At 70.2% G+C, this 56,610-nt stretch carries 52 protein-coding genes and 2 pseudogenes (1 of these 54 only partly in view); 27 read left to right on the forward strand and 27 right to left on the reverse strand.

The genetic code is table 11. The features are described 5' to 3' along the window. Positions 1-185: 185 nt before the first annotated feature. Positions 186-524, reverse strand: a complete 339-nt coding sequence (locus tag ACIBLC_RS17510) for a PRC-barrel domain containing protein (protein ID WP_399212189.1) — start codon at positions 522-524, stop codon at positions 186-188. A 210-nt stretch (positions 525-734) separates the two neighbouring features. Further along, positions 735-819, reverse strand: a pseudogene (locus tag ACIBLC_RS17515) (hydrophobic protein); the annotation flags it as partial. A 180-nt stretch (positions 820-999) separates the two neighbouring features. Here ACIBLC_RS17515 and ACIBLC_RS17520 point away from each other — a divergent pair. From ACIBLC_RS17520 to ACIBLC_RS17535, 4 genes are all read left to right on the forward strand, one after another. Beyond that, a complete protein-coding gene (locus tag ACIBLC_RS17520; protein ID WP_399212190.1) occupies positions 1,000-2,178 on the forward strand; it encodes a phosphatidylserine/phosphatidylglycerophosphate/cardiolipin synthase family protein in 1,179 nt (392 codons plus the stop codon). Positions 2,179-2,308: 130 nt separating this feature from the next. Beyond that, entirely contained in the window at positions 2,309-2,551 is a 243-nt protein-coding gene (locus ACIBLC_RS17525; RefSeq protein WP_399211838.1) for a DUF6411 family protein, read from the forward strand. Between the two features lie 5 nt (positions 2,552-2,556). Next, positions 2,557-3,567 (forward strand): polyphosphate kinase 2, encoded by a 1,011-nt coding sequence (gene ppk2 / locus ACIBLC_RS17530; protein ID WP_399211839.1) that lies wholly within the window; start codon positions 2,557-2,559, stop codon positions 3,565-3,567. A gap of 496 nt (positions 3,568-4,063) precedes the next feature. Continuing rightward, positions 4,064-4,684 (forward strand): XRE family transcriptional regulator, encoded by a 621-nt coding sequence (locus tag ACIBLC_RS17535; RefSeq protein ID WP_399212191.1) that lies wholly within the window; start codon positions 4,064-4,066, stop codon positions 4,682-4,684. 34 nt (positions 4,685-4,718) lie between these two features. Here the strand turns inward: ACIBLC_RS17535 and ACIBLC_RS17540 are convergent, their stop codons facing one another. Then, positions 4,719-5,747, reverse strand: coding sequence for an ATP-dependent 6-phosphofructokinase (locus ACIBLC_RS17540; protein WP_399211840.1), 1,029 nt, complete (start codon positions 5,745-5,747; stop codon positions 4,719-4,721). A gap of 252 nt (positions 5,748-5,999) precedes the next feature. Between ACIBLC_RS17540 and pta the strand changes: the two genes are divergently transcribed. The 3 genes from pta (at position 6,000) to pyk (ending at position 10,859) form a co-directional block, all read left to right on the forward strand. After that, positions 6,000-8,120 (forward strand): phosphate acetyltransferase, encoded by a 2,121-nt coding sequence (gene pta / locus ACIBLC_RS17545; protein WP_399211841.1) that lies wholly within the window; start codon positions 6,000-6,002, stop codon positions 8,118-8,120. Beyond that, positions 8,117-9,352: an acetate kinase gene (locus ACIBLC_RS17550; RefSeq protein WP_399211842.1), complete on the forward strand. Its 1,236-nt coding sequence runs from the start codon at positions 8,117-8,119 to the stop codon at positions 9,350-9,352. Before pta ends, ACIBLC_RS17550 begins: the two co-directional genes overlap by 4 nt. 73 nt (positions 9,353-9,425) lie before the next feature. Further along, positions 9,426-10,859: a pyruvate kinase gene (pyk, locus tag ACIBLC_RS17555; RefSeq protein WP_399211843.1), complete on the forward strand. Its 1,434-nt coding sequence runs from the start codon at positions 9,426-9,428 to the stop codon at positions 10,857-10,859. Between the two features lie 72 nt (positions 10,860-10,931). Here the strand turns inward: pyk and ACIBLC_RS17560 are convergent, their stop codons facing one another. The 5 genes from ACIBLC_RS17560 to ACIBLC_RS17580 form a co-directional block, all read right to left on the reverse strand. After that, the gene (locus tag ACIBLC_RS17560; protein WP_399211844.1) at positions 10,932-11,450 is read right to left on the reverse strand and encodes a hypothetical protein; all 519 of its coding nucleotides are present in this window, start codon (positions 11,448-11,450) and stop codon (positions 10,932-10,934) included. Positions 11,451-11,565: 115 nt separating this feature from the next. Further along, the gene (locus ACIBLC_RS17565; RefSeq protein WP_399211845.1) at positions 11,566-12,894 is read right to left on the reverse strand and encodes a hypothetical protein; all 1,329 of its coding nucleotides are present in this window, start codon (positions 12,892-12,894) and stop codon (positions 11,566-11,568) included. After that, positions 12,884-13,492, reverse strand: coding sequence for a DUF6114 domain-containing protein (locus ACIBLC_RS17570; protein WP_399211846.1), 609 nt, complete (start codon positions 13,490-13,492; stop codon positions 12,884-12,886). The genes ACIBLC_RS17565 and ACIBLC_RS17570 overlap by 11 nt, the downstream gene beginning before the upstream one ends. Before the next feature lie 182 nt (positions 13,493-13,674). Next, positions 13,675-14,325 (reverse strand): DUF6230 family protein, encoded by a 651-nt coding sequence (locus ACIBLC_RS17575; protein ID WP_399211847.1) that lies wholly within the window; start codon positions 14,323-14,325, stop codon positions 13,675-13,677. A gap of 647 nt (positions 14,326-14,972) precedes the next feature. Next, the gene (locus tag ACIBLC_RS17580) at positions 14,973-15,959 is read right to left on the reverse strand and encodes a tetratricopeptide repeat protein (RefSeq protein ID WP_399211848.1); all 987 of its coding nucleotides are present in this window, start codon (positions 15,957-15,959) and stop codon (positions 14,973-14,975) included. A 257-nt stretch (positions 15,960-16,216) separates the two neighbouring features. Between ACIBLC_RS17580 and ACIBLC_RS17585 the strand changes: the two genes are divergently transcribed. Beyond that, a complete protein-coding gene (locus tag ACIBLC_RS17585) occupies positions 16,217-16,837 on the forward strand; it encodes a TetR/AcrR family transcriptional regulator (protein WP_399211849.1) in 621 nt (206 codons plus the stop codon). A 116-nt stretch (positions 16,838-16,953) separates the two neighbouring features. Here the strand turns inward: ACIBLC_RS17585 and ACIBLC_RS17590 are convergent, their stop codons facing one another. The 3 genes from ACIBLC_RS17590 to ACIBLC_RS17600 form a co-directional block, all read right to left on the reverse strand. Beyond that, entirely contained in the window at positions 16,954-18,654 is a 1,701-nt protein-coding gene (locus ACIBLC_RS17590) for a methylmalonyl-CoA mutase (RefSeq protein ID WP_399211850.1), read from the reverse strand. Positions 18,655-18,761: 107 nt separating this feature from the next. Next, the gene (locus tag ACIBLC_RS17595; RefSeq protein WP_399211851.1) at positions 18,762-19,100 is read right to left on the reverse strand and encodes a DUF3817 domain-containing protein; all 339 of its coding nucleotides are present in this window, start codon (positions 19,098-19,100) and stop codon (positions 18,762-18,764) included. Between the two features lie 43 nt (positions 19,101-19,143). Next, on the reverse strand, positions 19,144-19,653 hold the full coding sequence (locus ACIBLC_RS17600; RefSeq protein WP_399211852.1) for a MarR family winged helix-turn-helix transcriptional regulator: 510 nt from the start codon (positions 19,651-19,653) through the stop codon (positions 19,144-19,146). A gap of 225 nt (positions 19,654-19,878) precedes the next feature. Between ACIBLC_RS17600 and ACIBLC_RS17605 the strand changes: the two genes are divergently transcribed. Continuing rightward, positions 19,879-20,883, forward strand: a complete 1,005-nt coding sequence (locus ACIBLC_RS17605) for a glycoside hydrolase family 6 protein (RefSeq protein ID WP_399211853.1) — start codon at positions 19,879-19,881, stop codon at positions 20,881-20,883. A 9-nt stretch (positions 20,884-20,892) separates the two neighbouring features. On the opposite strand, the gene ACIBLC_RS17610 is transcribed toward ACIBLC_RS17605, so the two are convergent. The 4 genes from ACIBLC_RS17610 to ACIBLC_RS17625 all read right to left on the reverse strand — a co-directional run bounded on the left by ACIBLC_RS17610 (position 20,893) and on the right by ACIBLC_RS17625 (position 25,447). After that, a complete protein-coding gene (locus ACIBLC_RS17610) occupies positions 20,893-22,848 on the reverse strand; it encodes a galactose oxidase-like domain-containing protein (protein ID WP_399211854.1) in 1,956 nt (651 codons plus the stop codon). A 3-nt stretch (positions 22,849-22,851) separates the two neighbouring features. Continuing rightward, the gene (locus tag ACIBLC_RS17615; RefSeq protein WP_399211855.1) at positions 22,852-24,639 is read right to left on the reverse strand and encodes a glycosyltransferase family 2 protein; all 1,788 of its coding nucleotides are present in this window, start codon (positions 24,637-24,639) and stop codon (positions 22,852-22,854) included. Positions 24,640-24,809: 170 nt separating this feature from the next. Then, complete coding sequence (locus ACIBLC_RS17620) at positions 24,810-25,103, reverse strand: MTH1187 family thiamine-binding protein (RefSeq protein WP_399211856.1); 294 nt, start codon at positions 25,101-25,103, stop codon at positions 24,810-24,812. Continuing rightward, a complete protein-coding gene (locus ACIBLC_RS17625) occupies positions 25,100-25,447 on the reverse strand; it encodes a DUF3817 domain-containing protein (RefSeq protein ID WP_399211857.1) in 348 nt (115 codons plus the stop codon). Before ACIBLC_RS17625 ends, ACIBLC_RS17620 begins: the two co-directional genes overlap by 4 nt. Positions 25,448-25,640: 193 nt before the next feature. Between ACIBLC_RS17625 and ACIBLC_RS17630 the strand changes: the two genes are divergently transcribed. The 4 genes from ACIBLC_RS17630 (at position 25,641) to ACIBLC_RS17645 (ending at position 28,288) form a co-directional block, all read left to right on the forward strand. Continuing rightward, a complete protein-coding gene (locus ACIBLC_RS17630; RefSeq protein ID WP_399212192.1) occupies positions 25,641-26,273 on the forward strand; it encodes an AIM24 family protein in 633 nt (210 codons plus the stop codon). Position 26,274: 1 nt separating this feature from the next. Continuing rightward, entirely contained in the window at positions 26,275-26,925 is a 651-nt protein-coding gene (locus ACIBLC_RS17635) for an AIM24 family protein (RefSeq protein ID WP_399211858.1), read from the forward strand. Continuing rightward, positions 26,922-27,719, forward strand: a complete 798-nt coding sequence (locus ACIBLC_RS17640) for an AIM24 family protein (RefSeq protein ID WP_399211859.1) — start codon at positions 26,922-26,924, stop codon at positions 27,717-27,719. The genes ACIBLC_RS17635 and ACIBLC_RS17640 overlap by 4 nt, the downstream gene beginning before the upstream one ends. Before the next feature lie 92 nt (positions 27,720-27,811). Further along, the gene (locus ACIBLC_RS17645) at positions 27,812-28,288 is read left to right on the forward strand and encodes a MarR family winged helix-turn-helix transcriptional regulator (protein ID WP_399211860.1); all 477 of its coding nucleotides are present in this window, start codon (positions 27,812-27,814) and stop codon (positions 28,286-28,288) included. A gap of 120 nt (positions 28,289-28,408) precedes the next feature. Here ACIBLC_RS17645 and ACIBLC_RS17650 read toward each other — a convergent pair whose 3' ends face one another. After that, complete coding sequence (locus tag ACIBLC_RS17650; RefSeq protein WP_399211861.1) at positions 28,409-29,824, reverse strand: ATP-binding protein; 1,416 nt, start codon at positions 29,822-29,824, stop codon at positions 28,409-28,411. Further along, positions 29,821-30,483: a response regulator transcription factor gene (locus tag ACIBLC_RS17655; protein WP_399211862.1), complete on the reverse strand. Its 663-nt coding sequence runs from the start codon at positions 30,481-30,483 to the stop codon at positions 29,821-29,823. Before ACIBLC_RS17655 ends, ACIBLC_RS17650 begins: the two co-directional genes overlap by 4 nt. Before the next feature lie 134 nt (positions 30,484-30,617). On the opposite strand from ACIBLC_RS17655, the gene ACIBLC_RS17660 reads away from it, so the two are divergent. Then, on the forward strand, positions 30,618-31,271 hold the full coding sequence (locus ACIBLC_RS17660; protein WP_399211863.1) for a PepSY domain-containing protein: 654 nt from the start codon (positions 30,618-30,620) through the stop codon (positions 31,269-31,271). Between the two features lie 33 nt (positions 31,272-31,304). On the opposite strand, the pseudogene ACIBLC_RS17665 reads toward ACIBLC_RS17660, so the two are convergent. Further along, a pseudogene (locus ACIBLC_RS17665) lies at positions 31,305-32,619 on the reverse strand (MFS transporter). Here ACIBLC_RS17665 and ACIBLC_RS17670 point away from each other — a divergent pair. Further along, entirely contained in the window at positions 32,546-32,755 is a 210-nt protein-coding gene (locus ACIBLC_RS17670; protein WP_399212208.1) for a hypothetical protein, read from the forward strand. The pseudogene ACIBLC_RS17665 and the gene ACIBLC_RS17670 overlap by 74 nt on opposite strands. Positions 32,756-33,049: 294 nt before the next feature. On the opposite strand, the gene meaB is transcribed toward ACIBLC_RS17670, so the two are convergent. Beyond that, on the reverse strand, positions 33,050-34,006 hold the full coding sequence (gene meaB, locus ACIBLC_RS17675) for a methylmalonyl Co-A mutase-associated GTPase MeaB (protein WP_399211864.1): 957 nt from the start codon (positions 34,004-34,006) through the stop codon (positions 33,050-33,052). 39 nt (positions 34,007-34,045) lie between these two features. Then, positions 34,046-35,248: an acetyl-CoA C-acetyltransferase gene (locus ACIBLC_RS17680; RefSeq protein WP_399211865.1), complete on the reverse strand. Its 1,203-nt coding sequence runs from the start codon at positions 35,246-35,248 to the stop codon at positions 34,046-34,048. 178 nt (positions 35,249-35,426) lie between these two features. On the opposite strand from ACIBLC_RS17680, the gene mce reads away from it, so the two are divergent. From mce to ACIBLC_RS17705, 5 genes are all read left to right on the forward strand, one after another. Further along, complete coding sequence (gene mce / locus ACIBLC_RS17685) at positions 35,427-35,867, forward strand: methylmalonyl-CoA epimerase (protein WP_399211867.1); 441 nt, start codon at positions 35,427-35,429, stop codon at positions 35,865-35,867. Between the two features lie 242 nt (positions 35,868-36,109). After that, positions 36,110-39,958: a polarized growth protein Scy gene (gene scy, locus ACIBLC_RS17690; RefSeq protein ID WP_399211868.1), complete on the forward strand. Its 3,849-nt coding sequence runs from the start codon at positions 36,110-36,112 to the stop codon at positions 39,956-39,958. A gap of 183 nt (positions 39,959-40,141) precedes the next feature. Further along, positions 40,142-41,074 (forward strand): cellulose-binding protein, encoded by a 933-nt coding sequence (locus tag ACIBLC_RS17695; RefSeq protein ID WP_399211869.1) that lies wholly within the window; start codon positions 40,142-40,144, stop codon positions 41,072-41,074. A 207-nt stretch (positions 41,075-41,281) separates the two neighbouring features. Continuing rightward, positions 41,282-42,283, forward strand: coding sequence for an ABC transporter ATP-binding protein (locus tag ACIBLC_RS17700; protein WP_399211870.1), 1,002 nt, complete (start codon positions 41,282-41,284; stop codon positions 42,281-42,283). A gap of 2 nt (positions 42,284-42,285) precedes the next feature. After that, complete coding sequence (locus ACIBLC_RS17705) at positions 42,286-43,056, forward strand: ABC transporter permease (RefSeq protein WP_399211871.1); 771 nt, start codon at positions 42,286-42,288, stop codon at positions 43,054-43,056. Here the strand turns inward: ACIBLC_RS17705 and ACIBLC_RS17710 are convergent. Further along, positions 43,037-43,948, reverse strand: a complete 912-nt coding sequence (locus tag ACIBLC_RS17710; RefSeq protein WP_399211872.1) for a hypothetical protein — start codon at positions 43,946-43,948, stop codon at positions 43,037-43,039. The two genes, ACIBLC_RS17705 and ACIBLC_RS17710, sit on opposite strands and share 20 nt — an antisense overlap. A 288-nt stretch (positions 43,949-44,236) precedes the next feature. On the opposite strand from ACIBLC_RS17710, the gene ACIBLC_RS17715 reads away from it, so the two are divergent. The 3 genes from ACIBLC_RS17715 (at position 44,237) to ACIBLC_RS17725 (ending at position 47,393) form a co-directional block, all read left to right on the forward strand. Beyond that, positions 44,237-45,127 (forward strand): hypothetical protein, encoded by an 891-nt coding sequence (locus tag ACIBLC_RS17715; protein ID WP_399211873.1) that lies wholly within the window; start codon positions 44,237-44,239, stop codon positions 45,125-45,127. Between the two features lie 185 nt (positions 45,128-45,312). Next, entirely contained in the window at positions 45,313-46,557 is a 1,245-nt protein-coding gene (locus tag ACIBLC_RS17720) for an ATP-binding cassette domain-containing protein (protein WP_399211874.1), read from the forward strand. Next, positions 46,554-47,393 (forward strand): ABC transporter permease, encoded by an 840-nt coding sequence (locus ACIBLC_RS17725; RefSeq protein ID WP_399211875.1) that lies wholly within the window; start codon positions 46,554-46,556, stop codon positions 47,391-47,393. The genes ACIBLC_RS17720 and ACIBLC_RS17725 overlap by 4 nt, the downstream gene beginning before the upstream one ends. A 25-nt stretch (positions 47,394-47,418) precedes the next feature. On the opposite strand, the gene ACIBLC_RS17730 is transcribed toward ACIBLC_RS17725, so the two are convergent. Then, positions 47,419-47,751: an ATP/GTP-binding protein gene (locus ACIBLC_RS17730; RefSeq protein WP_399211877.1), complete on the reverse strand. Its 333-nt coding sequence runs from the start codon at positions 47,749-47,751 to the stop codon at positions 47,419-47,421. A gap of 221 nt (positions 47,752-47,972) precedes the next feature. Here ACIBLC_RS17730 and ACIBLC_RS17735 point away from each other — a divergent pair, with 221 nt between their 5' ends. Further along, on the forward strand, positions 47,973-49,001 hold the full coding sequence (locus ACIBLC_RS17735; protein WP_399211878.1) for an LLM class flavin-dependent oxidoreductase: 1,029 nt from the start codon (positions 47,973-47,975) through the stop codon (positions 48,999-49,001). Between the two features lie 179 nt (positions 49,002-49,180). Here the strand turns inward: ACIBLC_RS17735 and ACIBLC_RS17740 are convergent, their stop codons facing one another. Continuing rightward, positions 49,181-49,573 carry an SCO5389 family protein gene (locus ACIBLC_RS17740; protein ID WP_383681158.1) on the reverse strand — a complete coding sequence of 131 codons (393 nt, stop codon included), beginning with the start codon at positions 49,571-49,573 and terminating at the stop codon, positions 49,181-49,183. Between the two features lie 243 nt (positions 49,574-49,816). Between ACIBLC_RS17740 and nucS the strand changes: the two genes are divergently transcribed. Then, positions 49,817-50,488, forward strand: coding sequence for an endonuclease NucS (nucS, locus tag ACIBLC_RS17745; protein WP_399211879.1), 672 nt, complete (start codon positions 49,817-49,819; stop codon positions 50,486-50,488). Positions 50,489-50,553: 65 nt separating this feature from the next. Here the strand turns inward: nucS and ACIBLC_RS17750 are convergent, their stop codons facing one another. The 3 genes from ACIBLC_RS17750 to ACIBLC_RS17760 form a co-directional block, all read right to left on the reverse strand. Continuing rightward, positions 50,554-53,085: an ATP-binding protein gene (locus ACIBLC_RS17750; protein ID WP_399211880.1), complete on the reverse strand. Its 2,532-nt coding sequence runs from the start codon at positions 53,083-53,085 to the stop codon at positions 50,554-50,556. Positions 53,086-53,309: 224 nt separating this feature from the next. Then, positions 53,310-53,633: an STAS domain-containing protein gene (locus tag ACIBLC_RS17755; RefSeq protein ID WP_399211881.1), complete on the reverse strand. Its 324-nt coding sequence runs from the start codon at positions 53,631-53,633 to the stop codon at positions 53,310-53,312. Between the two features lie 220 nt (positions 53,634-53,853). After that, positions 53,854-54,702, reverse strand: a complete 849-nt coding sequence (locus tag ACIBLC_RS17760; RefSeq protein WP_399211882.1) for a 3-hydroxyacyl-CoA dehydrogenase family protein — start codon at positions 54,700-54,702, stop codon at positions 53,854-53,856. 267 nt (positions 54,703-54,969) lie between these two features. On the opposite strand from ACIBLC_RS17760, the gene ACIBLC_RS17765 reads away from it, so the two are divergent. Then, on the forward strand, positions 54,970-55,542 hold the full coding sequence (locus ACIBLC_RS17765; protein ID WP_399211883.1) for a cob(I)yrinic acid a,c-diamide adenosyltransferase: 573 nt from the start codon (positions 54,970-54,972) through the stop codon (positions 55,540-55,542). On the opposite strand, the gene ACIBLC_RS17770 is transcribed toward ACIBLC_RS17765, so the two are convergent. Then, a complete protein-coding gene (locus ACIBLC_RS17770; protein WP_399211884.1) occupies positions 55,459-56,073 on the reverse strand; it encodes a hypothetical protein in 615 nt (204 codons plus the stop codon). The genes ACIBLC_RS17765 and ACIBLC_RS17770 overlap by 84 nt on opposite strands. A 152-nt stretch (positions 56,074-56,225) precedes the next feature. On the opposite strand from ACIBLC_RS17770, the gene ACIBLC_RS17775 reads away from it, so the two are divergent. Then, positions 56,226-56,610, forward strand: the beginning of a protein-coding gene (locus tag ACIBLC_RS17775; protein WP_399211885.1) for a sensor histidine kinase. 812 nt of this gene lie beyond the right edge of the window; 385 of the gene's 1,197 nt are visible here — the first part of the coding sequence; it begins with the start codon at positions 56,226-56,228; the stop codon falls past the right edge of the window.

Consider the following 56,610-nt stretch of genomic DNA (forward strand, 5'->3'; position numbering starts at 1 on the left):
GGTCGACGCGGTGCGTGCGACCGCTCGGGAACGGGGCCCGCGGTAGCCCCGGCGGGCCGGGGGGGGGGGGGGGGGGGGGGGGGGGGGGGGGGGGCGGGGCCCCGCCCCCCCCCCCCGCGGGGGGGGGGGGGGGGGGCCGGGGGGGGCCCCCCCCACACCGCGTACGCGTGGCGTCCGATCAGATGTCAGACGGGCGGGGTGCCGTAGTAGCCACCGACCTGCTCGTGGTAGCCCTCGTCCCCGGTGTGCTTGTCCTTGTCGAACTCCGGGGAGTTCTTGATCTCTTCCTTGGTACGGCCGACGTGGACCTTCTTCTCGGTCGTGTCCACGCTCGTGATGGTGCCGGCCGGCAGCAGCACGTGCTTGCCGAAGATCCAGACACCGGTGTCGACGACGATGTAGGCGGAGCCGACCTCCTCGGAGTGCTTGTCGACCTTGCCGATGTGGCCGTCGGTCGCCTCCACCTTGAAGCCCGTCAGGTCCAGGCCCGCCTGGTGACCCGACGTCGGCTGGTAACCCCACATGTCCGTCACGATAAATCCCTTCGTTCAGCTGTACAGAAATACCCCGGACGCTTGGTGCGCGCCGGTGTTTTCGCTGACGGGAGGCGGGTTCCCGATACGGTCACCGCCATGCACAGAAAATCTGATTGAAATCCGTGCGATCTCCCGGGAGCGCGCGATAACCGGCTTGTCAGTCACGGTCATTCGCGCGTGAACCCCTGCCTACCAGCGGTACCAGAGTGCCTTCAGCGCGAACTCGGCGCCAAAAAGAATGAGAGCTGGAAGAAGAACCAGTAGCAGATAGCAGGGGAACCATGATTATCAACCTCCGATGACCATGTGCCCTCCCGCTGAACGATCATGCTCCCCGATTTCCGGGTTTGACTCTCCCGATCGGGGATATAGGGTTCGCCGTTCGTGATGTGTTTTCCCCACCTGTTCCCAATACGCAAGGAGAGTCGTGACGAGCACGTGCAGTGAGTCGGACGCTGTCGCGGTGACGGCCGTACAGCCGTCGTCGTCGGAGCAGAAGCAGCGGCTGCGCCGTCGCCTGGAACGGCTGATCGGCATCGCCGCCACGGAAGGCAACTCCCTGCGGGTACTGCGCAACGGGGACGAGATCTTCGCGTCGATGCTGGAGAGCATCCGCGGCGCCGAGCACACCGTGGACATGATGACGTTCGTGTACTGGCGCGGGGACATAGCCCGTCAGTTCGCGACCGCACTGGCCGACCGGGCCCGCGACGGGGTGCGGGTGCGGGTGCTCCTCGACGGCTTCGGCAGCCGGCTGATCGAGCAGGACCTGCTGGACCTGATGAAAGAGGCCGGCGCCGAAGTGGCGTGGTTCCGCAAGCCCTTGTACCTCTCCCCGCTCAAGCAGAACCACCGCTGCCACCGCAAGGTGCTGGTCGTGGACGAGGAGACGGCGTACACCGGCGGGGTGGGCATCGCCGAGGAGTGGTGCGGCGACGCCCGCGACGAGAACGAGTGGCGCGACACCCACGTCCAGGTGCGCGGTCCCGCGGTGGACGGCATCGCCGCCGCCTTCGCGCAGAACTGGGCCGAGTGCCACGACACCCTCTTCGACGAGCGTGACCGCTTCACCGATCACTCCACGGACGGCGGCTCCGTGGTCCAGGTCGTCCGCGGTTCGGCCAGCATCGGCTGGCAGGACATGCAGACGCTTCTGCGGGTGGTGATCGAGTCCGCCGAGCAGCGACTCCGGCTGGCCACCGCCTACTTCGCCCCCGACTCCTACTTCGTCGACCTGCTGTGCGCGGCCGCCCGGCGCGGTGTCGAGGTGGAGATCCTGCTGCCGGGACCGCACACCGACAAGCGCGTCTGCCAGTTGGCGGGCCAGGCCTTCTACGAGGATCTGCTCGCCTGCGGAGTGCGCATCTTCCACTACCAGCCGACGATGATGCACGCCAAGGTCATCACCGTCGACAAGGTCGCGGCCCTGATCGGCTCCACCAACCTCAACCGGCGCTCTCTCGACCACGACGAGGAGGTCATGCTCGCCGTTCTGGACGAGGACTTCGCCGCCACTCTCGACCAGCATTTCGACGAGGACCTGCGGGCCAGCGAGCAGATCGAGAAGGGCCGCTGGAAGCGCCGCTCAGCCACGCAGCGCATGTGGGAGACATCGGTGTCGCCCATCCGCCGGTTCCTGTAGACGAGCGCGATCTGACCGCCTCCCCGATCCCCGCGTACCCGCGGGCCGGGACGCCGGACACACAAAGCCCACATGAGGACGCCCTGACGGGGCACTCGTCCAGTGTCCGACCAATCGAAGGAGTTCACTCGTGGTAATCCTCGCCATCGTTGGCGTATGTGTCGTCCTGGCCGTGCTTGCCTTCTTCGTTCCCCGTCTCTCCCGCCACCCCGAGCGCGGCACGCAGCGTGGCCTCGGTGCCGGGGCCCGGGCCGGCGGCAAGGCGCCCGGCATCCTGGGCAAGCTGTTCAGCAAGCCCTTCCGGAGCAGCTCGCGTGCCGTCGGCCGCAGCGGCTCGGCGGGCCGTCGCACCCGCGGCCGTATGCCCTTCTGACCCGGATGAACAGCACAGAGGGGGACATCGTCCAGGGCGGCAGCCCTGAGGGGCCCGAGGGGGACGGCGCCGACAGTGAGTGGCTGCTGGACGGACTCACCGTTGACGCCAGCCGCCGCGAGCAGCCGATCGTGCTGGACCAGGCCGGGCGGCCCATCAAGACCTGGCGGGAGAACTATCCCTACGACCGCAAGGTCGGCCGCGGGCAGTACGAGCGGACCAAGCGCGTCCTGCAGATAGAGATGCTCAAGCTCCAGAAATGGGCCAAGAACACCGGCGCGCGGGTGGTCGTCGTCTGCGAGGGGCGCGACGCGGCCGGCAAGGGCGGCACCATCCAGCGCTTCACCGAGCGGCTCAACCCCCGCGGCGCGCGGGTGGTCGCCCTGAACAAACCCACCGACCGGGAGAGCGGTCAGTGGTACTTCCAGCGGTACATCGCGCATCTGCCGACGGCGGGAGAGATCGTCTTCTTCGACCGCTCCTGGTACAACCGGGTCGGCGTGGAGCGGGTGATGGGCTACTGCTCGAAGGACGAGTACGAACTGTTCTTCAGCCAGTGCCCGGACTTCGAGCGGATGCTCGTCAACGACGGCATCCTGCTGGTGAAGTTCTGGTTCTCGGTGTCCCGCTCCGAGCAGCGCACCCGCTTCGCCATCCGGCAGGTCGACCCGGTACGCCAGTGGAAGCTCTCCCCGACCGACCTCGCGTCGCTGGACCGGTGGGACGACTACACCGAGGCGAAGGTCGACATGTTCCGCGCCACCGACACCGAGCACGCCCCCTGGACCGTCGTCAAGAGCAACGACAAACGTCGCGCCCGGCTGGAGGCGATGCGCAGTCTGCTCTCGCGGATCGACTACGACAGCAAGGATTTCGAGGCGGTGGGTACCCCCGACCCCCTGATCGTCGGCGCCGCCGACACCCTGCTCGAACCCGGCGAGGAGGACTCGGCGCTCTCCCCCACTCCGCTGACCCCACGCACCCATGGCCCCGGCAATCACCCTGAGAACGCCTGACACACGCCGTGATCCGGCCGGGGCAGGGGCCACGTCCGGATCGCGCCGAAGTTCTCCCGCGCACGCGGCGCACGGATCCTCCGGCGGCGCCGACCGGCACACGGTCGCGGTGGGTCCTGGCGCTGTGCCGCGGATGCCGTACCGGCAGGACGGCGGCGGGAGAACCGGTGCCGACGACGGCCGATCCGCCGCACACCGGTCCTCGCATATGCCCTTCTGCCTTGCCGTTCCCGCGATCGTCGCCCTTCCGCGCGGTGCGCACGCCCGGCCCCGGCGGCCTGCTGACCGCCGGGGCCGGGCGTCAAGGGGTGATCGCCGGTCGACAGGAACGAACGGCTGAAACCGTATGTTCCTACAATCTGTGATTGTGGCCGAACAGACCGTAGTCATCAGTGCTCCCGGCCCATACTTTGACCGCGTGCACCGACCGCAGGCCCACCAGCCCACTCCGCCCTTCAACGCCCCGGCCGCCCGCAGACTGCGGGCAGCGTTAGGAATGGGGCCCGAGCACGTCGCGTACGGGATGCGAGCCTCGTACGGACTCCCCTACGTCACCCCGGACCTGGTCGCCGCCTGGGAGCGCGGGCTCGCTGAGCCGAGCGCCCCCGAACTCACCGCGCTCGCGGGCGTGTTGTGGTGCTCGCAGGGTGAACTCATCGGATCGCCAAGGACCCTGCACGAGCACCGGGTCGCACGCGGCCTCGCCACCGAGGACGTCGCCCACGCCGTCGGCCTCGAACTCCTCGCGTACCAGCGGATGGAGGAGGCCGGCGAGTGGCGCGGCAACGAGCGGCAGTCGTCCGCGCTCGCCGAGGTCCTCGAGCTCTCGCTGCGCGACTTCATCACGGTGACGGGGCGCGACGACAAGCTCGCGGAGCTGCTGCGCGGCGCGGTGACGACGCGCTGGCAGGCGTACGTGCGCCCGGTCGGCAAGACGGTGCACCTGGACCGGCGTCTCCTCGAGGACGTCCTGGAGGAGATGCACGGCGACTACCAGGGGCAGACGGTCACCTCGCCGAGCTGGGCCGAGGGGCAGGCCGCCGACGAGGCGGGCCGGGACTTCCTGGACGGGATCGTCGACCAGTTCTGGTCGATGGTCCAGAGAAGCACGTACTGAGAACCCCGGCGCCGGCCCCGGCACCGATTCCCCTCTAGAACACCGACTCCGCCTCGTCCATCCGGTCCTTCGGGACCGTCTTCAGCTCAGCGGTCGCGTCCGCCAGCGGCACCATCTCGATGTCGGTGCCGCGCAGCGCCGTCATCCTGCCGAAGTCACCGCGGTGGGCGGCGTCGACGGCGTGCCAGCCGAAGCGGGTGGCGAGCACGCGGTCGTACGCGGTCGGTGTGCCGCCGCGCTGGATGTGGCCGAGGATGACCGGCTTGGCCTCCTTGCCCAGGCGCCGCTCCAGCTCGTGCGCGACGGCCGTACCGATGCCCTGGAAGCGCTCGTGGCCGAACTGGTCGATCGCGCCGTGACCGTAGTCCATGCTGCCCTCGACGGGGTGCGCGCCCTCGGCGACGCAGATGACGGCGAACTTCTTGCCGCGCGCGAAGCGCTCCTCGACCATCGCCACCAGGTCGGCCGGGTCGAAGGCACGCTCGGGCAGGCAGATGCCGTGGGCGCCGGCCGCCATGCCGGACTCCAGGGCGATCCAGCCGGCGTGCCGGCCCATGACCTCCACGACCATCACGCGCTGGTGGGACTCGGCGGTGGTCTTCAGCCGGTCCATGGCCTCGGTGGCGACGCCCACCGCCGTGTCGAAGCCGAACGTCCGGTCCGTGCCCGAGATGTCGTTGTCGATCGTCTTCGGGACTCCGACGACGGGAAGGCCTCCCGAGTCCGAGAGCATCCGGGCCGCGGTCAGCGTGCCCTCGCCGCCGATCGGGATGAGAACGTCGATACCGAACTCGCGGGCCATGTCCTGAGCGTTCTCGCAGGCCTCCCGGAGCCGGTCTCGCTGGAGGCGGGAGGAGCCGAGGATGGTGCCGCCGCGGGCGAGGATGCCGCTGACCGCGTCGAGGTCGAGGGTGCGGTAACGGCCTTCGAGCAGGCCGGCATAGCCGTCCTCGAAACCGACGACCTCGTCCCCGAAGTTGGTGACCGCTCGGTGCACGACCGACCGGATCACTGCGTTCAGGCCAGGACAGTCGCCGCCTGCGGTGAGAACTCCGATGCGCATCGTGCTGTGTCTCCTGCTCGCTGCCGGTACGTGTGAGCCGGGTGCGATTCTTTCACGGCGCGAGCGCCGTCGCCGCTTCCGCACGCCCGACCAGGACCTTCTGCCTGGCGGGCGCCCTAGCTATCCACAGAGGTATTGTCAAGAGGGTTCCGCTCACCTTACTGGGCTATTTCGCCGAGCCCCTGAAACACCGCCGGAACCGCGGAGAACAGTCTCCCGACCAGGACGCAAACAGACGGATGGAGAGCACGCGTGACGCGCAGCGTGTACGTGACCGGGATCGACCGCGGAGACGGTCGGCAGGTCGTCGAGCTGGGAGTCATGGAACTCCTGACCCGGCAGGTCGACCGGGTGGGGGTGTTCCGCCCGCTGGTGCACGACGGTCCCGACCGGCTCTTCGAGCTGCTGCGCGCCCGCTACCGGCTCGCCCAGGACCCGGCGACGGTCTACGGCATGGACTACCACGAGGCGTCCGCGCTCCAGGCCGAGCAGGGTGCGGACGAGCTGGTGTCCACCCTGGTCGACCGTTTCCATCGCGTCGCCCGTGACTACGACGTCGTCCTCGTCCTCGGCACCGACTTCGCCGACACCCAGTTCCCCGACGAACTGTCGCTCAACGCCCGCCTGGCGAACGAGTTCGGCGCCTCCGTCATCCCGGTCGTCGGCGGCCGGGGCCAGACCGCCGAGTCCGTGCGCGCCGAGACGCGCAACGCCTACCGCGCGTACGACGGACTCGGCTGCGACGTCCTCACGATGGTGGTGAACCGGGTCGCCCCGGCCGACCGCGCCGGGATACACGAGCGGCTCGAAAACCGTCTCCCGGTGCCCTGTTACGTGCTCCCCGACGAGCCCGCGCTCTCCGCGCCCACCGTCGCGCAGATCACCCAGGCCCTCGGCGGCACGGTGCTCCTCGGCGACGACGCGGGACTGGCGCGTGACGCGCTGGACTTCGTCTTCGGCGGCGCGATGCTGCCGACCTTCCTGAACGCCCTGACCCCCGGCTGCCTGGTGGTCACCCCCGGCGACCGCGCCGACCTGGTCATCGGCTCGCTCGCCGCGCACAGCGCGGGCACCCCGCCCATCGCCGGCGTGCTGCTCACCCTGAACGAGCGGCCCACCGAAGAGATCCTCACCCTCGCGGCCCGCCTCGCACCCGGCACCCCGGTCGTCTCGGTGGCCGGCAACTCCTTCCCCACCGCCACCGAACTCTTCGGCCTGGAAGGCAAGTTGAACGCCGCCACGCCGCGGAAGGCGGAGACGGCGCTCGGCCTGTTCGAGCGGTACGTGGACACGAGCGACCTCCTCAAGCGGGTCTCCGCGCCGAGCAGCGACCGCCTCACCCCGATGATGTTCGAGCACAAGCTCCTGGAGCGGGCCCGCTCCGACAAGCGCCGCGTCGTGCTGCCCGAAGGCGCCGAGGAGCGTGTGCTGCACGCCGCCGAGGTACTGCTGCGCCGGGGCGTGTGCGACCTGACGCTGCTCGGCCCCGTCGACCGGATCCGCAAGAAGGCCGCGGACCTCGGCATCGACCTGGGCGCCACCGAGATCGTCGACCCGGCGACCTCCGAACTGCGCGACCGCTTCGCGGAGCGGTACGCCGAGCTGCGCGCCCACCGGGGCGTGAGCGTCGAGCTGGCGTACGACGTCGTCGCCGACGTGAACTACTTCGGGACGCTGATGGTGCAGGAGGGCCTCGCCGACGGCATGGTGTCGGGCTGCGTGCACTCCACCGCCGCCACCATCCGGCCCGCGTTCGAGATCATCAAGACCAAGCCGGACACCAAGATCGTCTCGTCCGTCTTCTTCATGTGCCTCGCCGACAAGGTCCTCGTCTACGGCGACTGCGCGGTCAACCCGGACCCGAACGCCGAACAGCTCTGCGACATCGCCATCCAGTCGGCCGCCACCGCCGAGCAGTTCGGCGTCGAACCCCGGATCGCGATGCTGTCGTACTCGACGGGTACGTCGGGGACGGGCGCCGACGTCGACAAGGTGCGCGAGGCCACCGACCTGGTGCGACTGCGCCGTGCCGACCTGCGGATCGAGGGGCCGATCCAGTACGACGCGGCCGTCGAGCCGTCCGTCGCGGCCACCAAGCTGCCGGACTCGGAGGTCGCCGGACAGGCGTCCGTGCTGATCTTCCCGGACCTCAACACGGGCAACAACACCTACAAGGCCGTGCAGCGCTCGGCCGGCGCGATCGCCGTCGGCCCGGTCATGCAGGGCCTGCGCAAGCCCGTCAACGACCTTTCCCGTGGCGCGCTCGTCCAGGACATCGTGAACACCGTCGCCATCACGGCGATCCAGGCCCAGACCTCGAACTCGACCCCGGCTTCGACCCCGACCTCCAGCGAGAAGGCGACAGCCCAGTGAGCGCCACCCGTGTCCTCGTCCTCAACTCCGGCTCCTCGTCGGTCAAGTACCAGTTGCTCGACATGCGGGACAGCCGCCGGCTGGCCATGGGTCTCGTCGAACGCATCGGCGAGGAGACGAGCAGGCTCAAGCACACCCCGCTGCTCGGGGGCGCGCCCCGCGAGACCGTCGCGCCCATCGCCGACCACGCCGCCGCGCTCAAGGCGGTCGCCGGGGAACTGGCCGGGGACGGACTGGGCCTGGACTCACCCGAGTTGCTCGCGATCGGCCACCGGGTCGTGCACGGCGGCAAGTCCTTCACCGAACCGACCGTCATCGACGACGCCGTCATCGCCGAGATCGAGCGGCTGATCCCGGTGGCGCCGCTGCACAACCCGGCCAACCTCACCGGCATCCGTACCGCCCGGGCGCTGCGCCCCGACCTCCCCCAGGTCGCCGTCTTCGACACCGCGTTCCACACGACGATGCCGGAGTCCGCGGCGCGCTACGCGATCGACGTGAAGACCGCCGACGAGCACCGCATCCGCCGCTACGGGTTCCACGGCACGTCGCACGCGTACGTCTCCCGGGAGACCGCCCGGCTGCTGGGCAGGACGCCGGAGGAGGTGAACGTCATCGTGCTGCACCTCGGCAACGGGGCGTCGGCCTCCGCGGTGCGGGGCGGCCGGTGCGTGGACACCTCGATGGGGCTCACGCCCCTCGAGGGACTCGTGATGGGCACACGCTCCGGCGACGTCGATCCGGCGGTCATCTTCCATTTGGCGCGTGTTGGAGGATTGTCCATCGACGAGATCGACACTTTGCTCAACAAGAGGAGCGGCCTGACCGGCCTGTGCGGCGACAACGACATGCGCGAGATCCGCCGTCGTGTCGACGAGGGTGACGAGCAGGCACAGCTCGCCTTCGACATCTACATCCACCGCCTGAAGAAGTACATCGGCGCCTACTACGCGGTCCTCGGCCGGGTGGACGCCATCGCCTTCACCGCCGGAGTCGGGGAGAACGCCGCACCGGTGCGGGAGGCCGCGATCGCCGGCCTGGAGGAGCTGGGCCCGGCGGTCGACAGCGACTTGAACGCCGTGCGAGCGGATGGGCCCAGGCTCATCTCGCCGCGGTCCGCGCGCGTGGCGGTCGCCGTGGTGCCGACGGACGAGGAACTGGAGATCGCGACACAGACGTACGCACTGGTGGGCGGCGCGGACGCCGGAGGGGCCGCCGAGGTCCACGCCTGAGCACGTACCCGCCCATTTGTATCTTCCACCAGACGGAATATTCCGTAGCGAAACAAACCGATAGGATCGCCCTATGCGCCGTTCGAAAATCGTCTGTACTCTCGGCCCCGCGGTCGACTCCCACGAGCAGCTCGTCGCGCTGATCGAGGCCGGCATGAACGTGGCCCGCTTCAACTTCAGCCACGGCACGCACGCCGAGCACCAGGGCCGGTACGACCGTGTCCGCGCCGCCTCGGAAGAGACCGGCAGGGCCATCGGTGTGCTCGCCGACCTCCAGGGACCCAAGATCCGCCTGGAGACCTTCGCCGAGGGACCTGTCGAGCTGGTGCGCGGTGACGAGTTCACCATCACCACCGAGGACGTTCCGGGCGACAAGTCGATCTGCGGCACGACCTACAAGGGTCTGCCGGGCGATGTCTCCAAGGGCGACCAGATCCTCATCAACGACGGGAACGTCGAGCTGCGCGTCGTCGAGGTCGAGGGTCCGCGGGTCAAGTCGATCGTCGTCGAGGGCGGCGTGATCTCCGACCACAAGGGCATCAACCTGCCCGGCACGGCGGTCAACGTGCCCGCGCTGTCCGAGAAGGACGTCGACGACCTGCGCTTCGCCCTGAACATGGGCTGCGACATGGTCGCCCTGTCCTTCGTCCGCGACGCCCACGACGTGAACGACGTCCACAAGGTGATGGACGAGGTGGGCCGCCGGGTCCCCGTCATCGCCAAGGTGGAGAAGCCGCAGGCGGTCGACAACATGGAGGGCGTCGTCGCGGCCTTCGACGCCGTCATGGTGGCCCGTGGGGACCTGGCCGTCGAGTACCCGCTGGAGCGGGTCCCGATGGTGCAGAAGCGCCTCGTCGAGCTGTGCCGCCGCAACGCCAAGCCGGTGATCGTCGCGACCCAGATGATGGAGTCGATGATCACCAACTCGCGCCCGACGCGCGCCGAGGCGTCGGACGTCGCGAACGCGATCCTGGACGGTGCCGACGCGGTCATGCTGTCCGCCGAGTCGTCCGTGGGCGCGTACCCGATCGAGACGGTCAAGACGATGTCGAAGATCGTCGTGGCCGCCGAGCAGGAGCTCCTCTCCAAGGGCCTCCAGCCCCTGGTCCCCGGCAAGAAGCCGCGCACGCAGGGTGGTTCGGTCGCCCGCGCCGCCTGCGAGATCGCCGACTTCCTCGGTGGCAAGGGCCTGGTCGCCTTCACCAAGTCCGGCGACACCGCCCGCCGCCTCTCGCGCTACCGCGCCTCCCAGCCGATCCTGGCCTTCACCACGGACGAGGGCACCCGCAACCAGCTCACCCTGAGCTGGGGCGTCGAGTCCCACGTCGTCCCCTTCGTCCACAGCACCGACGAGATGATCGACCTCGTCGACCAGGAACTCCAGAAGCTCAACATCCTCGACGACGGCGACGTCGTCATCATGACCGCCGGCTCACCCCCCGGCGTCCCCGGCACCACCAACATGGTCCGGGTACACCACTTGGGCGAAAGCGTCCGCCCGGCCTGACCGGCGATGCTTGTACGACACTGAGGGCGCTCCCCGGGTTCGGGGAGCGCCCTCAGCGTTATGGTGCGGCGGTCAGTCCACCAGGTCGTCCCAGATGTTCAGACACCCGTCGTCGACGACGGACTCGGGGTAGCCCAGCCTCTCACCAAGCAATAGGAACCGGCTGTGCCGGGCCTCGCTGATCGGCACGAAGTACGCCCGCACCGTCCGGAGGAAGGGCCGGAGGGACAGGTCGGCGCCGACGCCGGCCACCGTCTGTTCCAGCGCCGGCACGAGGTCCGGGAGCGGTGGAGCGTAGAGGCTGGTCACGGCCGCCTTTGTCAGCGCCGGTGCGACACCTTGGATCTCCTGCAGGACGGCTGCCCGTCCCACCTGGTCCTCTGCGGGCACCGGCGCGGCCGGGACGACGTACGAAGGATCGTCCTGCCGGATCCGGGCGACGCACACATCGGCGATCCGACCCAACCACGCACGGCCGCCGAGTCCGTGGGCGGCCGGATCGAAGTAGCCGCGCGTCGCGCCCAGCCACAACGTGGCGATCACCTCGTCGGGCAGCGGGGACTCCGCCAGCAGTTGGACGTCCGCCAACAACTGCCCGGCGTTCGCCCTTTCGAAAAACCGCTCATGACTGTGGCCCGGTTCCCCGTGTGAGCGGAGGACCGGGCCACAGTCTGTGTGCGGCTCCCGGATGGGTTCTGGGTGGAGGTCAGTCGGTGATGGACTGGTGCATCCCGGGGATGGTGAGGGTGCCGCCGAACTGGCCCGCCTGGACGACCTTCACGTCGGTGAAGTAGATCAGGGGGATGTTCAGGGGCGGGGGGGTCTCCGGGTCGAACGTGATCGGGATGAGGCCGAACAGCTTGCCGGAGATGCTCTCGGTGTACATGACGGTGTCACCGTCACGGATGGTGGACGTCGTGCCTTTGCCCGCCTGCACGTTGTACGTCTTGCCGGCGTTCTTGTCGACCACCCTCTGGTGCAGGTCGCCGATGTCGGTGCCGCCGGAGATCACGTACTTCAGGACCTCCTTGACCGTGCCGTTGGCGGTCTTCACCTTGACGACGCCCTGGTAGTCCGCGCCCTTGAGCAGCAGCGAGCTGGCGTCGAGGTACCACGGGTCGTCGGGCAGGATCGCCGGGTTGTCGACGTCGCCCTCCTCGTCCGTGGAGATCGGGCAGTCCGCCACGTCCGTGCTGGCGCTCGCGGACGGACTCGGGGACGAAGTGGCCTCGGCCGCCGCTTCCTTGGCCGCCGCGGCGGCGTCCTTCGCCGCCTCGGACGCCGTGTCGGTGGTGTCCTTCACGGTGTTCCCGGCCGTCTCGGTGACCTTGTCGGTCTTGTCCGTGACGGTGTCGGAGGCGTCAGTGCCGGAGCTGCCGGAACCCTCCGAGGCGCCGGCGCTCGCCGAAGCGGAGGCGGAGGCGGACGGCGTGGCCGTGGCGCTCGCCGTCTCGTCGGGCGTGAGGATGTCCTTGATCGCGTCGCCGATGCCCAGCGGGTCCAGCGGGTTGGTGGTGCTCTCCGACGCCGAGGGGGTCGGCGTGGCCTTGTCGGCGCCACTGTCGGCACTCTGGGACGTCTTGCTCGCCGACGGGGTGGGCTCGGCCTCGTCGTCGGAACCTGAATCCGGCGAAGGGGTCGTGGCGTCATCCGAGGGCGCCGTGGCCGAGGGACTCGGCTCGGCCTCGTCGGCGGACTCGGAGGCGCTCGCCGAAGCGGAGGCGGAGGCAGAGGCAGAGGGCGTGGCGGTGGCCGACGCGTCCTTACCGTCCTCGTCGAGGAGCTCGACGCAGGCCTGGTACTCCTCGGCCGTCAGAGACTTCGAGGTGCTCGGCTGGTCGTCGGCGTTCGCGAGAGTCGGCGTGAAACCTATTCCCATGAGGACCGCGGTCGGCATCGCGGCGAACGCTATCGCCTTGCCCGCGGGCATGTGGAACCTGGTGGCCAGCGGCTTCTTGGGGGCGGCGTGGCGCGGCCCTGTTCTGATGCGGGGCTTGGCCGCGGAGTCGTCCTGTGACAGCTCGTCAGTCGGCACGGTACCCCCCGTGGCCACTGCCGTTGTCGGCCGGGGCGCTCTCGCTCAGCCGCTGGCCCGGCTCAGGCGCACCCGAGTCGGCCGGGGTCTCGGCGGGAGCCGTGTCAGCGGGAGCGACCTCGGCAGGAGCGGTCCCGTCCTTCGCGTGGCCCGCCGGACCGTGCTTCCGGGTCCGTCTGGGCCTCGCACCCTCGGCCGCCTCGTCCCTGGGCATCCAGGAGACGGAGAGCGCTCCGCCGATCATCGAGAGCAGGAACCCGATGACGAAGCCGCCGATGTTGGAGACCACCAGGGACACCAGTCCGAGGACGATCGCGGCGACACCGGCGAAGATTCGGGTGGCCTGCTGGAACCACATGGTCAGACCCAGCGTGATCAGCAGGACACCGATGATCAGAGAGCCGGCACCCGCGGTGGTCGCCATCGCAAGCGACATGTTGCCGAGCTTGAAGGTGGCGTACGGGAAGTAGGCGATCGGTACCCCGCCGAGCAGGGTGAACAGACCGGCCCAGAAAGGCCGGTTGCCCCGCCAGTCACGGAATCGCAGACGCGCGCGGGTGAAGTGCCCGGCGCTCTGGACCGGAGTCTCGGCACTCATGGAAAAAGCTCCCTGGGTCCGGTGGAAGTACGGACCGGCTCGGCCTTGGGGGTGGTGAAGCCGGAAAGTATGGGACGAAACGCCCGGTGCGGGCATCGGGCGGGCGCGCGGGGCGGAGAAGCGAGGCTCCCCCGCCCCGTGGACGGCTCAGCCGCCCAATGGCACCACTGCGACGGAGACCGTCAGAAGCACTCCATCGAAGCGCTCGTACCGAGGCGCATCTTCAGGCCGCTGAGCTTGAACGTGCCGGCCGTGGTCGCCCACGCCGTCTGCTCGACGCCCACGAGGTCGGCCGACTCCGCCTGCTGGGCGAAGCCGCCCGGCAGAGAGGTGCCGTCCTCCTTCACAGGAGCGTTCCTGTTCTTGTCGATGTCCTTGACCGCAACACCGATGTCGATGTTCTTGAACGTCGCGTCGGCGTCGAGTTGAGCGACGTCGATGTAGAGGTTCTCGGCCTCGACCTTGTGCTTCGCGTCCGGACCGGCGTCGAGACGGAGGTAGATCGTCTTCCCTATGAGGGGAATCTCCGTCTTGACCGACTGGCACATGTTCGTGATCTGCGCGGTCTTGAACGACGAGATCGCGACGGGGCGAACCGTCTTGTTCTTGCCGTCGGTCGACGTGTAGCCACTGTCGATGCCGCCGTACTGGGCAAAGCCCTGGCCCTCGAGATGCCCGGCACTGACCTTGAACTCCTGGCCGGAAACGCTGAACGACGCGGCGAGCGCACCCTGCGCAAGCCCGACGCCGATCGCGGCGGCCGCGGCGACGCTGGGCACCATGACCACAGCGAAGCGCTTCCATCTCGTCCCGCCACGCACCTGGGACTCCATATTTCCTCCTTCTCGGACGTACATCTCCTGGCCCTGACTGCCCCGTAATTGCGGCCCAGCCGGGCAGGGATGGGAGAAGTGCTACGTCCTCGGGAAGGAGAGCGCCCGTACCCTTCAGGCGCGAACCGTGCCCGAATCACCTGGCGATCACCCCCGAGCGACAACCACTGGTCGCGCCTGACGCACATCACGCACAACCTGCTGGACAGGCTCCGCCTGACGGCGAAGACCCCCCTGCCCAAGGGACGGCGCCACTGCCGCCGTCCCTGCTCGATGGGGACCCAGAAAACCCTTTGACCCGAGTGGCTGTCGGGGTAGGGGGAATGGACCGAGCGTCGCCGATCGTGGTGCATTCTCGCCGCCCCCGCAAGGGGGTTCGTTACTCGCTAGTAACGGGCGGATAACCGAACAACGACCCGTCGGTATCCGTCGGCAACGCAGGGTGGCGCGAAGGCGGGTGACAGACTGGTTGATCCTCGGACAGAATCCGACAGATCAACGCCCTCGACTTACTCCAAGTAACAGCGGCCGCGTTTACCAAGTTTTGGTAAAGCGCGGCCACTTCTCTCCCCTGCGGCACATCTTTCACCCGGGCATCACGTGCACAGGCGTTTAACGACAGGTCAACGGACCGGTCCAAGTGCTGGTCAGAACAGCGCCCGCGCCAGCGCCCTGCGCGCCGCGATCACCCGCGGGTCATCGGCGCCGACCACCTCGAAGAGCTCCAGCAGCCGCACCCGTACGGCATCCCGGTCGTCACCCGCCGTGCGCCGCACGGTGTCGGTGAGCCGCCCGAAAGCGTCCTCGACATGGCCGCCCACCAGGTCCAGGTCGGCGGCGGCGATCTGCGCCTGCGCGTCACCCGGCCTCTCCGCGGCGTCCTTGCGCACCTGCTGCGGATCGGCGCCCGCCACCCGCTGGAGCAACTCGGCCTGCGCGAGGCCCAGCTTGGCCTCGGTGTTGCCCGGGTCGTCACTCAGCACGTTCTTGTACGCCTGTACGGCTCCGCCGAAGTCGCCCGCGTCCAGGGCCTGTACGGCGGCTTCGAGGAGGGCGTCGTGCGGTCCGGCCGGCGCCTCGGCGGCCTCGACGGGGGCGCTCCCGGGCTCGGCGTCCGGGTCGACGACCAGGCCGGTCAGCCCGAAGCGCTCCTCGGCGACCTGCACGAGCTGGTCCAGGGTCTGGCGGATCTGGGCCTCGCCCGCCGCTCCCTGGAAGAGCGGCAGCGCCTGCCCGGCGACCACCGCGAAGACGGCCGGAATCCCCTGGATCCCGAACTGCTGCATCAGCATCTGGTTGGCGTCGACGTCGACCTTGGCAAGGACGAAGCGTCCGTTGTACTCGACGGCCAGCCGCTCGAGCACCGGGCTGAGCTGCTTGCACGGCTCGCACCACTCGGCCCAGAAGTCGATGACGACCGGGACCTCGGTGGAGCGCTGGAGGACATCGCGCTCGAAGCCCGCCTCGTCTGCGTCGATGACAAGGCTGGCCGGGGAGACGCCCCCGCTTCCGCCCCCGCCACCCTGCCTGGCCGCTTCGGCGCGCGCCTGCTCCGCCTTCGCCTTGGCCTCCTGGGCCGCCTTCACCGCGGCGAGGTCGACGACTCCGCTCATGGACATGTTCCGTGGCTGCATGAGTACATCTTCCCCCCTCCGTGCGCGCGCGTGAAAAGCGTTGGGAAAGCCGGACCGGTGATGTCCTGATCGGGTACTGCCGTGCGCCGGGTCCCCACCTGACGCCAGTGCGGTTGTCGCCGCGTCTGAGCTTTCGCTACGGGTCGTAGCGTAACTGTCCGCGGGCCCCGGTGTCCGCCCTACCCCGGTGATCTCCCTCACGGCTTCACAGAACCGTCGTATACAGCCACGCCGACCGGCCGGATATGGTCACTGACATGCAGAGTCGCACTTCAGCCGCCCGTACGGGGCGCCCGCGCAGCGCCGCCGCGGACGCCGCGATCCTGGAGGCGACGCGGGCGGTACTGGTCGAACTGGGCTGGTCGAAGCTGACGTTGGGAGACGTCGCGACCCGCGCCGGGGTCGCGAAGACGACGCTCTACCGCCGCTGGGCGGGCAAGAACGAGCTCGTGGTCGACGCGGTCGCCGAGCTCTTCGACGAACTCGAACTCCCCGACCGCGGCAGCCTCGCCGCCGACATCGAGGGCGTGGTCCTCCAGTTCGCGGCGATCCTGAGCCGCCCCGAGGCGAAGACGGCCCTGATGGCGGTGGTCGCGGAGTCGACCCGCGACGAGCCCCTGCGCGAACGCATCCGCACGTCCATCGTCGACCGCCAGAAGCGCTTGGTCCTGGAGGGCCGCACCCGAGCCCAGCTCCGCGGCGAACTCCCGCCGGAGACCGACCCGGCGACGGCGGCCCGCACGGTCGACCTCATCTTCGACGTGGTGGCGGGCGCGGTGGTGCACCGCACCCTGGTCAGCGCGGAACCCGTGGACCCGGAATGGGCTGCCTCCCTCGCCCGGGTACTGCTGCTCGGCCTGGCGGGTGCTTCGGCGTAGCCGGAGCACGACAGGGGCACGGCTCTGCCGTGGGGCACGCACACGGCAGAGCCGCTCCCCGCGCCGGTGATCGACGCCGGGAGCGGCCGTGGCCTGTTGCCGGTAGCGCGCGTCACTCAGAACCCCGGCGGCTCCGTATACGTCCCCCACTCGTCCCGCAGCACGTCGCAGATCTCGCCCAATGTCGCCTCGGCCCGCACCGCGTCCAGCATCGGCTCGATCATGTTGGACCCGTCCCGGGCCGCCGCGAGCATGGCGGCCAGCGCGGCGCGTACGGCGGGCTCGTCGCGGGCGGTCCTGCGGGAGCCCAGGATCCGCACCTGGTCCCGCTCCACCTCGTGGCTGACCCGCAGGATCTCCAGGTCGCCAGTGACGGACCCGTGGTGGACGTTGACGCCCACGACCCGCTTGTCGCCCTTCTCCAGCGAACGCTGGTACTGGAACGCCGACTCGGCGATCTCGCCGGTGAACCAGCCGTCCTCGATGCCCCGCAGGATCCCGGACGTCATCGGGCCGATCGGGTGCCGGCTGTCGGGATGCGCGCGCAGCCCCCGCTCCCTGATCTCCTCGAAGATCTTCTCCGCGTCGGCCTCGATCCGGTCGGTGAGCTGCTCGACGTACCAGGAACCGCCCAGCGGGTCGGCCACGTTGGCGACGCCGGTCTCCTCCATCAGCACCTGCTGCGTGCGCAGGGCGATCTCCGCGGCCTGCTGCGAGGGGAGCGCCAGCGTCTCGTCCAGGGCGTTCGTGTGCAGCGAGTTCGTGCCGCCCAGGACCGCCGACAGCGCCTCCACCGCCGTACGGACCACGTTGTTGTACGGCTGCTGCGCGGTCAGCGAGACCCCCGCCGTCTGCGTGTGGAAGCGGAGCCACTGCGCCTTGTCGGAGGTGGCGCCGTACACGTCGCGCATCCAGCGGGCCCAGATCCGGCGTGCCGCGCGGAACTTGGCGATCTCCTCGAAGAAGTCGAGGTGCGCGTCGAAGAAGAAGCTCAGGCCAGGCGCGAAGACGTCCACGTCGAGGCCGCGGGACAGGCCCAGTTCGACGTAACCGAATCCGTCGGCGAGCGTGTAGGCCAGCTCCTGCGCGGCCGTGGAGCCGGCCTCCCGGATGTGATAACCGGAGACGGAGAGCGGCTTGTACGCGGGGATCCTGGACGCGCAGTGCTCCATCAGGTCCCCGATGAGGCGCAGGTGCGGCTCGGGCTGGAAGAGCCACTCCTTCTGCGCGATGTACTCCTTGAAGATGTCGGTCTGGAGCGTGCCGTTGAGCAGCCCCGGATCGACACCCTGCCGCTCGGCCGCGACCAGGTACATACAGAAGACCGGGACCGCCGGACCACTGATCGTCATCGAGGTCGTGACGTCGCCGAGCGGAATGCCCTGGAAGAGAACCTCCATGTCGGCCGCCGAGTCGATCGCCACCCCGCAGTGCCCGACCTCGCCGAGCGAGCGCGGGTCGTCGGAGTCACGCCCCATGAGGGTGGGCATGTCGAAGGCCACGGACAGGCCCCCGCCACCGTTGGCGAGGATCATCTTGTAGCGCTCGTTGGTCTGTTCCGCGTTCCCGAACCCGGCGAACTGCCGGATGGTCCACGTGCGCCCTCGGTAGCCGGTCGGGTGGAGACCTCGGGTGAAGGGGTACTCCCCCGGCCAGCCGATCCGCTCGAAGCCCTCGTACGTGTCTCCCGGCCGGGGCCCGTACACCGGCTCCACGGGATCGCCGGAGAGCGTGGTGAAGTCCGCCTCGCGCTTACGCGCGGCGTCGTACCGGGCCTGCCAGCGTCGGCGGCCCTCTTCGATGGCGTCAGCGTCCATACCTTCGAATTTACTAGGACGTCCTAGTAAAAGTCGATGGCTCACCGCCGTACGTTGCCCGTACGGCGGCAGGTGTTACACGAGTGACGCGGCGAGGGGTGACGCGCTCACGCCTTGGCGACCACGGGAGAGTCGTCCGCGATGCGGCCCTCGAGCTCGCGCGAGATGCGGCGCTCCACGAAGAACGCGGCCGTCGGGACGGTCCCCGCGAGCAGTACCCACAGCTGCTTGCCGACCGGCCACTTCGCCTTGGAACCCAGGTCGAAGGCGAAGATCAGGTACACGACGTACAGCCAGCCGTGCGCGATGGACACGACACGGGTGGCGTCGGCCGCTCCGTCGATGTCGAGCACATACTTGGCGATCATGCACAGGCACAGCAGGACCAGCAGCACACCGGTGACGTAGGCCATCACCCGGTAGCGGGTCAGCACGCTCTTTTTCATACGTACGAGCCTAACCACGCACTCCGGGCGATCTTGCCCCGGGTCAGTCCTGGTCGAAGTCCCGCGCGGCGACCCGCAGCGGCCGCAGCATCGCGAAGATCTCCCCGCACTCCTCGGCGTCGTACGCGCCGAGTCCGAAGTCCATCGCCATCAGGTCCTGGGTGGCCGCGTCGCAGACCTCGCGGCCCTTGTCGGTGATGGAGGCGAGCGTGCCGCGCCCGTCATTGGGGTTGGGGCGCTTGTCGACCAGCCCTGACCTCACCAGCCGGTCCACGGTGTTCGTCACGGACGTCGGATGCACCATGAGCCGCTCGCCGATCTTGGACATCGGCAGCTCGCCCGCCTTGGAGAACGTGAGCAGCACCAGCGCCTCGTACCGGGCGAACGTCAGCCCGTAGGGCCTGACCACCGAGTCCACCTCGGCGAGCAGGATCTGGTGCGCGCGCATGATCGAGGTGATCGCCGCCATGGACGGGACCGATCCCCATCGTTGCCTCCAGTGCTCGTCGGCACGGGCGATGGGATCAAATGCAAGGCTGAGCGGCTTGGACACGCCAAAGACCTTACCGGCCGGTCACATCGCGGTCAGCCCTGTCTCGCGTATCGGTCCGCGGCCCCGGATCGCCGGGCGGAACACGATCCGGCCACGCCTGCGACCGGCCCCGTGACCGACGGGCGGACCGCGCCGCCCCGGTGTCGCATCCATGTCGATTAAGAGCTCTGTGTAACGATTGCGGATGAATTGTCACTGATGGTCACCTTCGCCCAAGGGGGCAGGATGTCCCGGCTGATCCGTACCTTCGCGGCACTCGCGGCGCTCGGGCTCGCGATGGGCTGCTCGTCCGCGCCAGGCGTCGACGAGGCCTCCGTCGTCCGGCGCGCACCCGGGGACGGGGCACCCGCCCGGTCCCCCTTCTGGGTCGACCCCGCCAGTCCGGCCGCCCAGCAGATCGAGCTGTGGAACAGACAGGGCCGCACGGCGGACGCCGAGTTGCTGAAGCGGATCGCCGACCAGCCGGCCGCGCTGTGGCCCGCGGGCGAAGACCCGGGGTCGATCATCAGGGCGGCGACCTCGGCGGCCGCGCAGGACGGGCGGACGACGCTGTTCGTCGCGTACGACATTCCGCACCGCGACTGCGGGCAGCACTCGGCGGGCGGGGCGGACGACGCGAGCGCCTACCGGACGTGGATCGGGAGGTTCGCGGACGCGCTGGCCGACAGCAAGGCCCTGGTGATCCTCGAACCCGACGCCGTCGCGCACATCGTGGACGGGTGCACACCTGGCGAATACCACGCGGAGCGCGAGCAGTTGCTCTCGGAGGCGATCGTCCGGCTGAAGCAGCAGCCCAACACCAAGGTGTACCTCGACGCCGGCAACCCCGCCTGGATCGAGGAGCCCGGGAAGCTCGTCGAACCGCTGCGCCGTGCCGGGATCGCCGGTGCCGACGGCTTCTCCCTGAACGTCTCCAACTTCCAGACGGACGCGGTGACCAAGAAGTACGGCGTCGAGCTCTCGCGGGACCTCGGCGGCAAGCACTTCGTGATCGACAGCAGCCGCAACGGCAACGGGCCACTGAGCGGTGACCGGGGCGAGGCCTGGTGCAACCCGCCCGGCCGGGCACTGGGAACCAGACCGACCACCGAGACCGGCGAGTCCGCCCTCGACGCCTATCTGTGGATCAAGCGGCCCGGGGAGTCGGACGGTGAGTGCCGCGGCGGACCGGCGGCGGGGCAGTGGTGGCCGGACTACGCCCTGGGGCTGGCACGCAACTCCAAGGCATAGCAGGCCAGTTCACTCGACCTGAATCCACTTGGCCACCGACGGCGTTCCCTCCCCGTCCGTCACGAACAGCATGTACCAGCCCGGCGGCACCAGCGCCCGGTCGCCCGGTACCTCCACGGTGACCGAGTTCCCGGTCTTGCTGAGGCCGAGTTCGATGGAGCGCTGCTCGACGTCCGTCGTGTGCGTGACCGCGCTCGGGCGCATCAGCCGGGCCTTGACCACCCGCTCCGGATGCTCGGTGGCGAAGGTCGCGCGCCGCTTGCTGTCGAGAGCCTCCGGGCCGTCGCCGAGCACCGGGCGGTTCTCGCTGTTCCTGTGCAGGGCGGGCGGGGTGAAGATCTCCATGCGCTGCTCGAAGTGGCCGAGCTTGGTGTTCTGCTGGTCGTCGAAGAGCGGGTCGGACCCGAAGGTGGCGACGCGGCCGTCGGGCAGCAGCAGGGCCTCGGAGTGGTAGTTGCGGCCGACTTTCGGGGAGGCGGCCTCGTGGAAGGCGTTGGCCTTGGGGTCGTAGAACTGCGCCTTGAGGATGTTGCTGGCGCTGCGGCCGCGGTAGTCCTCGGAACCGTTGGTGGTGAACACCGAGTCGTCCGGCATGATCACGCTGTTCAGATACCGGGTTCCCTGGGGGAGGTTGGGCCCGTCCTCGAAGGCGGGGCTGCCCTTCTTCAGGTCGACGACGGCGGTGCGCGGGGTCGACTTCTTGGACTCGCCGACGCCTCCGCCGCCGAGGATCATCACCTTCTGGTCCTGCGCGGGCGGCAGCAGCAGGGAGGCGGAGGTCTCCGTCTCGTCCGGGTCCCGCAGCCCGGGGACCTTCTCGAACTTGTTGGTCTTCAGGTCCCAGATGCCGGGCTCGCGGCCCATCTCGGCAGGCCCGTAACCGGCGTTGGACGCCGGGTAGAAGAGCTTGCCGCCCTTGGTGAGGAAGAGCGCGGGATACGTGGGGAAGTAACGCTTGGGCCCCGGCGTCCACTTCTTGGTCTTCGGGTCGTAGATCTCGTTGTCGCCGGGGTCGATCATGCCGACGTCGTCGAGGCCGGAGACCGCGAGGACCCGCCCGTCGTCGAGCCCGACGAGCGTCGGGTACCAGCGGGCCTTCTGCATGGGATCGACGGGGATGTACTTCTCGGCCTTGGGGTCGAACTCGTAGGCGGCCCTGATCCCCTGGAAGTCCTGCTTGTCCAGGGTGATCTTCTCGGAGAGGCCGTACGTGTTGTTGGCGTCCTCGCCCTTCAGACCGACGATCTCGTACTGGGCCTGCTTGTCGGTGGCCGAGGTCGGGCCGTCCTCGGTGGCCTCCACGAAGACGCGGGCCTCGCTCGCCGTGACCTTCGTCTTCCAGGGCTGCATGACACCCGCCCTGTTGTACGTGACCTGCTGAGTGCGCTTGGCCTTGGGGATCCTGACGTCGACCTTGCTGACGTACTCGACACCCGCGGGCGAGCGGAAGCGGGTGCCCTTCTTCAGGTACACCGCCCTGTCGGGGTTCTCGTTCTTGACGCGCATGCCGCCGCCGGCCCGCTCGACCTCGCTCTCGAGCAGCTCGTAGCGGGCGGTGCCGCCGGCCACCAGCATCCTGCCGCTGGGGAGTTGGGCGTGCCCCGAGCAGAAGAAGTCGTCGGGGGTGGCGATCTTCTTGAAGGTGTCGGTCGCCGGATCCCAGAGCACGGTGTCGAACGAGCCCTTGTCGAACTTCCGCTTCTCGTTCCCCGATCCCGCGACGATCAGCACCTTGCCGGTGTGCAGCAGGGCCGCGTGGATGGCGTTGGTGCGGTAGTCGTCGGGGATGTCGAGGTGGTTCCAGGAGCCGTACTTCGCCTTGTAGCCGGGCTGCGCGATCTTGTACTCGTAGTACGTCTCGCTGGCGAAGCCGACGGCGGCGGGCGCGTTGAGGCCGGCGAGTACGACGATCCCGCCGATGCCCAGCATGGTCTTCTTCGTCTTCTGCGAGGGCTGGTAGGCCATGGCCTAGTTACCTCCTGTCGTGGAGCTGGTGACCGTGGTGGCGCTGCCACTGGTCGCGAGTGCGGGCTCGACGGCCTCGGCGATCCGTGCGGCCGTCGTGTGCGGCACCTGACGTGCCCGGCGTTCCCTGAGCAGCGTGGAGAGCCACACTCCGACCGGGGCCAGCGAGATGGCCATGGCCAGCAACGCCCAGGTGCGCATGGCCACATGGGTGTGGTCGAGGACGACCGACGCGGCGAGCGAGACACCGAGGAGTGCCGCCCAGGTGAGGTGGATACGGAAGGTCAGCAGCCGGTCGGGGTTGGCCTCGCCGCCCTTGGGCGTGACCACGAAGCGGCTGGGGCGGCGGATCAGTGCCTCGCCGAACGACTTGAGGTAGATGGGCGCGGAGAGCGCCGACATCGCCATTCCCGCGAGGCCGCCGGACCCTTCGGGTTCGTGCGGGGAGACGTTGTGCCGCCGGTTCCAGAGGTAGAGCCCGATCTGCAGGGCGGCCGCGTCGCTGTAGAGCATCAGCCAGACGGAGGCGGCGACCTGCGTGCCGGAAGCGCCGAACCACAGGAAGAGGAAGCAACTCAAGATGCCCAGCAGCCAGTTGACGGCCGTCATCGGGTAGTAGACAAGCATCATCGTGTACGAGAAGAGGCGGCCGGGAGGCATCGTGAACGGCGCCTTCCAGAACTGCTTGAACAGCGTCTCGTACGTCCCCCTCGACCAGCGCATCTGCTGGGTGAAGAAGTCCGTCCAGGAGGCGGGCCCCTCACCGACGGCGAGCACGTCCGGGGTGTAGACGGAACGCCAGTGCCTGCCGGTCCCCGGGTTCCGGTGCCGGTGCAGCTCGAACCCGGTGGCCATGTCCTCGGTGATGGAGTCGTACAGGCCGCCGACCTGACGGAGGGCCGCGATGCGGACGACGTTGTTGGTGCCGACGAACATGGGCGCGCGGTAGCAGTTGCCGGCGCGCTGGATCAGCGCGTGGAAGAGGAACTGCTGGGACTCGGCTGCCTTGGTGACGGGGTTCTCGTAGTTGCCGTAGACCTGCGGCCCGACGACGAACGCCACGTCCGGGTCCCGGAAGTAACCCATCATCCGCTCGAGGAAGTTGGCGAGCGGCACGTGGTCGGTGTCGACGGAGGCGAAGAACTCGTACTCCGCGCCGTGCATCGCGATCCACGCGTTGTAGTTGCCGTGTTTGGTACGGGCCTTGTGGACACCCTTGTCGCGGTTCCACTCCGGGACTCCGAACCGGGTGAAGTGCCGGACGCCGAGTTCCGCGCAGAGGGCCTTGGCCTGTTCGTCGTCGCCCTCGTCGAGGAGCCAGACGTCCAGGGGTCCGGTGTGGGTGATCCGGACGGCGCCCTCCAGGGTGGCGCGGAGCATGGCGAGGGGTTCCTTGCCGGGGACGTACGTGGTGAGGAAGGCGACCCGCGTCCCCTCCTGCGGCACTACGGGTATCGGGTCCCGGGCCACCATGGTGGCGTGCGCGATGCTGATCACGTTGACGACCATGAACAGCTCGATCAGGCCGATGGCTATGAGCATCGCGATGTCGAGGCCGACCAGCCAGCGTGCGCCGCCTTCGCGCTCCACCCAGTGGCTCGGCCACACCAGGTAGACGAGGAGTACGCCGGTGAGGATCGGCGCGAAGGTCATCAGCAGGACAGCGCGTATTCGGTGCGGCTCTTTCGAGATGAGCTTGGTGTACTGCACCTGGTACGCCGGACCGGACGGCTGCGTCAGCGGCCCGGCGAGACGGCTGTAGGTGTCGTAGTCGTAGCCCTCGGGCCGCACAGCGCCCTCCAGTGAGTGAACTAGTCCGGTGATCGAACAAGCCGATACCCATACACAAGTGGAGATTTGGTGGCGTGTCGAACTGGGCGCGTCCGAAGGGGTAATCGGCGCCGGTGACCGGACACGACGAAACCCCGGCCCACCGGGACCGGGGTTTCGTCGGACGGGGCTCAGGCGGACAGGTGGCGTTCCACCGTCTCCACCTTCGATGTCAGACCGTCCGTCACGCCGGGGCGGATGTCCGCCTTCAGGACGACAGAGACGCGCGGGGCGCGCTCCTCGACGACGGCGACGGCGCGCTTGACCACGGCCATCACCTCGTCCCAGTCGCCCTCGATCGAGGTGAACATCGCGTCGGTGCGGTTGGGCAGCCCCGATTCGCGGACGACCCGGACGGCGTCGGCGACGTACTCCCCCACGTCGTCGCCGACACCCAGCGGTGTCACGGAGAAGGCGACGATCATGACGTCTCCACCACTCCCTCGCGCCGGGCGCGGGAGGCGATGACCGCGCTCTCGGCCTCGTGCCTGAGCTTGCGCTCGGCGAAGAAGCCGCCGGTGGGCAGGACCGAGAGGACGAAGTAGAGAAGACCGGTGCCCAGGCTCCACTTGGCGCGGCTCCAGGCGTCCGCCCAGAAGATCACGTACAGGACGAAGAGGAGGCCGTGGACCGCGCCCATCACGGGCACCGCGTTGAAGTCCGTGGTCCGCTTCAGCACCGAGCAGACGAGCAGGAGGAGGAAGGAGATCGCCTCCGGGGCCGAGACCAGACGGAGGCGGCGGAGGGCGCTGGCGGTCTTTATGTCCACGGGTCACCTTCGGTGAGAGATGCGCTTTCGGCGGGAATGTCGCTTTGTGAATCCAGGCACAAGCGTTCGGCCCATTGTGGCACCCGGCCGGACGGCGGGAGCCATGAGCCCCCTAGGGGACCGATCAGGGATGAGATCCACCCGTAGGCCCTTTTGGCGGACCGTACCCGGCGGCTACCTTCACCACGTGGCGATGTTCCGACTGCAAGGCAGCAAGGTGCTGGCCGTCGACATGACCGGGGATGCCGTGAAGGCGAAGAACGGCTCCATGGTGGCGTACGACGGTCAGGTGGCCTTCAAGAAGATGAGCGGCGGCGGTGAGGGCGTACGGGGGATGGTGACCCGGCGGCTCACCGGTGAGCAGATGACGGTGATGGAGGTGAAGGGGCACGGGACCTGCTGGTTCGCGGACCGGGCTTCCGAGATCAACCTCGTGAATCTCCAGGGGGACAAGCTGTACGTCGAGTCGAGCAACCTGCTCGTGACGGACGCCGGACTGCGTACGGGCACGACGTTCACCGGCATGCGCGGTGCCACGCAGGGCAACGGTCTGTTCACGACGACCGTCGAGGGCCACGGACAGGCGGCGATCATGTCCGCCGGCCCGGCGGTGGTGCTGCGGGTGAGTTCGCAGTATCCGCTGACCGTCGACCCGGGGGCGTACATCGCGCATCAGGGCAATGTGCGGCAGTCCTTCCAGTCCGGTGTGACCTTCCGCACGTTCATGGGCGAGGGCGGCGGTGAGGCCTTCCAGATCCGCTTCGAGGGCGACGGCCTGGTCTACGTACAGCCCAGCGAACGGAACACGATCGCGGGGGACGTGTGACATGCCCTTCCGTGAGATCAACTCGAAGATGGTCGAGGCCACCGTGCTGCCCGGCCAGCGGATGTTCAGTCAGCGCGGGGCGATGCTCGCCTACAAGGGCGATGTCTCCTTCACGCCCAACATCCAGGGCGGCCAGGGCGGTGTGATGTCCATGCTGGGCCGCCGCCTGGCGAACGAGACCACCCCGCTGATGACCGTCGAGGGCTCCGGCACGGTGCTCTTCGGGCACGGCGGCCACCACATCCAGGTGATCAGCCTCACCGGCGAGACCCTCTACGTCGAGGCGGACCGCCTGCTCGCCTTCGACGGCGCGCTCCAGCAGGGCACGATGTTCATGGGCTCGCAGGGCGGGGTGATGGGCATGGTGCGCGGTCAGGTGAGCGGCCAGGGACTCTTCACGACCACCCTCAAGGGGCACGGCGCGGTCGCCGTGATGGCCCACGGAGGCGTTTTCGAGATCCCGATCACCCCGCAGCGCCCGGTCCACGTCGACCCGCAGGCGTATGTCGCCCACCACGGCGACGTCCGCAACAAACTGTCCACCGCGCTCGGCTGGCGCGACATGGTGGGCCGCGGCTCGGGCGAGGCCTTCCAGTTGGAGCTGAGCGGTAACGGCGCGGTGTACGTCCAGGCCTCGGAGGAGAAGCTGTGAGCGGATACGGGGCTTCGGGGCCGGTCGTCCACGACCCGATGACGCTGCCGGTCGACGACAACGTCAACAACTACACCTTCTGCGTGGAGCTCAAGGGGAGCCAGTGGTTCCTCCAGAAGGGCAAGATGATCGCCTACTACGGGTCGATCGACTTCAACGGCGTCGGACACGGCCGGCTCGACCGACTTGTCCGTACGTCGTTCCATTCGCCTCTGCACGCGAGCGACTGGGTCGTGGCCGAGGGCTCGGGCAAGATGCTGCTCGCCGACCGGGCCTTCGACGTGAATTCGTACGATCTGGAGAACGGCAACCTGACCATTCGCTCAGGCAACCTCCTCGCTTTTCAGCCAACTCTCGCGCTCAAGCAGTCGATCGTGCCGGGCTTCCTGACTCTCATCGGAACGGGCAAGTTCGTGGCCGCGTCCAACGGCCCGGTGGTGTTCATGGAACCCCCGATTCGGGTGGACCCGCAGGCCCTGGTCGGCTGGGCCGACTGCCCCTCCCCCTGCCACCACTACGACCACGGGTACATGACAGGCGTAATGGGCGGTCTACGTGCGATGACGGGCATCGGCGGGGCCTCCGGCGAGGAGCATCAGTTCGAGTTCGTGGGGGCCGGCACGGTACTGCTCCAGTCCACCGAGACCCTGATGGCCGAGCAGGCCACGGGGGCGGTCCCGCAACAGGCCGGAGTACCCGGCGGGGGCGGGGTGCCCGGCCAGCACGGACAGCAGCCCGGCGCACCACGCCTTCCCGGACAGCTGGGAGACCTCCAGCGTCGCTTCGGGCTGTGAGCGGTAGTCTGCGGAGTGTGACATCGAACGCGTGCGCGTAGTCACACCACCCTCAGTAGTTCGCCTTTCAACATTTTAGGTAGACTTCACTTATGGAGACCGAGACGGCCACGCGCTGGCTGACCAATGCGGAGCAGTGTGCCTGGCGCACCCAGCTGGAGGTCAACAGGCTGTTGACCTACCAGCTCGAGAGGGACCTGCAACCGTTCGGCCTGACCATGAACGACTACGAGATCCTCGTGAACCTCTCCGAGTCGGAGGGTGTACGCATGCGAATGAGTGACCTCGCGTCCGCCACCCTCCAGTCCAAGAGCCGTCTCTCGCACCAGATCACCCGCATGGAGAACGCGGACCTGGTGCGCCGGGAGAACTGCGAGTCCGACCGCCGGGGGCTGTACGCGGTCCTCACCGACCACGGCATGGAGACGATGCGGAAGGTCGCACCGCACCATGTGGCATCCGTCCGCCGGCACTTCATGGACCTGCTCTCGCCGGAGGCGCTGGAGGAGCTCCACAAGACGCTGACGCCGATCGCGGACCATCTGCGGGGGCAGCGCGGCAAGCCGTAGCGCTCCGCTGGGTAGGCCGACTTTGACTGCGGGCCGGCTTTGACGTCGGGTCCGTTGTGGCTGCGGGTCCGCTGGTAGCTGCGGGTCCGCTGTGGCTGGTCGCGTAGTTCCCCGCGCCCCTCAGGGGGCACCAGGCAGCCTGAGTTCGAAGAGTGCGCCCCCTCCAGGTGCTTCTCCGACGGTGAGTGTTCCTCCGTGTCTTACCGCCACATCTCGCGCGATGGCGAGGCCGAGGCCGGCCCCGCCGTCGTCGCGGCTGCGGGCGTCGTCGAGTCGTACGAACCGCTCGAAGACGCGCTCGCGTTCCTCGGGCGGGACGCCCGCCCCGTCGTCGCCGACCCGGAGAACGGCCCACCCTCCTTCCGTACGCACGCTCACCGCGACCCGCTCCCGTGCGTGCCGCTGAGCGTTGTCCAGCAGGTTGCCGAGCACTCTCGCCAGCTGTCCCCGGGAGCCGGTCACCTCGACCACCGGGGCTTCGGCCGTCACCCCGGCCCGGCCGGCCGCTTCCTCCCGTACGACCGCCCCGAGGTCGAAGCGCGTGTCCGCGGGCCTCTCCCCCGCGTCCAGCCGAGCGAGCAGCAGCAGATCGGCGGCGAGCCGCTGGAGTCGTACGGTGTCCGCGACGGCCCCCGCCACATCGAGCAGTTCCGGGTGCGCGGCGCCCACTTCGAGCTGGGTGCGGAGCGAGGCGATGGGGCTGCGCAGTTCGTGCGAGGCGTCGGCGACGAACCGCCGCTGCCTTTCGACGGACTGTTCGAGCGCGGCCAGCGTCTCGTTGGTCGTGCGCGCCAGTCCGGCGACCTCGTCGTGCGTGTCCGGCACGGGGACGCGCCGCGCCAGATCCTCGGAGGCCGTGATGGCGGCCATCTCGCTCCGGATGCCCTCGACGGGCCGCAGCGCACGCCGGGTGACCCACCAGGTGACCCCGGCCACCACGACGAGGAGCAGCGGGAATCCGATCAGCATGACGGTCAGCGCGGTGCGTACGGCGCTCTGTTCGGCGGCCAGCGGCGCCCCGGCATGCACGGTGAGCGTGCCCTTGCCCGGCACCTCCACCGTGACCGCGGCGAACCGGTAGTCCTCCGCGTCCCCGTCGATGGTGGCGGAGCCATCGCTGAAGGCCGTCTCCTCGCCGATCTCGCCGGGTTCGAGGGACTCGTCGTCCCCGCCGTCGTCATCAGGACCGTCGCCGTCGCCGTCACCGGTCGCGGGGGCCTGTGGCCGTACGGCGCCGACCCCCGTCCCGCTGATCCGCTCCAGCTCCTCGCTCGCGGCGACCAGCGTCCCTTCCTCGTCGACGATCTGGACCGGACGGTCGTCGTCGTCCAGCGACAACCGGTCGTAGGCCTGCCCGCCCGCGAGATCGGCGGCGACCGACCGGGCGGCCCGCTCGGCCTGCGTACTGGCCTCCCCGCTCAGGTTGGACCGCAGGGACAGCGTCACCGCGGCCCCGGCGGCGAGCAGCGCGACAGCGACGACCAGGGTCGCCCCCAGCGTGGCCCGCGCCCGCACGGACCCGAAGAGGCGGCTCATCGCGACTCCAGGCGGTAACCGGCGCCGCGAACCGTCCGGATGAGGGCGGCGCCCAGCTTCCGGCGCAGTGTGCTGACGTACACCTCGACGATGTTCGGATCCCCGTCGTACGCGAAGTCCCAGACGTGGTCGAGGATGTCGGCCTTGGAGACGACCTCCCCGGCGCGCACCACGAGCTGTTCGAGGACCGCGAACTCCTTTGCCGTCAGCGTGACTTCGTCCTCGCCGCGGAAGACGCGCCGCGCGGCGGTGTCGACCTTCAGGTCGCCGACCACCCGCACGGGCGAGGCACCGGCCTGCCCGCGCCGCCTCAGCAACGCCTTCACCCGCGCCACCAGCACCACGTACGAGAACGGCTTGGTCAGGTAGTCGTCGGCGCCGGTGTCGAGCCCCTCGGCCTCGTCGTACTCGCCGTCCTTCGCGGTGAGCATCAGGATCGGTACCTCGTGGCCGGCGGCGCGGAGGGCGGAGCACACGCGGTAGCCGTTCATGCCGGGCAGCATGATGTCGAGGACGACGAGGTCGTACGTCCCCTCACCGGCCCGGTGCAGCCCTTCGAGCCCGTCGTGGACGACGTCCACGGCGTAACCCTCGGCCATCAGGCCCCTGGCGAGCGACAGGGCCAGCCGCTTCTCGTCCTCCACGATCAACAGGCGCATGGGAACAGCGTCGCAAACCGAACCTGAAGAAGGCTTCAGGCGGCTTCAGCCTGCCTTCAGCGTCCGTCGCGCAGTTTGGTCCCCGTCGAACGGCGCCGCATCGCGTCGTACGGGTTCAACTCGGGAGGAAACCCATGAAGCGCAACATCGTCATCGCCACCATCGCTGCCGCGGCCCTGGTCGGGGGTGGCACGGCGACGGCCCTCGCGGTCACGGATGACGACGGGGCGCCGACGCCGCGGTCGGGCGAGCGGGCGGCGTCCGAGGTCCGGGACGACGACGTACTCGATGACGAGGACGGTCAGGACGACGACGTCACCGAGGTGAAGTCCCCGAAGACGACGGCGGCGGACGCGCTCACCGCAGCCCTGCGCCACACGCCGGGGACCGCGGTCTCCGCGGAACTGGACGACGAGGACGACGCGGACGACGACACCGGCGCCGACGTCGTGACCTGGGACATCGGCATCCTCGACAGCGCGGGCAGCTGGCACAGCGTCCACGTCGACCCCGGCACGGGCAAGGTCCTCTCCTCCCGCACGGAGCGCGAGGACGCCGACGACACCGCCCGGGTCCGGGCCGCCCTGGAGGGCAGCTCCACCTCCGCCGCCGAGGCCGCGGAAGCCGCCGCGGCGCAGGGCACGGTCACCTCGATCGAGCTGGACGAGGACGCCGGCTCCCCCGCGTGGGAGGCCGAGACCCGGGCGCGGAACGGCACGGGACACGACTGGCTGGTCGGCCTCCGCACGGCCCAGGTCACCCCGGACCGCTCGTCGGACGACGACTGAGGCCACCGCGCCGCGGACGGTCGGAGCGGACGGTCAGACCCGGCTGGGAGCCTCCGCCTGAGCGGGGGTTCCCGGCGAGGCCGGCGGGCGGCGTACGCCGCTCGCGGAGACCAGGGCCGCGGCGAGCGCCACTGAGCCCGAGACCACGAAGCACCACCCCAGGGACAGCCGGCCCACCAGCAGGCCCACCCCGGCGGCGCCGGCCGAACTCCCGGCGTTCACGGCGGTGTTGACCCAGGCGCCCGCCTGGGTGCGGAAACCGGGGAGCGCCGACTCGTCCGCGATCAGGTAGGACGTGGTCAGCGCCGGGGCCACGAAGAAGCCGGCACAGGCCACGGCGACCGTCAGGGTGCCGAGGCCCGGCGCCGACGCGGCGGCCAGCAGAGCGAGTCCCACGCCGCCGGCCATCAGCGGCAGCCGTGTCCGTGCGGACGTACGCCAGTCGACGGCGCCGTTCAGCAGACCGCCCAGCGCGCTGCCCGCGGACAGGGCGGCGAGCACCCAGGCCACCACGTCGTCGCCGTACCGGCGCTGCTCCGCGAAGGCGATCACCAGCAGGTCCACGGCGCCCAGCGCGAGCCCGACACCCGCCGCGACGACGACGGGCTGTGCGAGGGCGCGGCCGCCGCGCAGCCGGCCCCGGGAGCGCCGGGACCTCGCCGTGGGGGGGGGGGCGCCCCCCCCCCCCCCCGCCCCGCCGCCCCCCCCCGGGGCGGGCGCCCCCCCCCCCCCCCCGGGCGCCCCCCCCCCGGCCCGGGGCGCGCCCCCCCCCCGCGGGGCCGCGGCGGGGGGGGGGGGGGGGGGGGCCGCCGCGCCGCGGGCCGGGGGGGGGGGGGGCCCGGGGGGGGGGGGGCCGCCCCCCCCCCACGACCGGCGACAGGACGAACGCGACGGTGCCGGTCCACACCAGCACCGCGCTGAGCGCGACCGCGGCGGCCGGGGACGCGAACCGCAGCACACCGCCCACCAGCAGTGGCCCGGAGACGAAGAGGATCTCCTCCGCCACGCCGTCCAGGCTGTACGCCCGCTGCAACAGCAGCCGGTCCTCGACGACCTCGCCCCAGACGGCGCGCATCGTGGGACCCAGCGGTGGCGTACAGGCGCCCGCGGCCACGGCCAGCGCGCCGAGTACCACCGTCGGTGCTCCCGGGCGCCAGGCGGTCGCCGCGAAGGTGCCGAGCAGTGCCGCGTAGAGCGACGCCATGGGGAGGAGGGCACGGCGGGGGCCGTACCGGTCGATCAGGGCCGCCCTCGCGGGCGACAGGAACACGCTCATGGCGCCGAACAGCGCCAGGACCGTGCCGGCCACGGCGTACGACCCGGTCGCCCGGGTCACTGTCAGCAGGATGGCCAGGGAGACCATGCCGTACGACAGCCTGCCGACGAGGGCGGCGGTGAAGGTTCGGCGGGCGTGGGGGATGCGGAGGACGGCGGCGTACGAAGGCCGCCGCGAGGTTTTCGCGGACATGGATGTTCCTCGGTGAGAGGGCGATAGGGGGCACGGGGGTGCCGCGACGGTGTCGCGGGCCTCGGCCCGCCCTATGCCATGAGGAGGAACATGCGGCCCAACTTAACAGCGGGTCCTGGAAGTTGGCCAGGGAGACGTTTCTTCGCCCCCTCCGCCCCTTCCCGTCCCGTTCATCGCGCTGCGCGCTCGTCCTCAAACGCCGGACGGGCTGAAAACTTTCAGCCCTCCGGCGTTTGAGGAGCGGGGGTTCGGGGGCGGAGCCCCCGAGGGACGGAAATGGGAAGGGGCGGAGGGGGCGAGAAACCCTTCACTACGCCTCCCTCAGGCCCTCCACCAGCGAATCCGCCGCCCGGTAGGGATCCAGCTCGCCCGCGACGATCCGCTCGGCGAGTGCGCTGAGGCGGCGGTCGCCGTGCAGGTCGCCGATGCGTTGCCGGAGCGCGGTGACGGCGATGGTCTCGACCTCGTGGGACGCCCGGGCGCGGCGCCGCTCGATGAGCACCCCGCGCTCCTCCATCCACGCGCGGTGCTTCTCCAGAGCCTCGACGACCTCGTCGATCCCCTCGCCCCGCGCGGCGACGGTCTTGACGATCGGCGGACGCCACTCCCCGGGCCCGCGGGACTCCCCGAGGCTGAGCATGTGGTTCAGTTCGCGGGCCGTCGCGTCGGCCCCGTCCCGGTCGGCCTTGTTGACGACGTACACGTCGCCGATCTCGAGGATGCCCGCCTTGGCCGCCTGGATGCCGTCGCCCATGCCGGGGGCGAGGAGGACGACCGAGGTGTCGGCCTGGGACGCGATCTCGACCTCGGACTGGCCGACGCCGACCGTCTCGACGAGGATCACGTCGCAGCCCGCCGCGTCCAGGACGCGGATCGCCTGGGGGGCCGCCCAGGCGAGTCCCCCGAGGTGGCCCCGGGTCGCCATGGAGCGGATGAAGACGCCGGGGTCGGAGGCGTGCTCGGACATCCGCACGCGGTCGCCGAGCAGGGCGCCTCCGGAGAACGGCGAGGACGGGTCGACGGCGAGGACGCCGACCCGCCTGCCCTGCCGCCGGTACGCCGTCACGAGCGCCGAAGTGGATGTCGACTTGCCCACGCCGGGCGACCCCGTGAGACCGACGACGTACGCGTTCCCGGCGAGCGGTGCCAGCGCCGCCATGACCTCGCGGAGCTGCTCGGACGCCCCCTCCACCAGGGAGATCAGCCGGGCCACGGCCCGCGGCCGGCCTTCCCTGGCCTGGGCCACCAGCGTGGGGACGTCCTGCATCACAGCTCCGTTCGGGGTCGTACGAAAAGGCGGAAGGTGTCAGCCCCTGGGTACCCGCACGATCAGCGCGTCACCCTGCCCGCCGCCGCCGCAGAGCGCGGCGGCGCCCACACCGCCGCCCCGCCGCTTCAGCTCCAGGGCAAGGTGCAGGACGAGCCGGGCGCCGGACATCCCGATCGGGTGACCCAGGGCGATGGCTCCGCCGTTGACGTTCACCTTGTCGGTGGACACCCCGAGGTCCTTCATTGACTGCACGGCGACCGCGGCGAAGGCTTCGTTGATCTCGATCAGGTCGAGGTCGGAGACCTCCAGGCCCTCCTTCGTCAGGGCGTGCCGGATGGCGTTGGACGGCTGCGACTGGAGCGAGTTGTCCGGCCCCGCGACGTTCCCGTGGGCGCCGATCTCGGCGATCCACTCGAGGCCCAGCTCCTGTGCCTTCGCCTTGCTCATGACGACGACCGCGGCGGCGCCGTCCGAGATCTGGGACGCCGAGCCGGCCGTGATCGTGCCGTCCCTGGTGAAGGCGGGACGGAGCTTGCCCAGCGACTGGGCGGTCGTCTCGGCGCGGATGCCCTCGTCCTGGCTGAAGACGACGGGCTCGCCCTTGCGCTGCGGGATCTCGACCGGCGTGATCTCCGCCTCGAAGATGCCGTCCTTCTGGGCGGCGGCCGCGCGCTGGTGCGAGAGGGCGGCGATCTCGTCCTGCTCGGGACGGGCGATGCCGAGCCGGGTGTTGTGCTTCTCCGTCGACTCGCCCATGGCGATGTTCTCGAAGGCGTCGGTCAGGCCGTCGTGCGCCATGGCGTCGAGCATCTCGATCGCGCCGTACTTGTGGCCTTCGCGGGACTTCGGGAGGAGGTGGGGCGCGTTCGTCATGGATTCCTGGCCGCCCGCGACGACGATCTCGAACTCACCTGCACGGATGAGCTGATCGGCGAGCGCGATGGCGTCGAGGCCCGAGAGGCACACCTTGTTGATGGTGAGCGCCGGGACGCTCATCGGGATGCCCGCCCTGACCGCGGCCTGGCGTGCCGGGATCTGCCCTGCCCCGGCCTGGAGCACCTGGCCCATGATCACGTACTGCACCTGGTCGCCACCGATTCCCGCACGGTCGAGGGCGGCCTTGATCGCGAAGCCGCCGAGGTCGGCGCCGGAGAAGGACTTCAGCGAGCCCAGCAACCGTCCCATGGGCGTCCGGGCGCCCGCGACGATCACCGAGGTACTGCTGTTCGTTCCAGACATGAGGTGCGATCCCCTTTCAGCTGCACAGCTGAGGAGTGAACGAGTTGGGGGGTCTTGAGGGGATCCCCCCAGATGAGGGTGTACCTGAATGTACTGAGCGGTAGGCCACGCGTCATCCGGCCCGGAGTGTGATCGCGCGCACGTTGCGTAACCACCTCAGGAGCGCTGCACTGACTCCATGCTGACGCGAATCGACCACATCGGGATCGCCTGTTTCGACCTTGACCGGACCGTCGAGTTCTACCGGGCCACGTACGGCTTCGAGGTCTTCCACTCCGAGGTCAACGAGGAGCAGGGCGTCCGGGAGGCCATGCTCAAGATCAACGAGACGTCCGACGGCGGCGCCTCCTATCTCCAGCTGCTCGAACCCACCCGCGAGGACTCCGCCGTCGGGAAGTGGCTGGCCAAGAACGGCGAGGGTGTCCATCACATCGCCTTCGGCACGGCGGACGTCGACGCCGACGCGGCGGACATCAGGGACAAAGGCGTACGAGTGCTGTATGACGAGCCCCGACGCGGGTCGATGGGCTCCCGGATCACGTTCCTGCATCCAAAGGATTGCCATGGTGTCCTGACAGAACTGGTCACTTCGGCGCCAGTTGAGTCACCTGAGCACTGACCCTCGTACATATGGGCCGGTAGGGTTGGGGGACGGCCGTCGCCTCTTCGGGGCGGCCCGGATCCTTGTTGAGGGGATTCGAGGGCCGGGGTCCAGGTTTTCGGGGGACGGGCGGGACGAGCATCGGGGCAGCGGCCCGCGCTCCGCCGGTGATCTGACACCATTCCCCGGGGGCCCCGTTCGGCGGATGGACGGGGCTCGTTTGGAGAGACTTGCGACCAGGGGACGGATGGGACCGCGCAGTGCGGGGCTACGAACGCCAGGAGCGAGAGCCGGCGGCTGACGTCGACCATCTCTCTCGGTTCGAGGCCGAGATGGAGCGGCTGAAGACCGAGCGGGAGAAGGCCGTCCAGCACGCCGAGGACCTCGGCTATCAAGTCGAGGTGCTGCGCGCCAAGCTGCACGAGGCGCGCCGCAGTCTGGCGACCCGGCCTGCCTACGACGGCGGTGACCTCGGCTACCAGGCCGAGCAGCTCCTTCGTAACGCGCAGATCCAGGCCGACCAGTTGCGCGCCGACGCCGAGCGCGAGATGAGCCAGGCCCGCGCGCAGACTCAGCGCATCCTCCAGGAGCACGCCGAGCAGGCCGCCCGCCTCCAGGCGGAGCTGCACCAGGAGGCGGTCACCCGTCGCCAGCAGCTCGACCAGGAGCTGGGCGAGCGCCGGCAGACCGTCGAGTCGCACGTCAACGAGAACGTGGCGTGGGCGGAGCAGTTGCGCGCCCGCACCGAGCAGCAGGCCCGCCGTCTCCTGGAGGAGTCGCGTGCCGAGGCCGACCAGTCGCTGGCCGCCGCCCGCGCGGAGGCCGAGCGGGTCGCCGCCGAGGCCCGCCAGCGGCTGAACGCGGACGCCGAGTCGGCCCGCGCCGAGGCCGAGGCGCTGCTGCGCCGGGCCCGCACGGACGCCGAGCGGCTGCTGAACGCGGCCTCCACCCAGGCCCAGGAGGCCACCGACCACGCCGAGCGGCTGCGCAGCTCCACGGCCACCGAGTCGGACTCCGCCCGCCGCCAGGCCACCGAGCTGAGCCGGACCGCCGAGCAGCGCGCGACCGAGGCCGAGACGGCGCTGCGTGAGGCGCGGGCCGAGGCGGAGAAGACCCTCGCCGAGGCGAAGGAGTCCGCGGCCAAGACCCTGGCCGGCGCCGAGTCGGCGAACGAACAGCGCATGCGTACGGCGAAGGAGCAGGTCGCCCGGCTGGTCAGCGAGGCCAACCAGGAGGCCGAGACGACCAAGGCCGACGCCGAACAGGTCGTCGCCGAGGCCAGGACCAGGGCCGAGAAGATCGTCGCGGAGGCCGAGGAGAACGCCCGCAGCCTCACCGCCGAGGAGACCGCGTCCCAGCTCGCCAAGGCGGCCCGTACCGCCGAGGACGTACTGAACAGGGCGTCCGAGGAAGCCAAGACGACCACCAGGGCCGCCGCCGAGGAGGCCGAGCGGATCCGCGGCAAGGCCGAGGCCGAGGCGGACCGGCTGCGCGCCGAGGCGCACGACATCGCCGAGCAGCTCAAGGGCACGGCGAAGGACGACACCAAGGAGTACCGCGCCAAGACGGTCGAGCTCCAGGAGGAGGCGCGCCGGCTGCGCGGCGAGGCCGAGCAGCTGCGCGGCGACGCGAACGCCGAGGGCGAGCGCATCCGCAGCGAGGCCCGGCGCGAGGCCGTCCAGCAGATCGAGGAGGCGGCCAGGACCGCCGAGGAGCTGCTCGCCAAGGCCAAGGTGGACGCGGACGAGCTGCGGTCGGTCGCCACGACCGACAGCGAGCGGGTCCGCACCGAGGCCATCGAGCGCGCCACGACGCTGCGCCGGCAGGCCGAGGACACCCTTGAGCGCACCCGCACGGAGGCCGAGCGGCACCGCGCCGAGGCCGAGGAGCAGGCCGAGGGCGTCAAGGCGGACGCCGAGCGGGCCGCGGAGGCGCTGCGCGAGGAGACCGAGCGGGCCATAGCGGTCCGCCGCGAGGAGGCGGCCGAGGGGCTCACCCGGCTGCACGCCGAGGCCGAGCAGCGGCTCGCCTCGGCGGAGCAGGCGCTGGGCGAGGCCCGCGAGGAGGCCGAGCGGCTGCGCCGCGAGGCCGCGGAGGAGACGGACCGGCTGCGTTCGGAGGCCGCCGAGCGGCTCCGTATGCTCCGGGCACAGGCCGAGGCGGAGGCCGAGCGGCTGCGCGACGAGGCCGCGGCGGACGCGTCCGCCTCCCGCGCCGAGGGCGAGAACATCGCCGTACGGCTGCGTTCGGAGGCCGCGGCGGAGGCCGAGCGGCTGAAGTCGGAGGCGCAGGACAGCGCGGACCGGGTACGGGCGGAGGCACAGGCCGCGGCGGAGCGGCTGGCGGCCGAGGGTGCCGAGGCGCTGGCCGCCGCGCAGGAGGAGGCCGTACGGCGCCGCCGTGAGGCCGAGGAACTGCTCGGGTCGGCGCGCCAGGAGGCCGACCAGGAGCGTGAGCGGGCCCGCGGACAGAGCGAGGAACTGCTCGCGTCCGCGCGCAAGCGGGTGGAGGAGGCCCAGGCCGAGGCCGTACGCCTGGTCGAGGAGGCCGACCGGCGCGCGACAGAGATGGTCTCGAACGCCGAGCAGACCGCGCAGCAGGTGCGCGACTCGGTGGCCGGGCTGCACGAGCAGGCTCAGGAGGAGATCACCGGTCTCAGGTCCGCGGCCGAGCACGCGGCGGACCGCACCAGGACCGAGGCGCAGGCGGAGGCCGACCGGGTCCGCGCCGACGCCTACGCGGAGCGGGAGCGGGCCAGCGAGGACGCGGGCCGGATCCGGCGGGAGGCGTCCGAGGAGTCGGAGGCCGCCAAGTCGCTGGCGGAGCGCACGGTTTCGGAGGCGATCGCGGAGTCCGAGCGGCTGCGTTCGGAGACGAGCGAGTACGCCCAGCGCGTCCGCACCGAGGCGTCCGACACCATCGCCAACGCCGAACAGGACGCCTCACGGACGCGCGGCGAGGCCCGCGAGGACGCGAACCGGATCCGTTCGGACGCCGCCACGCAGGCGGACACCCTCATCAACGAGTCGCGGTCCGAGGCCGAGCGGCTCACCGTGGAGACGAACGCGGAGGCCGAGCGGGTACGGACGGAGTCCGTGGCCAAGGCCGAGCAGCTCATCTCGGACGCGACCGGGGACGCGGAGCGGCTGCGTGCCGAGGCCGCGGCGACGGTCGGCTCCGCGCAGCAGCAGGCCGAGCGGATCCGCATCGAGTCGCAGCGGATCAGGGCCGAGGCGGAGGCGGAGGCGGAGCGGGTCACGTCGGCCGCGCGCGAGGAGGCCGAGCGGACGACGGACGAGGCGCGCAAGGAGGCCAACAAGCGGCGCTCCGAGGCCGCCGAGCAGGTCGACACGCTCATCACGGAGACGGCGTCGGAGGCCGACAAGCTGCTCTCCGAGTCCCAGCAGGCCGCGCAGAAGACCACGGCGGACGCCGAGGCACAGGCCGACAGCATGGTCGGCGCCGCGCGCAACGAAGCGGAGCGGCTCGTCTCCGAGGCGACCGTCCAGGGCAACTCCCGTGTGGAGCGGGCCCGTACGGACGCCGACGAGCTGCTGGTCGGCGCGCGCCGGGACGCGACCGCGATAAGGGAGCGCGCGGAGGAGCTGCGCGACCGGATCACCGCCGAGATCGAGTCGCTGCACGCGCGGGCCCGGCGCGAGTCGGCCGAGACGATGCGGGCGGCGGGCGACCGGTGCGACGCGCTCATCAAGGCAGCCGAGGAGTCGCTGGCCAAGGCCGAGGCGAAGGCCAAGGACCTGGTGTCCGAGGCCAACTCCGAGGCGAGCAAGGTGCGGATCGCCGCCGTACGCAAGGCGGAGGGTCTCCTCAAGGAGGCCGAGCAGAAGAAGAACTCGCTGGTCGCCGAGGCGGAGAAGATCAAGGCCGACGCCGAGCAGGAGGCACGTCGCACGGTCGAGGAGGGCAAGCGCGAGCTCGATGTCCTGGTCCGGCGACGCGAGGACATCAATGCGGAGATCTCCCGTGTCCAGGACGTGCTGGAAGCGTTGGAGTCCTTTGAGGCACCGTCAGTCGGCAAGGACGCCGGAGTCAAGGCCGGCGCCGCCGCGGGTGCGACTCGTTCGGGTGGCAAGGCGTCAGAGGGCTAGCCATAAGCGTCGATTCCATGCTTTGTAGGGACCTTTGACACAGGCTCTGGCAAGCACTCCGACAGGTAGCCACCCAAAAGGAGTGTCATTCTCCAGATCAAACACGTATCCGCTCGATGACACACCGCTTTGACCCCTAGGATTCCACCTATCACCTCACCGGTCTCATTCGACAGGAACCCCATGAGCGACACTTCCCCCTACGGCTTCGAGCTTGTGCGGCGTGGGTACGACCGCGCTCAGGTGGACGAACGCATTTCGAAGCTCGTCTCCGACCGTGACAGCGCTCTGGCCCGTATCACTGCTCTCGAAAAGCGCATTGAGGAACTCCACCTCGAGACGCAGAACGCCCAGGCCCAGGTAAGCGACGCCGAGCCGTCGTACGCCGGGCTCGGCGCGCGCGTCGAGAAGATCCTCCGCCTCGCCGAGGAGGAGGCGAAGGACCTGCGAGAGGAGGCCCGTCGCGCTTCTGAGCAGCACCGCGAGCTCGCCGAGTCGGCGGCCCAGCAGGTCCGCAACGACGCGGAATCGTTCTCCGCGGACCGCAAGGCCAAGGCGGAGGACGAGGGCGTCCGGATCCTTGAGAAGGCCAAGGGCGACGCCTCGCAGCTTCGCCAGGAGGCGACGAAGGACGCGCAGTCCAAGCGCGAGGAGGCGGACGCCCTCTTCGAGGAGACCCGCGCCAAGGCCGCGCAGGCCGCCGCCGACTTCGAGACGAACCTCGCCAAGCGGCGTGAGCAGTCCGAGCGTGACCTGGCTTCCCGCCAGGCCAAGGCGGAGAAGCGTCTCGCGGAGATCGAGCACCGCGCGGAGCAGCTCCGCCTGGAGGCCGAGAAGCTGCGCACGGACGCCGAGCGCCGCGCCCGTCAGACGGTGGAGACGGCTCAGCGCCAGTCCGAGGACATCGTGGCCGACGCGAACGCCAAGGCCGACCGCATCCGCTCGGAGTCCGAGCGCGAGCTGGCGGCTCTGACGAACCGCCGCGACTCGATCAACGCCCAGCTCACGAACGTCCGCGAGATGCTCGCGACGCTCACGGGCGCCGCGGTGGCTGCCGCCACTCCGGCCGAGGACGAGCCGATCTCGCGTGGGGTACCGGCTCAGCAGTCCCGGTAGTTCCCGGTAGTCGTTCGCATCGGCGACGGCCCGCACCCTCTTCTCGGGGGTGCGGGCCGTCGCCGTACGCACGATGACGGGGTGGTCGTACGCGCGATGACGCGACGGGCGTACGCACATGGCGTCGCGGACCGGGCACGGTGAACAGGGGGCAAAAACACCTTCGCCCAAGTGGCACAGGCGCAACGCCCGTCTTAGCGTGGCCGCATGATCGAGCTCGAGGGGCTGACCAAGCGGTACGGCGACAAGGTGGCGGTCAACAACCTCACCTTCGCCGTCAGACCGGGAATCGTGACGGGGTTCCTCGGCCCCAACGGCGCCGGCAAGTCCACGACCATGCGGATGATGCTCGGGCTCGACCGGCCCACCGCGGGCGACGTGCGGATCGACGGGCAGCACTACGACCGCCTCAAGGACCCGCTGAAGTACATCGGCGCCCTGCTCGACGCCAAGGCCATGCACGGCGGACGCAGCGCCTTCAACCACCTCCTCTGCCTCGCGCAGAGCAACGGCATCTCCAAGGCGCGGGTGCACGAGGTCCTCGACACGGTCGGGCTGACCGCGGTGGCAAAGAAGAAGGCCAAGGGGTTCTCGCTCGGCATGGGCCAGCGGCTCGGTATCGCGGGGGCGCTGCTCGGCGACCCGCGGATCCTGATGTTCGACGAGCCGGTCAACGGGCTCGACCCCGAGGGCATCCACTGGATCCGCAACCTGATGAAGTCCCTCGCGTCGCAGGGCCGCACCGTCTTCGTGTCGAGTCACCTGATGAGCGAGATGGCGCTGACCGCCGACCACCTCGTCGTCATCGGCCAGGGCCGGCTGCTCGCCGACACCTCCATGGCGGACTTCATCCGGCAGAACTCGCGGTCCTACGTCCGGATCCGCACCCCCCAGCGCGAGCGCTTCCTCGACGTGCTGCACAGTGCCGGGATCACCGTCGTCGAGACGGGCGCCGGCACGCTGGAGGTGGACGGCTCCAAGCCGGAGCACATCGGGGAGCTGGCCGCCCGGCACCAGGTCGTGCTGCACGAGCTCAGTCCCCAGCAGGCATCCCTGGAAGAGGCGTTCATGCAGCTCACCGCGGAGTCGGTGGAGTACCACGCGCACACGGACGCCCCCGATCCGGAAGCCGGCCTCGCGGGCACCCCGCACCCGGGCACCCCGCCACCACCCCAGCACCAGTGGGGCGACGACTGGAAGAGGGGCTGAGCATGGCGGCCACGCAGGTCCTGCAGTCCGAGTGGACCAAGATCCGCTCGGTCGCGTCCACCATCTGGACGCTCGGTCTCGCCGCGGTCGTCACGATCGCCCTCGGCATCCTGATCTCGCTGCTGTCCAAGAACGACTTCGACAATCTGAGCGAGAACGACAAGCTGTCCTTCGACCCGACGTTCATCAGCTTCGCGGGCATGAGTCTCGGTCAGCTCGCGATGATCGTGTTCGGAGTGCTCGTCGTCTCGAACGAGTACAGCACCGGCATGATCCGCACCTCGCTCGCGGCCGTCCCGCAGCGCGGCACGTTCCTCTTCAGCAAGATCGCGGTGGCGACGGTCCTCTCCTTCGTCGTCGGCATCATCACCAGCTTCGTCGCCTTCTTCCTGGGGCAGGCGATGCTCGGCTCGCACAAGGCGTCGATCGGCGACCCCGGAGTGCTGCGCGCGGTGATCGGCGGCGGCCTCTACATGACGCTCATCGCCGTCTTCTCCATGGGCGTCGCGACGATGCTGCGCAGCCCGATGCTCTCCCTCGGCATCCTGATGCCGTTCTTCTTCCTGATCTCCAACATCCTCGGCAACGTCTCCGCCACCAAGAAGATCGGCCAGTACCTCCCCGACCAGGCCGGCAGCAGGATCATGCAGGTCGTCACCCCCATCGACGACGACACTCCGTACGGTCCCTGGGGCGGCCTCGCGATCATGGTCGCCTGGGTGGCGGTGGCCGTCGTCGGGGGCTACGCCCTGCTCAAGAAGCGGGACGCGTAGGGTCCGGGCGCGCGGGAGACGGGGGGTCACCGCCGTCCGGCCGGGCCTCCAGTACGCCGTCGAAGTCCGACCATCCCTCCCAGTGCCAGACCTCCTTCTCCAGGTCCGGCTGGAGCGGTACGAAACGGCCGAGTTCGAAGTCGCCGGCGTCCAGGTCGAACCAGCGCTCGTCGGCGACCTCGGTGCCCAGGCCCACGGTCCGCGCCGTGAGCCGCACGAGCAGCTTCACGCCGTGCGACCCCGCCAGGTCCTTGCCCTGGATGTGCCGGAACGGCAGCTCGGCCACCGGCGCCTCCACCGGTATCCACACCGTGAAGGGCGCCCCGCGCTCGACCGCGAGCCAGGACCGCTCGTCCGCCGGCTCCCCCTTCGCGTCCAGCACCCTCAGCCACTGCTTGTAGATGACCAGGCTGCCGTCGTGCGGCGAGCGTTCCAGATAGCGCAGGTGGGCGCGGGCCCGCAGATCCACGACCGAGAGGTTGTCGAAGCGGTTGTAGAAACGGACGGCGATGATCGCGTCCTCGCTGTCCGCGTGGTTTCGCGAGTAGCCGGGGAAGTCCGCGGTCCAGGCGTGCGAGACGCTGGCCCGCTGCCGCCAGACGAACGGCCGCAACGCGAACAGCTTGATGAGCACGATCCCCAGGAGCACCGCGGGCGCCAGGGCACCAGTGACCGAGGCGAAGGTGGCGAGCAGCTGGTGCGCGGTGCTGTCCGCCTCCGGTTCGAGGTTGTCGGTCCCCACACAGGCGCGCAGCACCGTGAGACTGAGGTCGAAGAGCCGCTCCACGCTGGAGAAGCGCTGCTCCATCGACCGCGGCGAGTGTTCCGTCATCGTCCACAGCGCCGCGACGACGACGGAGAGCCCGGCCAGCGCGCCGAGGGTCATCAGCATCAGGGCGTGGACGCTGCGTCCGGCGATCCACCAGCGAACGGACGTACGAAAACGCGGATGTGCCCGGCGCCCCGCGGGCTGCCGCCAGCGACCCGGTCCACTTCTCAGTAAGCTCAACTCACAACTCCTGTAACCGATTTCGCGACCACTCGTACAATGGCACGGCATGATTCCCGGTGTTCGTTCCGGCCAACCCCGCTCATACGGGCGAGACCCGGGCCCACCCCGGGTAGACATCGCGTGGAACGCTGTGCCCGTATCGCGCGACCACCCCCGAAGGGCGTCACCGTGACGACGAAGGACCGAAGCCTCCAAGCTCTGGGCCTGGACGACGTGCCGGCCAAACAGCCGCTCACGTATCCGGGCCGCCCCACCACCGAGCCGTCCCTGCTGACCGGGGGCGAGCTGCTGCATCTCGACGTCCGGCCGCTGCGGCTCGGCGAGTGGTTCGTGGAGGAGCGGGAGGAGTCACAGCGCCTCGACGAGACCCTCGCCGGCCTCGGCCAGGTCACCGCCGGGCGCCGCCACCCGGTCATCGCCGTCGGCTCGAACGCCTCCCCCGGCCAGGTCGCCCACAAGCTCACCCGGCTGGGCATCCCGGCGACCGTGCCGATGGTGCCGGTGGAGGTGCGCGGCATCGGCGTCGGCTGCTCGGGGCACATCAGCCCCGCGGGGTACGTGGCGGGCACGCCGTACGTCGACCGGGACGCGCGGACCACGCTCGTCGTCACCTGGCTGGACTCGACGCAGCTCAAGGCGGTCGACGACACCGAGTTCCCGGACTACCGGCGGGCGATACTCCCCGGCGACGCGTTCGAGATGACCATGCCGTCCGGGGAGCGGCTCGGCGCCGCGTACATCTACTTCAGCGCGCACGGCGTGCTCGCCGACCCGGAGACCGGTCACCCGCGTCCCGGCGGCGGCGACCAGTCCGCGCTGCTCGCCGCGCTGCTCGCCGGCTCCGCCCGGCTGCGCAACCTGCTCGGGCCCGACCCGGCGACCTGGGTGCGCCGCGCCGGGAGCAACTCCTCGCTGCGCGAGCGGGGCACGCTGGTCTTCGGCGAGGAGGGCTGGGTGCTGCCGCAGACCGACTTCCTGCCGTACGTCGACGAAGCGGCCGAGCTCCGGCTGTACGACGACCTGCCCCCGCTGGACGACTCGCTCCCGACCCGTTTCTGACCGGCTCCCGGCCCCGCTTCCACCTCTGACCAGGGCAGACGCGTACCTGCCAAGCAAGCCGCTTGACCTGCGCTGTTTTACTTTCTTTTGAGTGGAACCGTCAGCGCACCGATATCCTCCTAACCCTTACGGGGGCGTGTGCCCCGACGTCCGAGACGTCCAGAACCTTTCGATGGGTGCGGAGCATGATCGAGGCAGTCGGCCTGACGAAGCGCTATGGCGCCAAGACAGCCGTGTACAACCTTTCCTTCCAGGTGAGGCCAGGTGCCGTCACCGGCTTCCTCGGGCCCAACGGCTCGGGCAAGTCGACGACGATGCGGATGATCCTCGGCCTCGACAACCCCAGCTCCGGGCAGGTGACGATCGGCGGCTTCCCGTACCGCAAGCTGCCGAACGCACCCCGTCAGGTCGGCGCGCTCCTCGACGCCAAGGCCGTGCACGGCGGCCGGAGCGCCCGCAGCCACCTCCTCTGCCTCGCCCAGCTGTCCGGCATCCCGGCCCGCCGCGTGGACGAGGTTCTGGGTGTGGTCGGCCTCCAGGACGTGGCACGAAAGCGCTCCAAGGGCTTCTCGCTCGGCATGGGCCAGCGGCTCGGCATCGCGGCCGCGCTGCTCGGCGACCCGCAGGTGCTGCTCTTCGACGAGCCGGTCAACGGGCTCGACCCCGAGGGCATCCTCTGGGTCCGCAACCTGATGAAGTCCCTCGCCGCGGAGGGCCGTACGGTCTTCGTCTCCTCGCACCTGATGAGCGAGATGGCGCTGACCGCGGACCACTTGATCGTGATCGGCCGCGGACAGCTCCTCGCGGACAGCAACATCAAGGACTTCATCTCGCACAACTCGGCCGACTTCGCCCGGGTCCGCACCCCGGACACCGAGCCGCAGCAGCGCGAGAAGCTGACGTCCGCGCTGACCGAGGCGGGCGGACAGGTGCTGCCCGAGCAGGACGGCGCGCTGCGCGTCATGGGGCTGCGGCTGCCGCAGATCAGCGACCTCGCGCACTCCGCCGACGTACGGCTGTGGGAGCTGTCGCCGCACCAGGCCTCGCTCGAGGAGGCGTACATGCGGATGACGCAGGGCGCCGTCGACTACCGCTCCAGCACCGACCAGAGGGCCGGGCTCCAGCAGCAGCTGCCGCCGGGAGCGATGCCGCCGCCGCAGATGCCGGTGCCGGGCCAGGGCCAGCCGAGCTGGTACGCACCGCCGCCGCCGCAGCAGGGCGGCGGGCAGCCGTTCGCGATGCCGCAGGACCAGCCGCAGCCGGGTCCGTACGGCGCGCCGGGTGCTCCCGGCGCGGCTCAGCCGGGCCCGTACAGCGCCCCGGCCGGCGCGGCGCCCCCCACCGCGAACGCCAACCCGTACGCCCAGTCCGCACCCCAGGCTCCCGCAGCCGCCGCCCCCGACCTGACCAAGCCCGAGGACGCCCGATGAGTACGCCCCAGCCCCCGATGCAGCAGCAGGCCGCACCCGACTGGCAGGCGGCCATCGGCGCTTCGTACACCTCGCCGATCCCGGTCACGCGCACCCACCTGGGCCACGCGCTCGCCTCCGAGTGGACGAAGATCAAGTCGGTACGCTCCACGATGTGGACGCTCGGCGTCTTCCTGGTGCTGGTCGTCGGCATCGGCTTCCTCGTCGCCGTCCAGACCAACAACAACGACTACGCCGACGTGCCGTACACGATCCCGGCGTTCTTCGGGCTGATCCTCGGGCAGATCTGCCTGATCACCCTGGGCGTCCTGGTGGTCTCGTCCGAGTACGGGACGGGCATGATCCGTACGACGTTCACGGCCTCGCCGCAGCGCCACCGGGTGTTCGCCGCGAAGCTGATCATCTTCTTCGCGGTGGCGTTCGCCGTGTCGGCCTTCGCGATCGGGCTGGTCGGCCTCTTCACCTCGGGGATGCACAGCGGCTCGTCCGAGGTGTCGTGGGGCGGCACGGTGCTCATGGGCGCGCTGTACGTCTCGCTGCTCGGCACCTGCGCGCTGGCGGTCGGCTCGATGCTGCGTCACTCGGCGGGCGCGATCACCGCGATGCTCGGCCTGGTGCTGGTGCCCGCGATCATGCCCGCGTTCCTGCTGATGTCCGAGAGCCTTCAGACGATCGGCAACAAGATGATGGAGTACGCCGCTCCCAACGCCCTCGCCAAGATCTTCCGTCTGGACTCCGAGAACGGCACGGGCGGCTCGCAGCTCGGCCTGCTCGCCGTGCTGACGGCCGCGGCGATCCTCGGCGCCTTCGTGCTCCTCGAGCGCCGGGACGTCTGACGACGGCCGGGGTGGGTGAAGTCGCCTAGAACCTGGGCGCGTTACGGGACCGCTGCACCCGAGAGGTGCGGCGGTCCTTGGCGTTCCAGCAGGACTTGTGCCAGTGCCGGCGCTCGTCGACACCGGAGTGCTCGGGCCAGGCCACCACGTGCGGGACACCGGAGGGGATCATCTGGTCGCAGCCCGGGCAGCGGTAGGTCTTGCCCTGGGCGCTCGCGCCCGCCACATGACGCACGCTCCATTCCTCGCCCTGCCAGCTCTCCGTGGACTGGAAGCCGCCGTAGCGGCCGCCGTCGTCCGGGGCCGGGCTCGGGCCGGACAGGCCTGCGCCCTTCGGACGGTTGCGACGCGGGGACACAGGACACCTCACGGAGCTATACAAGGAGCAGGGGCCACGTCCAGCCTACGCGGCACACACAGGGGTATGCGTACCCCGCCAAACCGCACAGATCGCCCTCCCGTCGGCCCATTTTGCAGACAATCCGCAAATCTCTCCGACAGGCCGTGTCCTCGGCACGTGTCGGGTGGTTATGCCGGTGGGGGAGCTCCGCGTCGGAGCCAAGGAAGCGGGAAAGCACGATGCACGTTGGAAGTTTTGTACTGGCCGCCCAGTTCCCGGGCCAGGGCCAGGGGGAGGCCCTGCACCGCGCGGTGCGGTCGGCCGAGGTCGCCGAGGAGGCCGGGCTCGACTCGGTCTGGCTGGCCGAGCACCACTTCGTCCCGTACGGCACCTGCCCGTCGGCGATCACTCTCGCGGCCCTGCTGCTCGGCCGTACCCAGCGGATCCGGGTCGGCACCGCGGTGAGCGTCCTGCCCACCGTGCACCCGGTGGCCCTCGGCGAACAGGCGGCGCTGCTGCATGTGACGTCCGGCGGACGGTTCTCGCTGGGCGTGGGGCGCGGCGGCCCCTGGGTCGACCTGGAGGTATTCGGCTCGGGTCTCGGGGCGTACGAGGAGGGGTTCCCGGAATCGCTCGATCTGCTGATGCGCTGGCTGCGCGAGCCGTCGGTGGCGGGCACCGGGGAGCGGTTCGGTTTCCGTGAAGTCGCCGTCGTGCCAAGGCCGTCGGAGTCACTGGGCCGCGCGCCGGGCCCCGAAGTGGTCGTCGCCTGCACCTCACCGGCGAGCGTGCGGCTCGCGGCCGAGCGCGGACTGCCGATGCTCCTCGGGATGCATGTCGGGGACGAGGAGAAGGCCGAAATGGTGTCCCTGTGGCGGCAGTACGCGCGCGTGGCCGGGCGGCCGTCCGACGAGATCTTCGCGGCGGCGCACGTGTCGGCCGGCGTCTGCCAGCTCGCGGACCGTCGCACCGACGCCGTCGAGACGCTCCTCAAGTCGATGCCGGGCTGGCTGAAGCAGGGACTCGAGGCCCATGTGACGGTCGACGGCCGCGCCCGTACGATGCGGGACCCGCTGGCGTACACCGAACTCCTCTGCGGGCTGCACCCGGTGGGCACCCCCCGGCTGTGCGCCGACCGGCTGGCCGCGACCTCGGAACGCACCGGCATCTCACGCTTCGCCCTGCTCGTGGAGGGTTCGGGGGACCTGGCGGCCACCGAGGAGAACGTCCGCAGGCTCGGCTCCGAGGTACTCCCCCAGCTCCGGTGACCGCCCGGAACCGGGAGCCGCGTAGGCCGACGGGCCGCGTACAGGCCGGTCGAGGAGCCGCCTGCGGGCCGGTCGTGGGCCTCGTGCGGCCGGCCGGCGGGCCGGATTCGCGGGAGCTTGCCGCCCCGTACAGATGCACCTCCCGCGTACGGGGCGGCAAGCAGTGCGGCGTTTCCGCGTCAGCAGTCCCTGAACTCGGGTGACTGGTTCAGCAGTTGGCTGCGCACCGAGGTGAAACGCACCAGCGTGTCGTCCACTGAGGTGTCCAGCGGAAACACCGCTACCCGGTGGCAGTTCTGGAATGCGAGCCGCACTCCGAAGTGCCGCTGCAGCGCGCCGCGTATCGCGTCACTCGCGAGCGCACGCAGCAGCTGGCCACGCGCCTGCTCGTCCGGCGGGGGCGTCTGGTTGTCGGCGAAGTTGCCGCCGTCCACCTTCAGCTGGGCCACCAAAGAGCTGATCATCTCCCATGCGTAGGGCAGGGAGGTCCGGACGCAGTCGACGAATTCAGCTTCGTCGACCTCGCCTCGCTCGGCCTTTTCGAGTAGGGCCGGTGAGACGTCGAGCGACATGGGTTCTCCTCTCGCACCCCCAGACCTCGGGGGTTGCCGGACAGGGAAGGGAGTTCGCGACATCGAACACGCTGGGTACACGCACCGCGACCTCCTGCTTATACGGTAAGCAACGGACGGTGACGGCACCAGGAGAATGCGCACATAGCGAACTCCCACTAGGCCCACAATCAGCCACGACCGAACAGTCGTCTTCCAGGGCGAATCGCGTGTACCACTGCCCGTCGAGTAGCGTTGCCGACCATGCGTCTCGTCATTGCCCGCTGCTCCGTCGACTACGCGGGCCGGCTCACCGCCCATCTCCCGTCAGCCCCTCGCCTCATCCTCGTGAAGGCGGACGGCAGCGTCTCGATCCACGCGGACGACCGGGCCTACAAGCCCCTCAACTGGATGTCGCCGCCCTGCACTCTGAAGGAGGGTTCGGGGGACGAGGAGGGCGTCTGGACCGTCATCAACAAGGCGGGCGAGAAGCTCATCATCACGATGGAGGAGATCCTCCACGATTCCTCGCACGAACTCGGCGTGGACCCCGGCCTGATCAAGGACGGCGTGGAAGCACACCTCCAGGAACTCCTCGCGGACCGCATCGAGACCCTCGGCGAGGGCTACTCGCTCATCCGCCGCGAGTACATGACGGCCATCGGACCCGTCGACATCCTGTGCCGGGACGCCGAGGGCCGGACCGTCGCCATCGAGATCAAGCGGCGCGGCGAGATCGACGGCGTGGAGCAACTCACGCGCTATCTGGAGCTGTTGAACCGCGACCCGCACCTCGCGCCGGTCCGCGGCATCTTCGCCGCCCAGGAGATCAAGCCGCAGGCCCGCGTCCTCGCCACCGACCGCGGCATCGGCTGCACCGTTCTGGACTACAACGCGATGCGCGGCATCGAGGACGACAAGCTGCGGCTGTTCTGACCGCAGGACGAAGTGAGAGGGCCGGGTCCGTCAGCGGACCCGGCCCTCTCCTGTCGTTCGGTGCCTCAGATCACCGTGCCACTGGGCGACCCGGCCTCGCCGCTGCTCGCCGGGGCGCTGGTGGCGGTGCCTTCCGACGCGCCCGCGGTGGTGGTCTCCGGGGCGCTGGAGATGGGGCCACTGGCGGAGTCAGTGGTCTCCGGAGTGGTCTCGGACTCCGACGGGGACGGGGTCGGCGTCGTGCTGGGCGACTCCGACGGTGTGCCCGAAGGCGTGCCGGACGACGAGCCCGTCGGCGTCGGCGAGGGCGACTGGGTCGGCGACTTCGTGGGCGACTTCGACGGCGATGTCGCCGGGCCGCTGGAACCCTTCGTCCCGCTCGGGTCGTCCGAAGGCCGTCCGACATCCGTGGGCGTCGGATCGTCCGAAGTCCCGTACGTGCCGTCGGGGCCCGGATCCGTCGGCGTACTCACGGCGCCCGTGGCGGAGTCGCCGCCGCCCTTCTTCGCCTTGTCCGCGCCCAGGCTGTCGTCGGCGGCGCCCTGGGTGGCCGACGGGTTGACGCCGACCTTCTCGGCCGGGGTGTTGTTGTTCGGGTCCGAGGTCGCGCCGAGCGTCACCACGGTGCCGAGCACCGCGACGAGCAGCGCGCCCGCGCCCGCGGCCACCAGGTTGCGCCGGGTGCCGCTCACCAGGCGGCTCGCGACTCCCACCCGCTTCGTGGCGTGGCCGGGCTCCGAGCGGTGGGTGACCAACGTCGGGGGTATACCGGGCTGTTCGGCCGGGAAAGCGGCCGGTACGCCGCCGGGAGGCGACGCCGACTCCTCGTACCGCGACTCGGACACCTCCTCGCCCGCCGCCGCGCCGACGCCGGACAGGACGGCTCCGGAGCGGTCGGAGACCAGGGTGAGGGCACGGCGGCCCGCGGTCGTGCCGCGCTTGTCGGCGAGGGCGCCGCGCAGCCCGATGGAGGCCTCCAACTCCACGCGGGCCCGGTCCAGCTGGCCGCCGCAGAGCGCGAGGACGCCCAACTCGTGGTGGAAGTAGGCCTGTTCGGACACCTCGCCGGAGAGCTGGGAAGCCTCGGCGCCGGAGCGCAGGGCGCGCTCCCAGGCGCTCCAGTGCAGGCCGCCGGCGAACGCGGGCGCGGCCGTACGAGCCAGCCGTACGGCGTCGCTCTCGTCCTCCTCGGCCTGCGGAGGCGTGGCGAGCGGGACCAGGACGCCGAGCGCGGCGAGCAGCGCGTCGGCCTCGGCGCAGACCCGCTCCGGGGTCACCGAGGGGTGCCCGGCCCACCAGGTGTAGTGCTGGGCCGCCGCGAGTGCCTGTGCCTGGGCGTCGTCCGCGTATCCGGCGGCCTCGAGCTGGGCCTGCACGCCGGCGGCGAGCCGGTAGCGGGAGCCGACCGGGGAGACCAGCGCGCAGCCCACCAGTTCGGCGAGCGCGGCGTCCGCGTGGGTGTCGCCCACGAGCGCGGGCAGATGCGCCTGGTGGGGCACCTCGCCGCTCAGCGCGATCGCGAACCGCAGGGTGGCGCGCGCCGACTCGCTGAGCCGGGAGGCGAGCAGGGAGGCGGGCGCGGCGCCCTCGGCGAGCGAGGGCAGCGGGATCTCGGGTTTGTCGGCGGCGTCGAACGGCACGTCGGCCGGCACGGTCTGGAAGACGCCGATCTCGTCGACGGCGCCCGCGGCGGCGCTGAGCTGGTCCCGCTGCCGCAGCAGCGCGCCGGCCTGCACGAAGCGCAGTGGCAGTCCTTCGGACTCGAACCAGAGGTCGCCCGCCCAGTTCGACTCCTCCTCGGTCAGGACGCGTCCGACGGCCCGCTCCAGGAGTTCGAGGCCGCCACTGCGGTCGAGGCCGCTGAGGAACACCTCTTCGAGGAGGGAGTCGGCGGCCGGCGCGGGGACGTCGGGTGTCGCGGCGATCAGGAAGGCGCACTCGGGGGTCGCGTCGAGCAGGTCGTCGAGCGGGGCACCACCGAACTCCACGTCGTCGAGGACGACGACCGCGCCGATCTCGTTGACGAGCCGGAGCAGTTCGTCCCGTTCGGGCCGGTACCGAGGAGCGTCGTAGACGGCGGCGAAGAGCGCGTACAGCACATCGCTCGCCGTGCGCCGGTACCCGGAGAGGCGTACGACACCGTCGGGGGCGAGGTCCGCGCAGTCGTCGGCGACGGCGTCCAGCAGGCTGGTGCGGCCCGAGCCGGCGGCGCCGGTGAGGCGGACCGAGCGTCCGCGCGCGAGGAGGCGTACGAGCCGCTCGCGCTCCTCCTGGCGCTCCAGGAGCGGCAGTCGGAGCTGGGCGGGGCCCGGCGGGACGGGAGCCTGGGTCGCGCGGCTCAGTTCGGCGCGATCCTCCGCGCCGTACTTCACCGGGCGCGGTGGCCGCTCGCCCGGCGGGCAGGCCTCTATCTCGCTGCCGTCGACGGGGTTGACCGTGAGCAGGAAGTCGCCCGAGACGAGTTGAACGGTGCGGGCGAGCACCGGCGCGTGCTGCCCGAAGTCGGTCGTGAGCGGTTCGCGTGGCGGGCGCGAGCGAGGCGCCTGGCCGTCGTCGTCATGGCCGTACTCTTCGGGTCCCCGGTTGTTCGGGTCCATGTTCCTAGCCCCCCAAAAGCGTCGTGTGCCGAGCCCCTCCCGGCCTTGCTGCACACCGCGCTGTCGCTTCTGGTCCGGTGCCCGCTCCAGGGTTTCAGTCGGCGGGCAGCCGAACCCTAAACCTTCGCACAGTATCTACGAACAGGCGGGGTACCGCGCGGTCCGAGACGTCACAGCTTCGTGAGGATTGTGCGCGTGATGCCGTTCGTACACCGTTGTGCCGGTCACACCCGGGGCAGTGACTCCACGCCGATGCCGCCCTCGATCGCCAGGATCCGGTGCAGCCGGGTGGCCACCAGCAGGCGCTGCATCTGCGCCGGTACGTCACGCAGTACGAGTCGCCTGCCGCACCGCCCGGCGCGTCGGTGGGCCCCCATGATGACACCGAGCCCGGTGGCGTCCCAGGAGTCCAGCTCGGACAGGTCGAGCACCAGGTCGCCGGCTCCGTCGTCGACGGCCGAGTGCAGGACCGTGCGGGCGTCCGCCGCGCTGCGCACGTCGAGGCGGCCCCCGACGACCAGCTCGGTGTGGTCGCCCCTGATGTACATATGCGCTCCCCGAGAGTGCTTCTCGTACTCCGCGTCTGTCTGTGCACCGTCTGACTGCCCGAGGGGCAGTGTGGTTGCTGTTTGTGAGCGAACCGATACCGAATTCACCTCAAGGGGTGAAGCCCCAGAGGCGCGTGCGGTTTCGGTGACCGCCACTGACGGGTGGTACTTGTGCCATGGCTTGTGGGTGGTGCCCGGTTCCGTGCTCGTGGTGCCCGGTTCAGTGCTTGTAGAAGCCCTGCCCGCTCTTGCGTCCGATGTCACCGGCGTCAACCATCCGGCGCATCAGCTCGGGCGGCGCGAACTTCTCGTCCTGGGTCTCGGTGTAGATGTTGCCGGTGGCGTGCAGCAGGATGTCGACGCCCGTGAGGTCGGCGGTGGCCAGGGGACCCATGGCGTGGCCGAAGCCCAGCCGGCAGGCTAGGTCGATGTCCTCGGCGCTGGCCACGCCCGACTCGTACAGCTTCGTCGCCTCGACGACGAGCGCCGAGATGAGACGGGTCGTCACGAAGCCGGCGACGTCACGGTTGACGACGATGCAGGTCTTGCCGACCGACTCGGCGAACTCCCGCGCGGTGGCGAGGGTTTCGTCGCTCGTCTTGTAGCCGCGGACCAGCTCGACGAGCTGCATCATCGGCACCGGCGAGAAGAAGTGGACGCCGACGACCCGTTCCGGGCGCTCGGTAGCGGCCGCGATCTTCGTGATCGGGATCGCGGAGGTGTTGGAGGCGAGCACGGTGTCGTCGCGGACGATGCTGTCGAGCGTCCGGAAGATCTCGTGCTTGACCTCCAGCTTCTCGAAGACCGCCTCGACGACGATGTCCGCGTCGGCGGCGGCGTCCAGATCCGTGGTGGTCGTGATGCGCCCGAGGGCGGCGTCCGCGTCCGCGGCCTCCAGCTTGCCCTTGCTCACGAACTTGTCGTACGAGGTCCTGATGCCGTCGATGCCACGCTTCAGCGCCTCGTCGGTGACATCGCGCAGGACGACGTCCCAGCCCGCTTGCGCGGAGACCTGGGCGATGCCGGACCCCATGAGTCCGGCTCCGATGACGGCGAGCTTCCGTGCCACTCCGACTCCCCTTAACACGCTGTTCAAGTTGGCCTCTCCGGCGGACCCTAGCGCTCGTGAGGGCCCCTGTGTCCGCTTAGTAATGCGCGTCACGTCTCAACAGACGGACATCACACCGGATGGCTCACCCAGTGCCCCGCGACCCGTAGTTGAGCCTGCCCGCGGGCTGGCTCGTCCCCTGCCGTACGACGTCCCGGCCGCCCTCGCCCGCCGTGACGGTGGGCACAGGTACCTGCCGGAGGGCGGGGGCGTAACTACGCTGGCCCCATGGTCAATCTGACGCGCATCTACACCAGAACCGGCGACCAGGGCACCACCGCTCTCGGCGACATGAGCCGGGTCGCCAAGACCGACCTGCGGATCTCCGCGTACGCGGACGTCAACGAGGCGAACGCGGCGCTCGGGACGGCGATCGCGCTCGGCGGGCTCGACGAGGAGGTCGTCGCGGTCCTCACCCGGGTGCAGAACGACCTGTTCGACGTGGGGGCCGATCTGTCGACGCCGGTGGCCGAGGACCCCGCGTTCCCGCCGCTGCGGGTCGAGCAGTTCTACATCGACAAACTGGAGGCGGACTGCGACCGGTTCAACGAGCGGCTGGAGAAGCTCCGCTCCTTCATCCTGCCCGGCGGCACGCCCGGCGCGGCTCTGCTGCACCAGGCGTGCACGGTCGTACGACGGGCCGAGCGGTCGACGTGGACGGCGCTGGAGTCGTACGGGGAGGTCATGAACCCGCTCACCGCGACCTACCTCAACCGGCTATCGGACCTGCTCTTCATCCTTGCCAGGACGGCGAACAAGGACGTCGGGGACGTGCTCTGGGTCCCGGGCGGGGAGCGCTGACCCGGGCGCCTTCTTCGGCCAGACCGTGTAGGTCAGGGCCACCAGGCCGTGGATTCCCGCCGCCCGCAGGGCCACCCACTGGAAGGACCGCAGGGACTCGGTGTCGCCGTCGCCGACGTACCAGACCGCGGCCTGGAGGAGGGCGCAGGCCACGGCGGCCATCAGTAGGGTGCGGAGCCAGAGGCCGCCCTCGTGCCGGGCGCGGGCCAGGCCGTAGCGGGGCGGCTTCGGCGGCCGCGGGGCGCCCGCGAGGCGGTGGGCGGCGTGGCCGTCGAGCCAGCGGATCGTGTAGTGCCCGTAGGCGACGGTGAAGCCGATGTAGAGCGCGGCGAGCCCGTGCTCCCAGCTCGGATCCGCGCCGTTCCTGAGGTCGATCGCCGTGACGACGAACAGCACGAGTTCCAGGACGGGCTCGCACAGCAGCAGGGCCACGCTGGTGCGGCGCATCTTCAGCAGGTAGCGGACGGCCAGACCCGCGGCCAGCAGCACCCAGAAGCCGACTTCACAGGCGATGATCAGTGCGACGATCACGGTTCGCTCCTTTCGGTCACCTTTTCAGGCTCCCGTGCGCGGCGGCGCGATTCGTCGTCGGTGATGACGAAGCCGGACTGCATCCTTCGATGTAGCCGCGGACCGTCCTACGGGACCGGGCGACGCGGCGACGTTCCGTGTTGGATGGAGCCATGGCCGTGACACTCCCCCGCCCGCACCGGGACGACGCGCGCATCGCGCTCGCGGGGCTGCTCGGCGGGCTGCTCGTGTGGGGGGCCGGCCTCGGCAGCCGCCCGGCCGACGAGCCGGTCGTGCTCTGGCCGGGACAGTGGCCGATCCTGCTGCCGCTCGCCGTGATGACGGGCTGCGAGCTGCTGCGGCGGACCCGCCCGCGCTCGGCGCTGCTGGTGGGCGTCGCCGCGCTGACCCTCGACACGGTCACGCAGGGCAACCTGGTGACCGTCGTGATGTTCACGGACCTCGTGTACGCGACGGTGGTGTACGGACCGCCCGCCACCGCCCGCCGGGTCCTGTGGATCAGCGGGCTGTTCACGGTGGCCGGCGCGGTGGTGCCCT

The organism is Streptomyces sp. NPDC050535 (assembly GCF_044457665.1).
Lineage (GTDB): Bacteria > Actinomycetota > Actinomycetes > Streptomycetales > Streptomycetaceae > Streptomyces.

Coding starts and splice junctions, on each gene's coding strand:
- ACIBLC_RS17510 (WP_399212189.1), bottom strand. CDS start 524: ATGTGGGGTTACCAGCCGACGTCGGGTCACCAGGCGGGCCTGGACCTG.
- ppk2 (WP_399211839.1), top strand. CDS start 2,557: ATGAACAGCACAGAGGGGGACATCGTCCAGGGCGGCAGCCCTGAGGGG.
- ACIBLC_RS17535 (WP_399212191.1), top strand. CDS start 4,064: ATGGGGCCCGAGCACGTCGCGTACGGGATGCGAGCCTCGTACGGACTC.
- ACIBLC_RS17540 (WP_399211840.1), bottom strand. CDS start 5,747: ATGCGCATCGGAGTTCTCACCGCAGGCGGCGACTGTCCTGGCCTGAAC.
- pyk (WP_399211843.1), top strand. CDS start 9,426: ATGCGCCGTTCGAAAATCGTCTGTACTCTCGGCCCCGCGGTCGACTCC.
- ACIBLC_RS17570 (WP_399211846.1), bottom strand. CDS start 13,492: ATGAGTGCCGAGACTCCGGTCCAGAGCGCCGGGCACTTCACCCGCGCG.
- ACIBLC_RS17575 (WP_399211847.1), bottom strand. CDS start 14,325: ATGGAGTCCCAGGTGCGTGGCGGGACGAGATGGAAGCGCTTCGCTGTG.
- ACIBLC_RS17580 (WP_399211848.1), bottom strand. CDS start 15,959: ATGCAGCCACGGAACATGTCCATGAGCGGAGTCGTCGACCTCGCCGCG.
- ACIBLC_RS17585 (WP_399211849.1), top strand. CDS start 16,217: ATGCAGAGTCGCACTTCAGCCGCCCGTACGGGGCGCCCGCGCAGCGCC.
- ACIBLC_RS17590 (WP_399211850.1), bottom strand. CDS start 18,654: ATGGACGCTGACGCCATCGAAGAGGGCCGCCGACGCTGGCAGGCCCGG.
- ACIBLC_RS17595 (WP_399211851.1), bottom strand. CDS start 19,100: ATGAAAAAGAGCGTGCTGACCCGCTACCGGGTGATGGCCTACGTCACC.
- ACIBLC_RS17605 (WP_399211853.1), top strand. CDS start 19,879: ATGTCCCGGCTGATCCGTACCTTCGCGGCACTCGCGGCGCTCGGGCTC.
- ACIBLC_RS17610 (WP_399211854.1), bottom strand. CDS start 22,848: ATGGCCTACCAGCCCTCGCAGAAGACGAAGAAGACCATGCTGGGCATC.
- ACIBLC_RS17620 (WP_399211856.1), bottom strand. CDS start 25,103: ATGATCGTCGCCTTCTCCGTGACACCGCTGGGTGTCGGCGACGACGTG.
- ACIBLC_RS17630 (WP_399212192.1), top strand. CDS start 25,641: ATGTTCCGACTGCAAGGCAGCAAGGTGCTGGCCGTCGACATGACCGGG.
- ACIBLC_RS17635 (WP_399211858.1), top strand. CDS start 26,275: ATGCCCTTCCGTGAGATCAACTCGAAGATGGTCGAGGCCACCGTGCTG.
- ACIBLC_RS17645 (WP_399211860.1), top strand. CDS start 27,812: ATGGAGACCGAGACGGCCACGCGCTGGCTGACCAATGCGGAGCAGTGT.
- ACIBLC_RS17650 (WP_399211861.1), bottom strand. CDS start 29,824: ATGAGCCGCCTCTTCGGGTCCGTGCGGGCGCGGGCCACGCTGGGGGCG.
- ACIBLC_RS17655 (WP_399211862.1), bottom strand. CDS start 30,483: ATGCGCCTGTTGATCGTGGAGGACGAGAAGCGGCTGGCCCTGTCGCTC.
- ACIBLC_RS17660 (WP_399211863.1), top strand. CDS start 30,618: ATGAAGCGCAACATCGTCATCGCCACCATCGCTGCCGCGGCCCTGGTC.
- ACIBLC_RS17670 (WP_399212208.1), top strand. CDS start 32,546: ATGGCGCCGAACAGCGCCAGGACCGTGCCGGCCACGGCGTACGACCCG.
- meaB (WP_399211864.1), bottom strand. CDS start 34,006: ATGCAGGACGTCCCCACGCTGGTGGCCCAGGCCAGGGAAGGCCGGCCG.
- ACIBLC_RS17680 (WP_399211865.1), bottom strand. CDS start 35,248: ATGTCTGGAACGAACAGCAGTACCTCGGTGATCGTCGCGGGCGCCCGG.
- mce (WP_399211867.1), top strand. CDS start 35,427: ATGCTGACGCGAATCGACCACATCGGGATCGCCTGTTTCGACCTTGAC.
- ACIBLC_RS17695 (WP_399211869.1), top strand. CDS start 40,142: ATGAGCGACACTTCCCCCTACGGCTTCGAGCTTGTGCGGCGTGGGTAC.
- ACIBLC_RS17700 (WP_399211870.1), top strand. CDS start 41,282: ATGATCGAGCTCGAGGGGCTGACCAAGCGGTACGGCGACAAGGTGGCG.
- ACIBLC_RS17705 (WP_399211871.1), top strand. CDS start 42,286: ATGGCGGCCACGCAGGTCCTGCAGTCCGAGTGGACCAAGATCCGCTCG.
- ACIBLC_RS17710 (WP_399211872.1), bottom strand. CDS start 43,948: ATGCTGATGACCCTCGGCGCGCTGGCCGGGCTCTCCGTCGTCGTCGCG.
- ACIBLC_RS17720 (WP_399211874.1), top strand. CDS start 45,313: ATGATCGAGGCAGTCGGCCTGACGAAGCGCTATGGCGCCAAGACAGCC.
- ACIBLC_RS17725 (WP_399211875.1), top strand. CDS start 46,554: ATGAGTACGCCCCAGCCCCCGATGCAGCAGCAGGCCGCACCCGACTGG.
- ACIBLC_RS17735 (WP_399211878.1), top strand. CDS start 47,973: ATGCACGTTGGAAGTTTTGTACTGGCCGCCCAGTTCCCGGGCCAGGGC.
- ACIBLC_RS17740 (WP_383681158.1), bottom strand. CDS start 49,573: ATGTCGCTCGACGTCTCACCGGCCCTACTCGAAAAGGCCGAGCGAGGC.
- nucS (WP_399211879.1), top strand. CDS start 49,817: ATGCGTCTCGTCATTGCCCGCTGCTCCGTCGACTACGCGGGCCGGCTC.
- ACIBLC_RS17750 (WP_399211880.1), bottom strand. CDS start 53,085: ATGGACCCGAACAACCGGGGACCCGAAGAGTACGGCCATGACGACGAC.
- ACIBLC_RS17755 (WP_399211881.1), bottom strand. CDS start 53,633: ATGTACATCAGGGGCGACCACACCGAGCTGGTCGTCGGGGGCCGCCTC.
- ACIBLC_RS17765 (WP_399211883.1), top strand. CDS start 54,970: ATGGTCAATCTGACGCGCATCTACACCAGAACCGGCGACCAGGGCACC.